This is a genomic window from Pseudoalteromonas sp. Bsw20308 (genome assembly GCF_000310105.2).
In the GTDB taxonomy this organism is placed as follows: Bacteria; Pseudomonadota; Gammaproteobacteria; order Enterobacterales; family Alteromonadaceae; genus Pseudoalteromonas; species Pseudoalteromonas fuliginea.
In genome coordinates, this window is record NZ_CP013139.1 from 57672 (window position 1) to 115342 (window position 57671).

Below are 57671 nucleotides of genomic sequence, written 5' to 3' on the forward strand. Positions count from 1 at the left end.
GGTTGGCCAGGCGCATTATTTGCACAACAATTACTACGTCATAAATCTAAAAAACGTCGTTTTATATTTGTGCTGTGGTTATGCATTGCAGTTAATTTAGGTGGGATCGTGTATTTTTGGTTGAATAGGGGGTCTTTACTCGTTTGACTAAATAGAAGGTTTGCTGAGCTAACTTAACCTGAACTTTGGTAAATAATATATTACTCAGAGTTCAGGTTACTTAACAGTATAAAAGGTTTACTGTTCAGATTGACTTGTTAGTGCTTCATCTAATCCAACAGTTAAAATAGTTTTTTTGTCAACAACGACCCATTTTCTGTAGGTTTGGTATCCAGCTCTGCTGACTTCAATATCGTATTTGCCTTCTTTTAGCTCAATGGCATCTTGATAGACCGGGTTTATGTTCATAATACGAACGCGAGCATCTGCGGGAGTCGTAATAACGGTTAATGAAATTGGTGCTACAACTTCTTCAACATCTACTTTGGCTTCGGTAACAACCTCAGTGACGACTTTATCAACTGTTGAGGTGGTTGAACAACCGCTTAGTAATAGGATGGCTGCAAGTGCGCTTAAGTTTTTCATCGATACTCCATTAAGTAATTTAAAAATGTTGAAGGTTACGAAAAATCTTGGAGGAGTGTCTTAAAAGCTCAACTCGTCGTCCTTGACTCTCGTTTAAAAAGCGGTGGATAGTCTAATATGTATCCACCATATATTCAATTATAGTTATTTTCTTATTGCTACGCTCATCATCTAAACAAACTCTGAGTTAGTAGCCTAACTATTTTATTTACAGCATACTGTCTAACGACTGCGTAATGGCCTCACTTCTTTCGACTAATTGCTCCGCAGTTCGGTACATTTTTCGCTTCATTAGAGTATTAGCCATTGTAATATATCGCTTTGACAAATCTTGTTTTAATGTCACTAGAAGAGGAAAATCAGTTGGTAGATCAGCAGACTCTAAATTAATAAGTTCTTCAAACTCTAGTAGCTGCTTGTAATCCTCAATACCTTCCAATTGTTCAGAGTAACGTTGAAATCTTGGTTGATAAAAAACAATAGCATCCGAGAGTGGGTAGGTAATTTGCTCACCTATCGCTAATTTTTTCTGATAAAAGGTCAGTGCATCAATTGCAGATTCTCTTTTGAGTAAATTTGCGAAAAGGAGTTCAGCTTTTTGATTGCTGGTAAATATCGCTTTGCCAACATTTAAGAGTGCTTTTTGCGCAATTACGTCATCTTCTTCTACTGCTTTGTCTAACGCTATTTTAAAATTATCAAAATGTAAGGAAGAGGGCTCGTACACGTAGGTATTATCAACTTCTTTTAAGTCTTGAATTAGCTGCGGGATATTATTATTGTCACTTTCGTTATAACGAGACTGTTCTAACAATAAATTAATTCTCGATGTGATATCAAAAATTATTGACTGACGCTCTCTTAGGATGCTCTCTAACTGCACTGAAAGTTTTTCTGAGTCAGGGTAGTAGTCGAGAGCTTTAGAGTAGATTGAAATTGTTTTATCAAAATCTTTAAATTTATTTGAATTACTATTATTAAAGTTATTAGCTCTTTTATCAAAACTGCCTAATATGCTCGTTTGATTTACTCTTAATAGGCCCTGCTTTAATACTTCGTACTGCGGAGGAATTTCAGCTAACTTATCTAAAATATGAGGCCCATTCCAAGACATCCAGGTTTCTACTTGTTGATTAATTGCGTTCGCATTATCAAGTTTTGCCTCTAGTTGCTTTACTTGCACAGTGTTAGCTAATTGATATTGAATAGCTACAATAACTAAAATAACGGATGCTGCGACTAAACCGATCGCTGGCTTTAAATTAGACTTAAGTTTTTTAGAAATAGGTAATAAAGAACTTTGTCGTTGTGACGTTTCTAACGATAGTGCATTATTTATACTTTGCCATAACCAAAGTGGACAATTGCTTGGACGTTTAGCAGTGGTACTCTTTGGTAGTTTATCGGCTGCAACTCGATTAAATGGATGTTTACTACTTAATAGTTCAAACGCAATACATGCGTATGAAAACACGTCATCTTTAACGGTAGCACTGGCACCATTTAGTTGTTCAGGACTTGCGTAGGTCGGTGTATAACCGCCAATATCGCCCAACTCAACATTACTTCTAACGGCATACGCATCTTCAATGTTTTTATGCTTTGCGATACCAAAGTCGAGTACTTTTAAGTCCCCATTACTGTCAAATATGATATTGGATGGTTTGAGGTCATTATGAATCACCCCTCTTGAATGCGCATATATAAGAGCATCAGCAAGCTGTTCTAAAATCACTTTCGCTTTTTTAAATGCCATGCCTGAGGGCTTGTTGCGTTTAATTATTTGTTCTAAAGTTTCTCCCTCAACAAGTTCCATTGTGACGTAATATAAATCACCATCGGAATCTGCTGAAAACACTTTAACGATGTTAGGGTGGGAGAGCTGTTGTGTTTTTGCTGTTTCGTCTTTTAGAAGAGTAATTGCTTCTTCTGAGTATGAAAACTCTTCTTGCAACACTTTTAAAGCAACAAATGCTTCAGCACGATTTACATTTTCTAAGAAGGTATCACGCGCTCTGTAAATGTAGCACATGCCGCCTTGTCCAATTAGTTCTTCAACCAGGTAGCGATCGGAAATCTTTTTCCCGATGAGGTTAATCTTATTTTTAGCAGAGGTTCTTTTTTGATTAGAATCAAGTGATGCAATTTGAGTTTTGTCACTCGGGTTGTTAATACCGCTCATTATAAATCCTTTTATTGTGTTTATTTAAATAATTACAAAGGTAAGCTTTATACTTATTATCAATTTCCCTCTGATATTGTCGTACATTTTTACAAAAAATCTCGACTATAGCAATGTTTCAATTATTGAATATTTATATCTAAATTTTGAAACAGCTAATTTATACGCTATCGGGAATATTTAACAAATGTAACTTTATAAAAATATAAAAAATAAACCCACTTTTGAGCACATACTTAAGTAAAAAAGAGAGTTTAGGGCGTCAATGAATGAGATTAAGTAATCAAGATAAATCAATTGAGGTTTTACTTTTTCATTTTATAGAGAACGGATTTTGGCCGAAATGTAAAAATATTAACGGCCACAATTGTTCAGTATATCGATTAAGTTAATATTTATTTTTACAGTATTTTATGGCTCAATAAAAGTCAGTCTATATTTATATATTAATTTCAATGTTGACAATAGTTTCTCTTCTACTTTATCCTACCGACAATAAAGATTTAAGGGACTGACTTATCAAATGGAACTGATACTAAACATAACTAGTTATCATAGACTCTCACCTGAAATTGAAGCATCTAAGACTGTAGTAGATAAACTCATCTTTGGTCGCTCTGAGGCTTGTGATTGGCATCTGCCCGATCCTGAAAAAATAATATCAAGTAAACACGGACAAATCATAAAAGAAGGTGATTCTTTTTATATTTACGATAATTCAACGAATGGCACCTTTATAAACTTTGCTGTAACCCCACTTGGTCAAGGAAATAGGCAGGTTCTTGCTGACAGTGACGTATTAACTATTGGCGACTTTCAAATTGATGTTAAGTTGGTTGATGATCGCGTTTCACCAGTGAGTAATACCGATTTTTCGGCCAGTCAAAACAGTGATAATAATTACCGTGCGGATAGTAAAGATTCATTTTCACAATCGCATCAGTTTTTAGATGAATCAATGCCTGGAGTTTCTATGGTGCAAGAGCCCTTTTTGAACTCAGGTAACCAGATCCCAGAAGATTGGGATGATTTATCACGCCTGATGAACCCAGAACACTCCGATGCATCAAAACATGACTCTGCGAATGTTCAAGAGTTAAAAACGAATTCTCCACGAGTACAATCGGAAAGTCGAAAAATAGCCCCTAAAGAACAAACTGTCGAGACTGCATCACCAAAAATAGCTGCAAAAAACAGTACTGCGTTATCTGATGCATTTTTAAAAGGTTTAAATATAAAGCCTGAAGTACAAAATTCGTTAAATACAGAAAAGCATTGGTTTGAAATGGGGCAAGGCCTTAATTTATTACTCAATGGCCTCATGGACTCTTTACGTCAAAGAGCGCATGTAAAAAGTCAATTGAGGTTAAATCATACAATGTTTCAAACTGAACAAAACAACCCTTTAAAATTTTCTGCTAATATAGATGACGTTATTCAGAATTTATTCATAAGGAATAGTGCAAGCTTCCTTTCGTCTAAGGAGTCGATAAATGAAAGCTTTATTGACTCTCGCAGGCACGAACATGCGTTATTAGCCGGTGCAGATGGTGTACTTAAAGGGATGTTAGAGCAAGTTTCTCCCCAACAGATAAGTCAGCAAGCAAATGATAATTCTAACGTATTAAAAATTATCCCTGGGCAAATTGAATCTAAATGCTGGAAGTTATATCAGAGTTTACATGATGATTTGTCACAAGACGTTAGTTCCAAAGGGGCAATGGCTATGTCAGATGATTTTTTAAAGGCATACAACGATAGACTTAAAGAAACGCTTTAGAAAGGAAATTAAACAATGTATAAAATTAAGCTCTACTTAATGAGTTTTAGTTTACTATTTTTAGTACTAGGATGTTCTACCGTTAATAAACTTGTTCCGCCTTCAACAGATCTGATTATTAATGTATCTAAGAATGTTAATCCTGATACGTCGGATAGACCTTCACCTGTAGTTATGAAAATATTTGAACTTAGTTCTCGAACTATTTTTGATACACAAGATTTTTTTAGCCTTTACGATACGCCTGAAAAATTATTAGGGCCTGATCTGTTAAAAAAAGACGAGCTTGAATTACAGCCAAATACAGTACAAAAATATAAAATGAGTCTCAATCGAAACACTCGCTATGTGGGGGTTGTGGTTGCTTATAGAAACATTGATCAGGCAAGATGGAGAGCTGTAATTGAAGTTGATCCTACCGGTTATGATGATATAAATGTCAATGTAGAAGCTATTGCTACATACATGAGAGAGAAATAAAAAAAGGATTTGTAAAATGGGTGATAACACTCGTGTTGCTTGGACTGAAGGGATGTTTTTAAGGCCGCAACACTTCCAGCAATCAGATAAACATATTGCAAATGTAATCCAACAAGTGTGCAGTGGTAACCTTGCAGATCCTTGGGGAATACTTGAGGTAGCAATTGATACTGAACTGCTAAAATCGGGTCAATTTGCGATTGAATCACTGTCGGCAATTACCCCAGATTTACTACCGATAGATATGCCTCAGTCAACTTCTTTGCCTGAGCCATTAGTGGTCGGCAAAGATATATATGACGAGATAGTTTATCTTGCAATACCGGCATTGAAAAATAGCGGCATAAACTTATCTGCCCCAGAAGAAAATATTGTAACTCGTTATAAATTGAATGATTTATCAGTGAGTGACGATTTAGTGGGGGCGCAATCTCAAGAAGTTATTCAAGTCGCTAAAATATATAGTAAGTTAGCACTTTCCTCTGATGATCACTCTGGTTATATATTGCTGCCTTTAGCAAGAATTCTAGATGTTAGTAGTGAAGGGCAAATAAAGCTAGATAATAAGTATATACCGGCATCTTTAAAAGTAGGGCAATGCAAGCCTCTTTTGGGTCTTGTTCGCGAAATTGGTTCAATGATCAAACAGCGCTCAGAAAGCATCGCCGTTAGATTGTGTCAAGGATATGCAGGAAGTACATCAGTTGCCGACTTTATTATGCTGCAAACATTAAATAAGTATGATGCAGTATTTGACAACTTATTATCAGTCAATAATATCCATCCAAATATCTTGTATATTAGGTTGATTGAGCTTGCCGGAGAGCTGTCGACGTTTAGTACTGTTAATAAACGAGTTCCTAAGCTCCCTAAATACGATCATAAAAACTTGGGTCAAGTGTTTAGCGAAGTCGTTAACTTCTTATATCAGTCGTTGAGTCATGTTATTGAGCAAACAGCAACTGAAATCAAGTTAGAACAAAGCAAATTTGGAATTTCATTTGGTGCATTAAACGATAAGTCGGTGCTAAATTCAGCTCAATTTATTCTAGCAATAAAAGCAAGTGTCCCGCATGAAGAGTTACGTAAAATACTGCCATCACAGATAAAAATAGGCAGCGTAGAAACTATACGTGATCTTGTTAATAACCAAATACCAGGAATAACAATCAGTAGTTTACCTACAGCCCCAAGACAAATCCCATATCATGCAGGTTTCCATTATTTTGAATTAAATAAGCAGGGAGAGCATTGGGATAAGTTGCGCTCTAGTGGCGGAATTGCCATTCATTTATCAGGTAGCTACCCAGAACTACAATTAAGCCTTTGGGCAATTAGAACTTAATTTTAAAGGAAGAGTTTCAATGGACGAAACCATTATCAAACCACGCCCTGGTAGATTAGGACGTGATACCTCTAGTAAAGCAAATACTGACAGTGATGCTGATAAAACGGTGATGTCTGTCGAATCGCCATCGACAAAGCTACCAAGTAGCGTCAAAGTGTCTATCTTTAAAAACCCTCTTTTAGAAGCTGCAACTGACTGTTTTTCAATAGTCATATCTATTAGTCAATCAGCCGAAATGACAAATTTAGCAGCTTTAAAACACCGTTGTGTTGAAGCCATAAAGCGGTTTGAAGTTGAAGTTCGCAACCAAAATTTATCTAAAGATATCATCAACAATGCGCGCTACTGCCTATGTGCTATTCTCGATGAATCGGTATTAAATTCAAAATGGAGCTCAATGGAGTGGGCCGATGAAAGCTTATTATCTACATTCCATAAAGAAACATTTGGTGGTGAATATTTTTATACATTACTCGATGACGCGCTGTTACAACCTGAAAAAAACAAGCAATTTTTAGAGTTACAGTATCATTGTTTAAACCTTGGTTTTAAGGGCAAATATAGATTAGATACTGTTGGTGATAATAAAGTTGAAGAATACCGTTCTCAGATGTACCACCTTTTAAATCAATTAGATGGGCCAATCAATAACAAGTTATCACCTAATTGGAAGGAGCGAGTTGCTGCAGGTGTTGAACTTAGAAATCAAGTACCGCTTTGGGTGATTTTTTCTGTTTTAGGGCTCGTGTTACTTGCCGTTTATTTATTTATCAATATGAAACTCAATGATGATGTTTTTGCTATTAATGAAAAACTTGCCGTTATTCATCCACTCGCAAATGAGCAAACTATCGATAAAAAAGACCAGCAATTATTAGTTTTAGAGCAGCTACTACAAACCGAAATACAGAGGGGCATTGTGGTTGTTAAAAAAAGTAATGATCGGATCAGAATTTCCATTAAAAGTGAAAGTTTGTTTAATCAAGGTAATTCACAGCTACTGCCTTCTTTTCAGCCTATTCTTGAAAAACTTGCACTTAGTTTAGAGGGGACAAAAGGCAGAATATTAATAACGGGTCACACAGACGATACGCCTATTAGTACCGACAGATACCCATCAAATTGGCACCTTTCTTTAGCTAGAGCAACACAAGTTGCTAATTCTATGGCTAAAAGTACTAACCTTAGTGGCCGTTTATGGCCTGAAGGTAAAGGGGCCGCAGAGCCAATCGCCAGCAATTCAGATTCAGCTTCTAGGTCATTGAACCGACGAATTGAAATCGATCTATTATTTTAATGAGGCTGATATGAGTTTCTCGCAAAAATTTAAAAAAATGACATACGCTCTTACATCTCGTACCGCGATGCTAATTATAGGTTTCCTAGCTTTATCATTATTGATTTGGTTTGGTGGTCCTTTAATTGCAGTGGCAGATCACGTCCCTTTAGCAAGTATTGCTGCAAGGTTGCTAACAATATTACTTATATTGTTGCTCTTTTCTGTGACGAAAATTTATCGTCTTGTGCAGCAAAATAAAAGAGATGAAAAAATGGCTGATGAGTTAATCGATAGCGATGACTCAGGCGGCAGTGAAGTAAACGAAGAAATCACGACTCTAAAAACAAGAATGAATGAAGCTATCGACTTGTTAAAAGATGTTAAGTTGTTCAAAGGTAAAAATATTTACCAGTTGCCGTGGTACATAATGATCGGCCCTCCTGGCGCGGGTAAAACAACCGTTATTAATAATTCAGGATTGGATTATCCATTAAAAGATAAACTGGGCGTTGATTTAGTTCATGGCATCGGTGGTACACGAAATTGTGATTGGTGGTTTACTAATAAAGCGGTATTGATCGATACCGCCGGTAGGTATACAACTCAAAATAGTCATGCAAAACATGACTCACGAGCATGGGAAGGGTTTTTAGGTCTATTGCGGAAGTATCGTCCACTTAGGCCAATTAATGGTGTGATGATCAGCATGGGTATATCTGAGTTGATGAGTCAGACTAAAACTGAGCGTAACTTGCATGCACGTGCAATAAAGCAACGGCTACAAGAGCTTCAAAATCAGCTTGGGATGACATTTCCTGTCTATGTTATTTTTTCTAAGGTTGATTTAATTGAAGGATTTAGAGAATTTTTTGGCGAATTAACGGAAGAAGAATGTGAACAAGTATGGGGAGTTACCTTTGAGCTTGATCTTGCTAAAGACACCCAGGTAGAAGCGTTTAATAAAGAATTTCATACTTTAATTTCTAAATTAACAGAAATGCTTAATCGCAGATTGATAAATGAAAGAAACGAAGCGATTAGAGCTAAAATATTCGAATTCCCTAGGCAGCTAAGAGTACTTCAAGGTGTCGCTGATGGCTTTTTAAAAGAAATATTTACACCTAATGCATATGAAGAGCTGCCCATGTTTAGGGGCGTTTACTTAACGAGCGCAACTCAAGAAGGAACGCCTTCTAGCTTTTTGAATGATGTTAACTCAGGTAAAACAGATTATATCAATCAATCAAAAAGCTTTTTTATAAAAAATGTTTTAGAAAGCGTGATTTTTCCAGAGCAAAATTTAGCAAGTACAAATAAACATCACGACAAACAAAATAAATGGCTACGCGTTGCTAGTATCTCATTAGCTGTTATTGCGCTATTTGGCTTTTCAATTTCTTGGTACTTTAGTTTTGCATGGAATAGTAATCTAATTGCAGAAACTGAAGAGGCTATTTCGACATATCAAGAGCTTGATTCAGCGTCATTTGATCGAAATAACTTAGTGGTTTTAAATGATAGGTTAAACGCGCTGAGAAATTTACCAGCAAGTGCGCCATTTTTAATGGACTCGGAAGAGTCACCATCATTTGGTTTTAATAAATTAAATGAAATTAAAGCATCTTCTGTTAATGCTTACGATCGCTCTTTGCAAACTTATTTAGAACCATTTATCAGCAATACCCTTATAAAAGAAATGGCAGCCCATCCAGAGCACCTTAGTTATTTATATGAGACTTTGAAGTGTTATTTAATGCTATTTCAACCAGAGTATTTTGAAAGTGAAGACATTACAGCATGGTTTGATGCTTACTTAGAAAGAAACCTTCCGGGTGATAAGAGTATTCAAATTAGAGATGAATTAATGGGTCATATTTCAGCTTTGTTGAACAAAGGTATTAATCAAACTGATGTTGATAACCAAGCTGTACGAACTGCACGCGCTGAATTAACTAAGTTGCCTATAGCAGAAAGAGCGTATCAACGTCTGCAAGCTGACTTTCTTAATAGTAGTATTCCGCCGTTTAGATTAACCGATATTATTAGTTTTGAAAGTGCGCAAAAATTTACGTTTCGTAATAATGGTGAGCTAACTAGAAATATCCCTGGGTTGTACACATTTAATGGATTTCACGGTATTTTTAACGTTGAAAAAAGTAAAATGTTAGGTAATTTAATGGCCAGTAGTTGGGTGTATGGTGAAGAAGCATCAGGCACTTACGATATTTCAAAAGATGAAATAGAAAAGAAATTAGAGCAGCGTTATTTTCAAGACTATATTCATTATTGGCAGTCGTTCTTAGATGACTTAAGTCTTAATCAATATAGCTCACCGGCAGAGGGCGTTAATATTACGGATGTATTAGCGGGTTCAGAAGCGCCAATTAAAAATATTATTACTGCAGTTCAAAAGAATGTTCAGCTGACAAAACTACCGGTATCGGAAAATCAAAAAGCAGCAGGTAAACTGGCTGCTAATGCTGCTGAAATTGCAATGCAAACGAAAGCAAATAGGATCAAGCGATTTTTACCTGACGAAGCGCCTAAGTTCGACATAAAGTTGCCAGGTTACCAAGTCGAAGAAGCATTTGAAGATGTGATAAACATTGATTCTCAACAGCTCGATAATATTCAGAAAAATCTGCGAGAGCTTAATATTTATTTAACCAAGCTCGATCGAGGCGATCAGCTTAAATATTCAATAAAAGATCAAATTAGTGGTAAGAGTAAACCAAGCTTTATACGTCAATTAGAGTTTCAAAGTCGAGATTTACCTTATCCATTCAATAGCTGGTTATTAGATATAAGCAGAGACACTAGTAATATCACCAAAAATAGTGCAAACAGGCACCTGAACGAAATTTGGAAAAGCAAAGTTTTAAGAGAATACAATGCTGCGATTGTGGGAAGGTACCCTTTCTCTCCACAGGCAGATAAAGAAGTAAATATGAAAGACTTTGCTCGCTTTTTTGGACCAGGTGGAACCATTGATAGCTTTTTCAATAGCTATGTTGCGCCTAGCGTTGATATAAGCTCAAGTCCATGGAAGTTTGAAAAAGACATTGGTATTAGCAGTGAAACATTAAAAATGTTTGAACATGCTTATCAAATCCAAACCGCTTTTTTTGATGGTGGAAGTAATACCCCTCGAATAGAGTTTGGTTTACGAACATTTAAACTGGATAAAACAGTGTCTAGCCTTATGATAGAAATTGATGGACAGTCAATGACTTACCGACATGGTCCATTAAAAGTAACAAATTTTATTTGGCCTGGAGCATCTGGTCAAAGTAAAACAAGAGTGGTGTTTACGCCTCCAAATGGTGGCCGCTCAATTAACACAACTTATCAGGGTGAATGGTCACTTTATAGAATGCTTGATGAGCTTAGCGAAAAAAGAAGCCAAACTCGTAACGATCTAGAGCTGCACTTTTCAATTATGGGAAATAATGCAAAAGTCGAATTGTTGCCTAAATCAATCAGACATCCATTTTGGAATACAAGCGTAGAGAAGTTTTCATGTCCGACACGATTATAAATATAGGTTATCTTGGTAAAGTGCCCTCTTTAGGCGACTTTGTTCAAGATAACGTTTCTAAGGCATTTTCTGAGCATTGGGAGCAATGGTTACAAGCAGCCATTGCTGTTAGTAAGGAGCAGCTAGGAGAAGCATGGCAGGATAATTACTTGGTAGCGCCTGTCTGGCACTTTGCCTTGAGCCCTAATATAGTTGGCGACAACGGGGTTATGGGAACCATAATACCGAGTATGGATGCGGTTGGAAGGCATTATCCTTTTACTCTATTGAGTGAGACGCAAAGTGACCCTATTGCTATATTAAACTCAGGTGTGTTTTCTTTAGAGTATGAAGATGTGGTTTTAAAAGTATTAGAGGGCTCGGTTGATCTTTTTTCGTGGAGAAAAGAGGTCACTCAAACGCTTAATATAATGACGGCTGAAAAAAAGCAGGTCAGCTATTCTCATTCACCCGATAAAAACAAAGCGGGTGAGGCGTTTGAATTTTCAGGTACTGAGCTGTCAGATAATGTTTTAGAAGATGCAATGCATGCCATATTACATAAGAAACATGGTGATTATAGCGTTTGGTGGACACATGGTTCATTTAACATCAAACCAATGGTGCTTATTACATCTGCACTACCTCCTGTAAATCAAGTTGCAGCCATGTTAGATGGTAGGTGGAAACATTGGGAATGGAATTATACGCAGGTAAAAAATAGTGATTAGTAAATTTTGTACAAGTTATGCCATTACCCACCGAGGTGTTGTTAGGCAACTAAATGAAGATGCCCATGTAGAAATTAATAGTCATAACCTGTGGGTTGTTGCTGATGGCATGGGAGGCCATGAAGCCGGTGAAGTCGCAAGCCAGTTAGTTGTTGATGTTATTAGGACAAAAGTTCAAGAGCTTGAATTAGATGTTTTAAGTATTTCTCATATTGTGGGGGCGATTGAAGAAGCAAATAGACAGCTCAGTGAATACAGTGCTTCTTATCTAGATAATAAAACGGCGGGCAGTACGGTTACTGCGTTATTTTTAAAAGATGGGAACTACCATATTTTATGGGCTGGTGATAGCAGAGCCTACTTATTACGTGATGGTGAGCTTCAGCAGATATCAAGAGATCATAGCCAAGTAAATGACTTGATTGATGAAGGGGTTATTTCTGTTGAAGAAGCGAAAAATCATCCTCTATCTAATGTAATAACACGCGCAGTTGGTGTTATGGAAAATGTAAAAGTGGATGTTATTAAAGATAAAATAAGAACCGGTGATATATTTTTACTTTGTTCTGATGGGCTAACTGGGGAATTATCTGATGACGATATATGCATGTCTTTAGAACCAAATAGTATTATTGATTCGGGTATGGCATTAATGCACTCTTCTTTAGTTCGAGGTGCAAGAGATAATGTGACATGTATTTTAATTAAATATGATGAAACAAAAGATAATCAAGATATTAATGCGATTAATAATATGGATGAGGCGACGATTCCTTTATTTACTAAATAACATATTGATTATTTTAAATAAGATTGTTTTAAATTATTTAAATGATGTTATTTGAAAGTATACTAAAAATTGATTGTTTATATATTGGCAATAATGAATTTTTAAACACAATTGTAACTAAGCTTGTATTTTAATATAAAGAATGTAATATAAAATCCGCTCCGCTTTATTGGAGTTTTATGGATAATTATTAGGACAATGGAATGTTTTTATTAGATGAATATATCTCCCCTATTTCAGACACTGAGATTGCAGGTATTGATCCCCGCTCAGATGTCTCTCCTACGTCTACATATTATGCTTTAAAAGATTTGAGAAATCAGCTCAGAGCGGCTGAAAGAAATGCATTGGTTGATGAGCAAGGTATCTCCTCTTTGTCGCGAGACTGGTTACCTCTCCTTGAGCAATGTAGCAAAGCAATAAAAACCGAAAGCAAAGATATTGAATATTTGGCATGGCTAATTGAAGCAATGTGTCGTATTTACGGCTTTAAAGGCTTGGCGTTTGGCTTTAAAGTTGCTCATAACCTAATTGAAAATCACTTTGACGATTTATACCCTACACTCGACTCAGATGATGAAATTTGGGATAAAGTATCAGCACTAGTGGGGTTAAATGGCTCTGCGGGTGAAGGTACGTTGATCATACCAATAAAGAGTATTTACTTAACTGATAGTGTAAGTATGAATTCTTATTCTTTTTGGGAATATCAACAAGGATATGATGTTTCTCGTTTGAGTGATGATAAAAGAGAGAAAAAAATTACTCAAGGTGCAGTTGACTTCGAATTAATAGAAAAAAGTGCGGCAGAAACCAGTACTGATTTTTTTGTCTCTCTAAAGTTAGATATTGAAGAAGCGATTGAGCAATTTTCCACGCTTAGTGAAGTAATGGACAGAGTGACAGGTCAACCACAGCCGACTTCTAATATAAAACAGGCACTTGAAGTGAGTTTGGCGGCACTAAAACACGTTGCTGCAGATAAGCTTGAAGCGGCAGAACAAGCGCTAGCTGAAAAGAATGCTAGTGAAAATGTTGAGCTAGAAACTGAGAACGATGCGGGAGTCGAAGGCGTAGTTGAAAAAGCGAATAGCAATGAGATTAATTCTAGAGAAAATGCAATAAGTAAACTAAAAGAAATAGCCACATTCTTTAGAAAAACAGAACCTCACTCGCCGATGTCGTACACGATAGAACAAGTAATTCGATGGAGCGAATTATCGCTACCTGAGTTATTAAATGAACTAATTACAGATAGTGATGCTAGGACTGGGTACTTTAAGTTGTCTGGCATTAAAATCAGCGAAACTGAAACATAAGTAAAAGGAGTTCTCAATGAGTATCCATGATAAATTAAAACGAGTTCGTAAGCCTAGAGTACATATCACTTATGATGTGGAAACTGAAGGCGCAGCGGTTAAAAAAGAATTACCATTTGTTGTTGGTGTGATGGGGGACTTTTCAGGAGATAATGCTGATGCCTTAAAGCCACTTAAAGACAGACGATTTATACAAATAGATCGCGACAACTTTAATGATGTTTTAAAGCGTATGAGTCCTTCTCTGAATTTATTAGTCGACAATACATTAAATGATGAAGGTTCTCAGTTTGAAGTTAAGCTTAACTTTAAATCGATTGATGACTTTGAGCCAGCAGCTGTTGTAAATCAGGTTGAACCATTACGTAAATTAATGGAAACACGTAATAAACTACGCGACCTAATGACTAAAATTGACCGCTCAGAAGAACTTGAAAATGTATTAGAAGAAGTACTCAGTAATACCGCAAGTTTAGACTCTATCGCTAAAGAGCTTAAATTAGAGGAGACTGAAAAATGAGTACAGAGCAACTAAGTACAGAATTAGAGTCAACGACTGAAGTGAGTTCATCTTTACTTGAACAAGCTATTGGTGCAACTAAGCAAACAGATGCGAGTCGCGCAGAAGAGTTACTTAAAACACTGACTGAAGAAGCCTTGAAAGGGACAGTCCAGTGGAATAAAAACATGACTGTGACGTTTAATGAAGCAATTCAATTAATCGATCAAAAAATATCAAAGCAGCTAAGTGTTGTTATGCACAGTGATGAATTTCAAAAGCTTGAAGGTTCATGGCGTGGATTACATCACCTAGTGATGAACTCAGAAACAAGTGGCACACTTAAAATCCGTGTTTTAAATATGAAGAAAAAAGAACTTCATAAAGATTTAAGTAAAGCGGTTGAATTTGATCAAAGCCAGACGTTTAAGAAAATATACGAAGCTGAATTTGGCACACCAGGTGGTGAACCTTACGGCACAATCGTTGGCGATTTCGAATTTACTAATCATCCTGAAGATGTTGAAGCACTTAGTTTAATGTCTAATGTTGCAGCTGCAGGCTTCTGTCCATTTATTGCGGCATCGTCGCCATCATTATTTGGTTTCGATAACTGGGAAGAATTGACAAAACCTCGCGATTTAGAAAAAGTCTTTGAATCATTAGAGTATACAAAATGGCGCTCATTTAGAGACAGTGACGATTCACGTTTTGTATCTTTAACAATGCCTCGTTTCTTATCTCGCCTGCCGTACGGTGCTGCTTCGAAGCCAGTGGAAGAGTTTAACTACGAAGAGTTTGAAGTTGAGCCTAAAGATGGTCGTTCGGTCAGTACTGAAAATAAAGACTATTGCTGGAGCAACGCAGCGTACGCTATGGCAACAAATATGACAAAAGCTTTTGCTCAATACGGCTTTTGTACTGCTATTCGTGGTGCTGAAGGTGGCGGTAAAGTAGAAGGCCTACCAACACATATTTTCACTAGTGATGACGGCGACCCGGATCTAAAATGTCCGACTGAAATTGGTATAACAGATCGTCGCGAAGCAGAGCTAAGCAAATTAGGATTTTTACCACTTTGTCATTATAAAAATACTGATTATGCTGTGTTTTTTGGTGGTCAAAGTTGTCAAAAACCACAAATTTACTCTACACCAGATGCGACTGCTAATGCTGCAATTTCAGCTCGATTACCATACTTAATGGCGACGTCTCGTTTTGCGCATTACTTAAAAGTGATGGCTCGTGACAAAATTGGTAGCTTTATGGAAGCAGAAGACGTTGAATCTTGGTTAAATCGTTGGATACTATCTTACGTTAATGCGACAGAGGGCGGTGGTCAAGATATTAGAGCACGTTACCCTTTAGCTGATGCAAAAGTATCGGTTAAAGAAATTCCAGGTCAACCTGGTGCTTACAATGCTGTTGCCTGGTTAAAACCTTGGTTACAAATGGAAGAGCTTACTTCTTCTTTACGCCTTGTAGCTAAAATTCCTGAGATTGGTTAACTAACCTCTCTCTAGCGTTAAGGATAATGCATTAGAATGAATCACGAAGAGTTTTCATTTATAAATCAAGACTTCACTTTTCAACAAAAGTCGCAGTCTCGAATAAGTGATAATGAAGCTTTGCTTGATAGGTTTTTAAACGAAAAAAACCTAGATAAAGCATTATTATTATGGCTTGAAGGCTCTTCTGATTCACCTATTTCATGGAATAAGGAGTCTTTAGGTCCCTATCTACAACGTATTATAGTTGAGCTTGATCAGCTGATATCTAAACAACTAAATATAATTATTCACGACAAACGGTTTCAAAAATTAGAAGCTAGCTGGCGTAATATGTGGTGGCTTTTATTGCAGAGCGAGCAATACGATAAAGAAAATAAAGTAAAAGTAAAAGTATTAAACTGTAATTGGATGACCTTATCTAAGGATGTAAATAAAGCAATTGATTTTGATCAAAGCATGTTTTTCCAATTATTATATCAAAGCGAGTTTGATAGTGCCGGGGGAGAACCTTTTGGGGTTGTTATTGGCGATTACGAAATAACAAATACCTTTTCTGAAGGAACGACTTACAACGATATTGATACAATAAAAGAGATATCAAGAACGGCGGCTGCCGCTTTTTCTCCTTTCATCTGTTCCGCTTCACCCAATTTATTTGGCGCTGATAGTTTTTCTGACTTAGGTTATTACTCCGATCTTTTTAATCATTTTGAACAGCCTGAATATGCAAAGTGGCAGAGCTTTAGAAAGATGGAAGAGTCGCGATTTATCGGCTTTACATTACCGCATGTCCTCGTTAGGCCACCTTATAGTAATGACGGCAAACGCCATCAAGATTTTTATTTTAAAGAGCAAATTGTTGACCCTGAAACAGATATGCTTTGGGGAAATGCTTCTTTCCAGTTCGTATCAACAATAATAAGAGCTTACTGTGAGAGTGGCTGGTTTGGTCATATTCGTGGCATTGAACCAGGGAAAGTTTCAAAAGGGTTAGTGACAGGGCTAGCACGAGACAATTTTGCTAATGATACATATCAAAAAGAGGCTAAACCGCCTTTGAATTTATTGGTAACAAGTAAGTTTGAGAAACAGTTTTCTGAGCTTGGTTTTATTCCTGCTTCATCGGTTACAAATACAGAACACATTGTTTTTTATAGTAATGCGTCTGTTCAAAAAGCAAAAAATTATGACTCAAGTGCTGCAAATATAAATGCGCGTTTATCTTCAATGCTGCAGTATATATTGTGTGTTTCTCGTTTTGCGCACTATTTAAAATTATTAGCACGTGATCGCGTAGGCTCATACAGTACTGCGCAAGCATGTGAAAGAGATTTACAGGCTTGGGTAAATAACTATACCACAGCATCAGATTCAGCTTCTGAGCAAATCAGAAGCAAATACCCATTAAGTAATGCAAAGATAAAAGTTAGTGAAAATAAGGCTAATCCAGGGCATTACTTTTCTGTTTTGCAGTTACAACCACACTTTCAATTAGATCAAATGGTTTCTAGCATTAAATTAATAACTGAGCTTAGTCCTCACCATAAAATAAAGGAATAGTAATGAAAAAAATACATAGCTTAATTCGTGAGGGGAAACTCACTGATGCATTGTCATGCTGCGCAACAGAATTGCAAGATGAACCTTTAAACTTTGATATTAGAAGTATTTACGCAGAGCTACTTTGTATTAATGGTGAACTTGAAAAAGCAGATAAACAATTAGATTTTATGGTTCAAAAGAACCCAGAATTTGCCGTTGGTGCGGTCAACCTTCGTCACTTAATTCGTGCGCAGCAGTCGAGAGTTGATTTTTATCAAGGCAATGGAATTCCTAAACTGTTTCATGATGCAGATGAACTCGACACTTTATTTTTAAAAATGCATGTTGCTTTACTTGAAAATGAAGTTAATGAAGCCGCTGAGTTAGCCCTAAAAATGGAAGCGCTTAGAGCTACAATATCACAAGATGATTCAACTGGAATTCGAGATCTTGATGATACCTTGGGCCCATATTTAGAAGTGTTAGGTACAAATGGCGAGTTTTATTTAGCCAATTTTAATGAAATAGAAACATTAAGAGTACAGCCTAATGAATCATTACTTGAAAGTATTTGGTTACGAGTGGAAATAACAATTAAAGATGGCCCATCAGGTACAGCTCATTTACCGCTTGTTTATGCAAATTCAAACAGCGACATTGAAAAGTTAGGGCAAGTGTCTGATTGGGAAGAACTTAAAGACGAGTTTATTATCGGTAAAGGAATGAAAATGCTATTTGTTAATGACGAGGCAATCACTATTCCTAACTTAAAAATAAACGCACTCGAAACAGCCTAATTTATATTTGAATAATCATGATTGAACATAAGCAACAGCTTCAAGCATCAATTATCGATAAACTTATCGATGATGAGCCCGACTTTCAAGATGCACCTTCTCGCACCGAAGGGATAACGATTAGTGAACTCAGAAAAAATGTGCGAAGAGACATAGAAGCGTTGCTTAATGCGCGAATTCAATGGCATACATGGCCATCACAATATGATGAATTAACAACATCTTGCTTATCATATGGGCTTCCTGACTTTTCGAGTATGTCAGTAAGCTCTCATGAAGGACGAACATTATTGTGTGAGACGGTCAGAGATACGATTTTAAAATTTGAACCACGATTTCTTGAGGTTGAGGTGTTTACTGATGAAGAAGTGCCAATTAATAGAGTACTTAATTTGCGAATAAATGCGCTTTTGTATGCTGATCCCGAGCCTGAATTCATCAGTTTTGATTCGGAAGTTGAGCCAGTTAACTTAGGCATGAAAATTATTGAGGCATCTTTATGAACGATGAATTATTAAAGTATTATAATCGTGAATTAGCATTTGTGCGTCATTTAGGTAAAGACTTTGCTGATAAATATCCTAAAGTTGCGGGGCGATTAAAGCTTAGTGAAGATCATATTGAAGACCCTCATGTATCGAGACTAATAGAATCCTTTGCTTTTTTAACCGCCAATATTAGACAAAAGTTAGACGATAGTTTCCCTGAACTAACGGATGCCTTACTGGGTCAGATGCTGCCAGACTATCAAGCACCAATACCATCAATGTCGATAGTTAAGTTAGAAGCCGAAAACCTATCTACCACGGGTATTGTGATACCTAGAGCGAGTGAAGTAGAAACAAATGTTGAATCTATGAAGCAATGTAAGTTTCAAACCTGTTATGAAACTTACTTGTGGCCTGTAGAAATAACAAGCGCTCAGTTTGACAACAGCCCATTTGTTGCGCCTAAACCGAGGTGGCATGAAAAAGCAAAATCAATATTTAAACTTGAGTTAACTGGTGAATACAAAGGTGTGTCGCTGGCAGAAACAGGACTTGAGAAACTACGTATATTCATCAATGGTCAATGGCACCATACGTTAAAAGTGTATGAATTACTTTTTAAGCATTGTATTGGAGTTGCGATTGATAATGGCGAAGAAGGGATTAAGTACGTATCAAAAGATCAACTTAAAGCTGTTGGTTTCGACGCAAACGAAGCCGTTGTTCCTTATTCACAGCGCTCTTCTTCCGGTTATCGTTTATTAGTTGAAAATTTTACTTTCCCAGAGAAGTTTAGATTTTTTGAGTTACAAGGAATTAAGTCGTCACTGCCTAAAAAGTCTAATCAATGTACTTTGTATTTTTACTTAGATACAGAATCAGCTGAGCTTGAAAAACAAGTTGATAAAAATATGTTTTTACTTGGTTGTACGCCAATTATTAATCTATTTGAGCAAGAGCTAGAGCCAATACGTCCAGAAATAAGTGAATACGAGTATAAATTAACACCCCGCTATATGGACTCAGAAATATCTGAGGTGATTGGCCTTTGTGAAGTAATTGCTTTTGATCATAAAGGGAATAAGCAGGTTGTATCCCCTTTTTACGGACAAACGCACCCTAAATACCATGGGCATGATGACTTGTTCTGGCACATACGAAGAGAAACTGCATCTTGGGCCGGTGGTTATGTTGAATCAGGAACTGAAACATTTTTATCACTTGTAGATGCGACGTTTGAAAACAGTGCAATGGAATACGGTGAGGGAAATACTGTATTAACTGTTCGTGCAAATTGCAGTAACCGAAATTTACCTGCGAGTATGCCTTTTGGCGATGATGAGCTTGGGCTACTTATGCCTGAACGTGGCGATGTAATAAAAAAAATCCGCTGTTTAATTCCTTTTACGCATGCAGTTAGGCCAATTTTAGCTGACGCAACCAGGTGGCAATTAGTTAATCATTTAACACTGGATGCTTTTAGTGGTGATGATGCATGTGTCAAATTAAAAGAAGTCCTTCGTCTTTATGATTTTAGAGCTTCACCGCAGACAAAAGGCATGATTGACAATATCTACAGAGTGTTAGTTACCTCTTCAACTGCACGAGTAGTACAAAGTGGTAGGGTGAGTTTTGCAACGGGTAGTGATATTGAAATTACCTTTGCTAATGATGACTTTTCTGGCAGCGGCATGTTTTTCTTTGCCTCTATTTTAGACCATTTTTTTGCACAATTTGCTGCAATTAACAGCTTTACGCGTGTTAACCTCAGACTAAAAGAGCAAGAACAAATATATTATCAGTGGCCAGCTAGAGTGGGTGATAGTCCTCTTTTATGATTAAGCATATTATTTCTCAAGCATCGCAAATAGACTTTTATAAGGCCGTTTTCATAATAGAAAACCAGCTTAAAAAGGATGGCTTAGAGCACCGTCACGTAGGCTACGATAGTAACCCAAAGCACGAGCTTATTAAATTTACGGCAACTCAAAAGTTTGGTTACCCAGGTAACGCGATTACAAAATTAGAGGAAACAAGTTTTGAAGATGGCCTCCATAAAGTAAATATGCAGGTGTCTTTTATGGGCTTAACAGGTTGCTCAGGTGCGCTACCACAATTTTACAGTGAATTGGTTATGCAACGCCTGAGATATAAAGACACCACTATGCGTGACTTTTACGACATGTTTAATCATCGCCTAATTTCTTTGTATTACAGAGCTTGGAAAAAATATAAACCATCACTGAATCATATAAATAAAGATAAGAATAAAGACCCATACACACAAATTTTAGGTTTGTTAAGTGGAGGTTACAACGAACATCAACTTCATTTTTCTGGTTTATATAGCCGAAAGATAAGAAATGCATCGGATCTAAAAAGCATTCTTACTTCTTATTTAGGGTGTGATGTTGCGATTAAACAAATGATTGGCCAGTGGCATGATCTTAAGCCTCAAGAACAAACACGCCTAGCTAGTCAGGCACTCTTTGAAGGGCAACATGCACGCTTAGGTGTTGACACTGTGATTGGTAAGCAAATATGGGATGTTTCATCAAGCATTGAAATTCATATTTCTTCAGATGACCCCTCGAAAGCTAAATCGTTATTACCTAAAGGGTCTTTGTTTGAGCTTAGCAATAAAATTATAAAAGATTATGTCGGAAATTCAGTTCAATTTCGGTTAATTATTGAATCTGATTTTCATGAGTTAGATGCGGTATCGCTTTCTAAAAATAATTGTCAACTAGGCGCTAATAGTTTTTTAGGCGCCGGTAAAAACACATTTAAAAATAAACCTACTAAGTTATCGTTTAAAGGATAATTAAAATTAAAAGGAATAGTGTATGTCTTCGATGACACTGAATAAGCTCGTTGAAAAATTGAGTCCCGACTGTAGAAAGAGCCTAGAAGCTGCTGTTTCAATTTGTAATAGCCGTAGTCATTTTACTGTTGAATTAGAGCATTGGTTACTTGCTATGATTGAACAAAAATTAGATGACGTTAGGCTTATATTTGGCTCATTCGATATTGATATTGATAGAGTTCAACAAGACTTAAATCAGTCGCTTGAATCATTAAAAACAGGTAGTGAGTCTTCACCTAGTTTATCCGTTCATGTGACTAGCTTATTAAAGCAATCGTGGTTAAGCACAAGTATAGAATTTACAGATAACCAAATTCGCAGTGCTTATGTTCTTTATACACTCACTAAAGACGATACACTTTCGAGCTTAGTGACTCGTTGCAGTAAGTTATTTAATAAAATTGAACCTGGGCAACTCTTGCATGCCTGGCCAGAAATAGTTGCCCAATCAGAAGAGCGAAACCATTCGGTACAAAGTGCAACTGCACAAACAAACTTAAGTTCTAAAACCCCTAGCCTTGACCAGTTTACTGTTGATTTAACGGCGCAAGCACTGGAAGGAAAAATTGATCCTATTTTAGGAAGAGATTTTGAAATTCGTCAAATGGTCGATATTTTAACAAGGCGTAGACAGAATAACCCTATTCTTACCGGTGAGGCCGGTGTTGGTAAAACGGCTGTTGTAGAGGGACTTGCACTTAGAATCGCACAAAAAGATGTACCCGCAGTGTTACAGAATGTGAAAATTCATAGCTTAGACTTAGCTTTGCTTCAAGCTGGGGCTGGTATGAAAGGTGAATTTGAAAATCGCTTAAAATCTTTAATTAATGAAGTGAAAAATGCGATTAATCCAGTAATTCTTTTTATTGATGAAGCGCACACTATGATAGGGAGTGGTGGTACCGCTGGTCAAAATGATGCTGCAAATTTATTAAAACCAGCACTCGCTCGAGGTGAATTACGTACAATCGCTGCGACAACATGGGCTGAGTATAAAAAGTTTTTTGAAAAAGATGCCGCATTAACTCGTCGTTTTCAGGTTGTTAAAGTTGAAGAGCCTACACCAGAAAAAGCAGTGGCTATGTTACGCGGATTAGTGCCTGTAATGGAACGCCATCACAAAGTATTTATTTCTGAGCAAGCATTAGAGAGCGCTGTTCACTTATCTCATCGCTATATAACAGCAAGACAATTGCCAGATAAAGCGGTTGCATTGCTCGACACTGCTTGTGCGCGTGTTGCCATGAGCCAAGCATCGACCCCCAGTAATATAGAGCAACTTGTTAATAGATTAAGTGAGATTGAAACGCAAGTACAGATGCTAAACCGCGAACAAAAAACGGGGTTAGATCATTCAGAACAACTAGATACGCTAAAAGCTGAGTTAGTTGATATTGAAAAGCAACTTGAGCCATTAAATGAGCAATTTAAATTAGAAAAAGAGATTGTTACAGATCTCAACAAAGCACTCGAATCAATAAACTCCGAAGAGGATGAATCTTCAGCACAGATGCTTGAAAGGTTAAAAGAAAGTAAACATAAACTTGCCTCATACGAGCATAACATGGTGCATTGGCAAGTGGATGAAGAGTTGATTGCACAGGTTATCTCTGATTGGACGGGAATACCCGTAGGGAAAATGCATGAAGATGAAATTCATGGCATTTTAAACCTAGCAAGCCAAATGAAAGAGCGTGTAGTAGGACAAGATCATGCACTTGATTTAATCGCTAAGGTTGTACAAACGTCTCGTGCTCAACTAGCCGATGAAAGTCGACCAAATGGTATTTTCATGCTCGCTGGCCCAAGTGGTGTTGGTAAAACAGAAACAGCCTTATCACTTGCCCAAGAAGTGTATGGCAGCGAAGAAAATGTCACCATTATTAATATGTCTGAATTTAAAGAAGAGCATAAGGTGTCTTTATTGCTCGGCTCACCTCCTGGTTATGTCGGATATGGCGAAGGCGGTATTTTAACCGAAGCAGTAAGAAGGAAGCCCTACAGTGTTGTGCTGTTAGATGAAATGGAAAAAGCGCACCCAGGTGTTCAAGATATTTTTTATCAAGTATTTGATAAAGGTACAATTAAAGATGGTGAAGGGCGTGACATCGATTTTAAAAATACAATTATTATTATGACTTCAAATGTGGGCACAGATACAACAATGAGCTTATTTGAAGATGAAGAGAGTAAACCAAGTATAAAAGGTTTATTAAAAGCATTACAAGACGATTTATTAGGTTCATTTAAACCTGCATTTTTAGGACGGATTAACGTAATTCCTTATATTCCATTGAGTGATAATATACTGACTGAAATCGCAGGGATTCAAATAGATAAAATAATTAAAAGAGTTAAAAAGAATTATGATGCAAAACTCACTTATAAAAGTGATGTTGTTGAGTATATTATTGCTAATTGTCAAAATGCAGGGTCGGGTGCAAGGAATATACATACGATTTTGCAAAATAAAGTATTACCTTTATTATCTGAAGTTTTATTATCTAGCATGGTAGATGGCAACAAAGTTAGTAGTATATTGTTGTTAATTAAAGATAATGAATTTGAAATTGAATTAAATTAAATTTATTTTTAATATAACTGATTAATAAGGTTGTTTCTTTAGTTTTAGGGCATTATAATTTTGGTGTCTTAGGTAACTACATGGAATTTTTGAGACATTGTCTTCATCTAGGGAAAGGAATTCTGAAGACCTTTTCATTGCTGTTATAAAGATAATGATTTCAAAGGAATTTTGGGAAACCAAAGTAAATAATCCAGTATTAATGGATAACATTGTTTAATTAAAAGGAGCATTATCAAATGCAAGCAAATACATATTTAAAATACGGTTCAATTAAAGGCGAAACTACTGCTGAGTCTTTCAAAGATTTAATTACAGTTTTATCACTTGATTGGAACGTAAGCCGTGAAATTAGCTCAGCCACTGGTACAGCGATGGATCGTGAATCTAGCTCTACTCGTTTAGGCGATGTAACAATTACTAAACTTCAAGATAAAGCGTCTCCTGACCTTTTCAAAGAAGCAACTATTGGTAAAGGTTTACCAGCTATTTTCCATATCACTAAACAAGGTGATAAAGTTGAAGAAATCATGAAAATCGAACTAACAGATGCAATGATTTCTAGCTATTCAGTATCAGTACAGAACGATCGTCCAATTGAAACAATCACTATCAGCTACACTGAAATGATGATGACTGTTACACCGACAGACGACAAAAATAACATTACTGCGCCACTTGTATATGGTTACAGCGGTGTTAAAGGTCAACAAATGTAATATTTGTTGTCTAATAATGGCTCTGGGCTTTGCTCAGAGCTTTTTTTGATCTCTAGGATGGGAAAAGCAAGGAATGCAAAAAGCAACACAAGATAAAAACGTAATTCAAATTAGCACCCCTGCTGGTAAAGACGCCCTCTATTTAACTCGTTTTGTCGCCCAAGAGGCAATGTCTGACTTATTTGTTATGTCAGCTAATATGTATACGATTGGCAAGCAAATAGCACATGAAGACTTAGTTGGTAAGCCTGTTTCTATAAAAGTAAAAAATGCTGAGGGTGGCGGCGAACGTTATTACCATGGCATAGTCAGTCATCTTGTTTCAAATGGCAGCCGTACAGCGGATGTCGATGAACAAAAAAATTATATTGACTATCAAGCGACAATAGTTCCTTTTGCGGCGTCAATGCGCAACCGTAAAAATAGTCGTATTTTTCAAAAGAAAACAATTAAAGATATTTTTGCAGATTTGTTTGGCCAACACAGCGTTGCCTTTTCAGACAAAACAAGCAAAACCTACCCTAAATACGAATATTGTGTTCAATATCAAGAATCAGATTTTGATTTTATACAACGCTTACTTCAACATGAAGGCATTTTTTACTTCTTTGAACACTCAAACAGCAATCATACACTTGTGTTAGCTGACGATGTTACAGCCTACGAAGTGTGTGGAGAGGCAAAGGTAGTTTATTCAACCGGACACCTTAGCGAGTCGCATGTATCACGCTGGCAAGGTGGTTTAAGCATTGCCCCTGGTAGCTTTAAACGTGTTGGGTATGATTTTAAGCAACCCTCAAGATACCCTGATGGAGAGCAAGCAAATCCTGAGTTGCCAACACAATCGGTATCAGAAATATTCGAATATACAGGTGAGTCTGAATGTCACCCTCGTGCAGCAAGTATGGCATCGGTACAGTTAGAGTCATTGCAAAGAGACATGAAATTATCAAGCGGTAAAAGTGATTGTCGTTCTTTTACCGTGGGTAAATTATTTGGTTTTAAAAAACATGAAGATCCTAGATTAGAAGGTAAAACCTTTGTTATAACGTCAATGATGACGTCAATAACGGTGCCTAATCAATCAGGTGGTCAGCAAAGCGCGGCAGACGAGGTTTACTCAAATCACTTTGAATGTGTACCAAAAGAAATACCATACAGAGCACAAATTAATAAAAAGAAGCCTGTAATCAATGGTGTGCAAACGGCAATAGTGACTGGCGACAGTGCTGACGAAATAATGATTGATCAATTTGGTCGCGTTAAAGTGCAGTTTGACTGGGACCGAGAAGGCAAAAAAGATTCGAAAAGTTCATGTTGGATACGTGTTGCTCAAAATTGGGCTGGTAAAAAGTGGGGCGCCTTTTTCTTTCCTCGTGTAGGGCAAGAAGTACTTGTTGATTTTATAAATGGTGACCCAGATCAACCTATTATTAGCGGCGCAATTTATAACGCTGATTTAATGCCTCCGTATGCATTACCCGCTGAAAAAACACAAAGTGGGATTAAAACACGCTCAACAAAAGAAGGTGGTGCTGATAACTTCAATGAGCTGCGTTTTGAAGATAAAAAAGGCAGTGAGCTTTTATACATACAAGCTGAAAAAGATAAACAACTATATGTTAAAAACGATCAAAATGATAAAACCGATAACGACCATAATGTTGAAATTGGTAACGATCGAAAAGTAGATATAGCTAACAATGACAGCTTAAAAGTAGCTAAAAACCATATTGCTGATATAGGTGAGAATGATACTTTAAAAGTAGGAAAAAAATTAAATATCGAAGCCGGTGATGAAATTATTATTAAAACAGGATCTGCTCAGATTAAAATGAGTAGCAGTGGTAATATAACTATTGAAGGCACTAATATAAATATTAAAGGTAGTAATATAAAAGTGGATGGCAGTGCTATTACTTTATCTGCCGGTTTAATTAAATTAAATTAATGCAATTATGGAAATAATAAATAGTTTTCAAACAGGTTTGAGAAATGGCATTAATAACAATGGGCATGTTGTATATTGTCGTTATGGGTTGCCTCATTTGATTTGTTTACCAGTTAATAGGCCTGATGATCCATTGCTAAATCCTGCATTAAGTCATTTAAAGGCAATGGATGGCTACTACGCACAACAGTTTTTTGTATACTTACATACCTCGTTAAATAGTGAGGATGTTGTATCAGGATTATATCAGTATGTAATGCAAAGTCCTGTGGCGCTTTCGGATTATACTAAAAGTGAACTAATTGATGAATTATCTCGCTTAGTTGCACATAATAAATTATTAATTATTCCTTTATACGAATAATAGAATTACTTAAAAATCAGTAATAAGACAAGGAGTCTAAATGGGTAAGCCAGCAGCTACAATTGGTCATATGCATGTGTGTCCTAAAACTACCGGCACAGTTCCGCATGTTGGTGGTCCTGTTGTTCTAGGCTCTAGCAATGTATTAATTGGAAGTATGCCCGCAGCTCGCAAAGGCGACATGATGGTATGTATTGGTCCACCCGATAGCATTAAGTCAGGATCTGGCTCAGTTAAAATTAATGGAAAACCAGCCGCAAGAATGGGTGATGATAGCTCCCATGGTGGAAAAATTGTTGTTGGTAATCCGACTGTATTAATAGGTGGCTAACGTTGCTATCTAATTACTTAAGTAACTATGAAGCTCAATTGCTGGTAATTAGTAATGCGCAGCTTTGCCCGTTTACTTCTGTAGGGCATGTTAAAACACTCAAAAAAAGGCTACTAGAGTTATGTTGGTTAAATGCTAAACGTAATAACTTAAGCCAAGTATTTGTTAAGCCAAATTTAGAGCAGCTAATTGCATTTCAGGAAAGTGGACAGACCCATAATTCTATTTCTCAAGCTTGTATAGAAATAATGGCAAACCTTCCTCAAACCGTAAATATTAAGTTTATCAACTGTGTGCTTAACGAGCCTGAGTTACACGCGGTTGCAAAGTTAATTATACGTAAAGTTTTATTACAGCAACACAGCCTCAACCTTGTGCCTTTAATTGATATAAGCACTTTGTTTTTAGCTTATAGCACTGAGGATAAAATTTCAGACCAAGCTTTGAGTGCAATTGAAGAGATTTTATTCGTCACAAGTAAATCGAATACCAAAGAACTAATAAATATTTTTGATAATTTAACCAAAAATGGACTTGTTAACTCACCGTTAATGTCTCTTTTTTTACTATCGCTAAGTCTTGAACAAGTTAATACTGTTAGTAACTATGCAAGCAACATTGTATCTGTTGATCATACTTTGCAAGTATTACTACAAAGTGGGTTTGTAAAGCTTATCCCGCTTGCTAATACGGTACTGCATCAAGTAAAAAAGCCAGAGCAAATAGTTGCCTTGATTAAACGTATCCTTGGTGAAAAATTAGATGTACTCGTAAACTTTGAAACACAAATGCAAGCGAGAAATGGTAATGAACAAGCCTGTTTAGATTTTCAGCGGCAGTTACAGGCTAACTGGCCAAGCTATGAAAGCCAGATGTCTTCGCTGAGGTTACTTGCAGGCAGAACATTAAATGAGCCATTAAATGCGATAGAGATGTCAGCAATGGATTGTCAAAGCCAAGCGGTATTTAATCTATATACTTATTATCAGTCTGTTGCCGCTAGAAAAGAAAACTCAGGAACATTGTTATGAGTGCTTTTAGCGTATCAATAGATTATTTATCAATGCCTGCGACGACAAGTGTAGATGAATTACTATATGGTGATGTGACTGCCGCCCTAGAAGGGAAAAAATGGCAGTCGTGGGATGTATGTATTTACGATTGCATCGTAAAATCGAAAGAGCTAATTAATAAAGTAGAAGACTTTAATACGCCGCTTGTTTGGCTTTTGCCTGCATTATCTTATCAAAGTGAGCTTAAGCAATTACTTGAAAGCAGTTTAAAGCAGTTATACCCAGATCATGTTGAACACTTATTATTTTATGGTGTAACGAGTGCACATGTCGCAGTTGCTTTAACTAAAAAAAATCATTGGAAAAAAGTAAATATAATTGCGCTTGATGCAACTTTTAAAGCTGATGCATCAGGGCAATACAGCTACCAAGGTGTTGGCGGAGTATTTGCAACACTTGAGGCAAAAAAAACTGGGTGGTCGCAAGTAAACTACGAAATAACACCCTCAATTGATTTTGTTAAACATAATCAATTAAACGGTATGTTTACTCGAGTGGCTGAGCAAGCTCAGCAGTCTATTGATATTATTTTTGCGCCAGGAAATGGCATTAACCACGACAGTGAAGTGTGGTTAAACGATTTACAGCTGCTCAGTGCGTTAATTAATGAGCAGACACATTATGAGCTGCCTAATTATAAGTTAGGCCAAATTGGTGCGCTGGAAGGCGTTGTTAATTTATATCAATTAACAACGAGTCCCGTTATTGAAAATCATTGCAAACACGCTCTTATGATTTCGCAAGAACAAGCAAAGCACCAAGCAGTAGCATCATACTTATGGATAAGTGAGGAAGCACACAACTAATGCAAAGTAATACAGTTGTTTTACAAGGAAAAAGTTACCCTATTTGCCTCGTTGCTGGTAAAGGTCAAACGCCATCTGGTTATGCTCCTGTAGTAGCTAACACGCCTGAAAGTGCTAAAAAGCAAATTGCTCAAGTTGGCAGTACATTAACAAGCGATGCAACTAAACGTCTCGACGTAATTAACTTGCTCAACACTGCCGGTGTGAAATGTCCTCGTAGTGCCACAGCACGTGAGACTGCCAGTGTACTTTCGCAAGCGTTAGTTGCAGGTACTGTGAGTTGCTATCACCAAAAAGCAAAGTCGGCTATTCAAGTCAGCGATAATACAAATGCTGGCTCAGCAGGTAAAAAATCAGCTAAAAAGGGCGAGTCACCCGCGTCAGGAAAAAGTGCCGCGCAAGCACCGGTAACAAATACGGGGGGGGCAAGCGATTCGACGCCAAGTGAAACACCCATTACTGAGCAAGAATGCCGCTCAGATCCGGTTTCAATGCTATCGGGTGAAGAAATACTGCCGCTAATTGATTTTACTTTAGCAGGCAGTCGCCAATTAATATGGCGACGTTTGTACCGCTCATCCCATGCCGATGTGTGCAGTGTTATGGGAAATGGTTGGCGCCACGATTTTATGGCAAGCCTTACAGAGCATTATTTGCCGCCGCCAAAAGTGGGCCCTAAGCAAAAAGGGACTTACTGGTTAGAGTACCAAGATGAGCACGGCGCTAAACACCGCTTTGAAAAAGTAAAGCCTGGGCAATCGAGTTATCAGTTAAGCAGTAACCTTGCACTGCATTATCAAACTAATGGTAAGCAAGTCCTCGTTACGCCAGACGATCAACACTTGACCTTTAAAGCCGGTGAAAATTCATGGTTACTTGAAAAAATAATCAATGAAAAAGGCCAAAGTATTGGTTTTTATTACGATGCTAAAGAGCGCATAAATCGTATAGAAGTAAATAAAGCACGTGGCTGTATTATTAGTTACAACCAACAGGGTTTACTAAGTAAAATTGCGGCTTACCACACAGATAAAAATAATAAACAGCAGCTTATATACCCTGTACTTGCAAGCTATGAATATGATGAAAACAACAACCTTATTCAAGCAACTAATCAGCAAAACGAAACTGAGCGTTACGCCTACAACGCTGCTAATTTATTAACAAAGCGTACCCGAGCCAGTGGTTTTAGCCATCATTTTGAATGGGACAGTTATTCATCAAGTGCTAAATGTATAAAACAATGGGGCGATAACAACACCTATACGTATCAGTTTGAATATAATTTAGAGGCTGGTGAAGCAACCTGTATAGACTCACGCGGTCATAAAGAGCACTTTGTACATAACGCACAAGGTAAGCTGGTAAAACATACCGACCCTAACGGCAACGTATGGCAATATACATACAATGCGCAAGGGCAAAAGCTCAGTGAAATAAAGCCCGACAGCAGCACAACGCGCTATAGCTATACACCTTTCGGCCAATTAGAAACAATAACGCAGCCAGATGGTAGCCAAACCCATTTTGCTTACAACCAACTTGGGCAACGTGTATTAACGACCTTACCTGATGGCCAAACCATTACGCGTAAATACAGTGTGGCTGGCTTATTACAAAGCGAAACCTTTGGCGATGGCCGCACCACATTATACAGCTACGATAAGCTCGGCCAGTTAACCCAGCATATTAATAAAAATGGTCAAATCACCAAATTTATTTGGAACGAGCAAGGCGAGCTGTTAGCCAAACATCTTAACGATGAGCTAATACGTTACAGCTACGACAATTTAGGCCGCGTAAATGCCACACTTAATAACGCAGGTTTACTCACTCAATATAAGTACAATGAGCACGGTCAGCTTACACAAACAATTGCCTTTGATGAAAAAGAGCCTGAAAATAAACAGCATCAATATTTTAGTTACGACGAAGCAGGGCGGTTAATTAGCTCGCAAAACAGCAAAGGCGACACCACAGAGCAACACTTTGAAGGGCTAAGCCAACCGCATTGTGTCATTCAGCCCGATGGCAGCGCACTGCATTTAACCTACGACAAAGAGCGAAATTTAACTGCCATCGAGCGAAGCGACGGCCACGTATACCGCATAAGTTACGACGCGAACGAAAACCCAACGCAAGTAACCGGGTTTGATGGCACGCTACAGCAGTATAAATACGATGCCTGTAACCGCCTAGCCTCAGTAACGCAAAGTAATAAACGCCATGTAAAAATAGAGCGCGACAGCCTAGGCCGTGTAACTGCGCAGCATGCAAGCCTTGCAAGCGACTCACATATTGTTAATAACGCCAATTACTACAGCTATAACCTGCAAGGTAAAATTACCCGTGCGCATAATGCACAATCAACTTTAAAGCAGCAGTTTGATAAAGGCGGGCGGTTACTGCGTGCTGAGCAAGTACATAATCAGCAACAAGCGCACACCTTAAAATACAGTTACGACGAATACGGCAGAAGAAAAGCGCTTACGCTGCCAGATTCAACCACACTTAAATATAGCTACAACCAGTTTGGCCAGCTAAGCGGTATTAACTTACTGCAAAGCAACAGCAAAGAGGTAGAACTTGCACAGCCGCTCGTAACATTAAGCTACGACAGCCAAGGTAATATTAAAACCCAGCAGTTTGGTAACAGCATAACCCTTACTCAGCAGTTTGATGTATTCAACCGTTTAACGCAGCAGCAGCTTACACATCCAGCGCAAACATTATTTGATACCTGTACGTATAACTACGACAGCATAAACCAGCTGATAGCCCGTAAAAACAAAGGCGTAAGCAGCCAAAATATCAATTTTGAATACAACAGCCTTGGCCAGTTAATACAACAAACTTTAGCAAGCTCACGTGCTGATACAACTACACACTACCAGTGGGATAGCTTTGGTAACCCGCAAAGTCAAATAGTTAAATCAAACACAAGCGATGCGAGCACTAAAGATACTAGCACGTGTGATAAAGAAGCTAGCGATACAGCTAACGGCGAGCAAAGTACAAAACTTGATGCAGCCAGTAATGAGCATACAGCCAGCTCTTCTATTGATTTAACACGCGCCACCCATAGCGAATACAATGAGTTAGCGCCAAATGGTAGTGAAAGTAGTAGTAAAAATAGTAGCAACGCTGACTCAGTAGTAAGCAATGAAAGTACGAACAACACCACAATAAACAGTGCCACCGACGCCGACCGCCTAACACACTTTGGCGACAGCGACTTTTACTACGACGAATTTGGTAACCAAATACGCGAAACCGGCAAAGGCATAAAAACTCGCCGTGAATACAACGCGTTTAACCAGTTAAGCTGTTTTAATAATAACGGCACGCTCACGCAATACGACTACGACCCATTAGGCCGTCGTATCGCCAAGCACACTGAGCACGGTAAAATTGACTACATTTGGGATAACGACCAATTAATCGGCGAATGCCAGCACGGTGAATATACCTGGTATATCAACCTGCCAAATCAATTTCACCCAGTCGCGCTGATTAAACAAGGCGAGGTGTACTACTACCATCTAGACCAACTGAATACTCCACGCTTTGTTACCAATAACAAAGCAGAAGTCGTGTGGGAAAACCAAGCCGATGTGTATGGTTATGAAGAGTTAAAAGCAGAATCAAATAAAGAAGATTCTTTTACTCAGCCAATCCGTTTTCAGGGGCAATATTTAGATATCGAGAGCGGCTTACATTATAACCGCTACCGCTACTACAGCCCCAAACAACAGCGTTTTATAAACCAAGACCCAATAGGTTTAGTGGGTGGGATAAACCATTATCAATATGCGCCAAATCCGGTGAATTGGGTGGACCCGTTTGGGTTGAGTTGTAAGGAAGGCTCTCCTACGGATAATCTAGTTCCTGTAATAGGCGCGTCTGGTAAAATAGTTGAACATATATCACGTGATACTAAATTAGTCAGATTCGAAAGTCCTCTAGAAAGTACGCCGATGACACCGCATGAGTCTCCGTATTTTGACGTTTCAAAGGCGATGGAATATGGTTTAAAGCCTGATTACTATCAAGCGTTATTTACTGCGTCAGAGTCAAACTTAGAAAAACTGACTAACCTAAGAAAAGATCAGGGCTACTTTGACGATGGCGTGGTACTAAAGCAAGCAACAGTTGGTGAGTTATTAGATAAAAATCCTAATGCCAAAGTCTTAGCAGACTTTAGGTTCAATGGTTCTGTTTTAGGTAAAGAATCTGGGGGCTATGTTGTGGTTAATACTAAACCACCAAAGCCTAAGCGGAAGGATATAAACGATCCTAGTTTTGCACATTTAAATGGTTTAAACCATAAAAAAGCAGCTGTAGGGGAGTATAATGCACACCAATTAATGCTCGAAAAAGGCTATAAACCCCTTGGCAGCACTAATGGAGAATATAAACCCGGTCAAACAGGTATAGATGGAATTTACGAGAATCCAAATCCATTACCTGATCATGTTATTACTGAGGCTAAATATAATAAAGCTCGCCTAGGTAAAACTATTGATGGTAAACAAATGTCTGACCCTTGGGTTACCGATAAAAGGTTACAGAAAGCAGGGATAAACGAACGCGATAGAAGAAAAGTATTAAAAGGTCTCCAGAAAGATAAAGGAGGAGTCCAAAAACTACTAATTCGCAATAAAAAAGATGGAAGCCTGTCAGTAAAAGTTTTAGATAAAAATGCAAACATAATAGTTAAAGCACCTGAGCTATAAGAGAACAAATCATGTTACGAGATACCTTAAAAGATAAAGCATATTATGATGAACGTATAGCGTTTAAAAAAGAATGTATTGAAGAAGATGTTGAGGAAGTCAAATTTGATGATACTGATTCAATTGAAGTCAAAATGAAAGGTGCATTTAGGCTAGTCAGTGACTCCCTGTACTTATTACATCAAAAGTATTCACGTGGTGATGATTTATCATCTTTAAAACCAGATCTTCTAAAAACGCTAGAATACCGCCAATGGCAAAAGAACTATGCTGATGACTTGCCTGATAGAGAGCAGGCTGAGCGTGTAGGTTGGGAGGAAATACGTGAAGACTATTTAGAAGACTTCTTAAAATGGCTAAGTTTTGCTTACTGCCTAGGTATGGGAAAAGAGTATTACCTGAATATGTTGTCTTTAATTGGTAATCAAGGTCTTGATTCATTATTTGATAGTATTGCAGATGAACTGGGGGATGTTGAACGCGAAGTATCCAAAGAATTACTTTTTAAAAAGCGGTTTAGCAAGCTTTATAAAGTTATTGAAAGTGAGCCAGAACAACGTCCTAACTTAGTAAAGGCTTATTTAGAGGCTTGGTATAAGCTAGAAGGAAGCCCAGATTACCATTTAATGGATACTGATGCATATATAGGCTACTGGTGTTGGGAAGCCGCTTTAGTCGTTAAGCTTTATGATATTGACGATAGCAGTTTTATCGATCATGAATACTACCCAAAAGATTTAGTACATTGGCAAGATAACTCAAATAATTAGAGAAGTGACGATGCGAGATACCCGAAAGAATAAAGCTTATTTTGAAGAATTAGTTATTGATTTTGAAGAGGCATTAACTGAGACTCAAGAAGCCCTAGACGCTGGTAATTTTTCTACCCCAAGTAGTAAAGTGGACATTTCTTTACGATTATTTCAGCTATCAATTATGCGTGCTGTAACGCTTTATTCTTATGGGATTTCTTTAGAAATCCTTAAGCCATATGTACTTGCTATACTGCCATTTCGGCAGCAACTCACTATACATGCTGATAAATTGCCTGCTGCTCACCAACCATACCGTTATGCTTTTGAACAACTAGGTGAAGCTGGGGCTGCGTGTGGTTCTGAGAATATAAATCGTTATATTTATACTTTATGGTGGCTGTCTTTACTGAAAGCATGTGACGTCGAACAATCACATATTAATGATGCATTAAATATAGTTGGTGAAAGAGGTAAAGATAAATTACTTGACTATATTGCACTAGATTTAGGCGATGTAAACCGCCCTGTTTCTACTAAGTTATATTATCCAGAAGTATACAAACCTTTAAGTGATGCATTCGAAGCGTCTAAAAATGAGCAGGTTAAATTACTTAATCGGTTCATGATAAATTGGTATGACGGACTGGAAGCAGCCGATTGGCATGATAATCATAAATGTGACTTGGAATTTGAGTATACAGATTATTATATTGGTTATTGGGGTCTAGAGCATGCACTTGTAGCTAACCTACTAAATATACCAAAGAAAAGGTTGGAACAACACCCAATGGTTGCGTTTGATTTAATTCAGAATGAAGTGATTCCATTGAAAACTGGAAATAAGCTTAATGACTTACTGGAAGACTTACCTGATATTAATAGATTAACACTTCAAGAGGTTGCTTCATTTACGTTAAAAAACAACCCCAGCAAGCAATTTAAAGAAAAGTGGGGTGAGGACTACGTAAGTCGCGCAATGCAATTATGGCGTGGAGTTAAGGAATGTTATTCAAAAAGAGAAGTGTGTAATTTCACTGCACAAGAGCTTTTATTTGCAATGAGCTATGAATATGCAGTTGCGCCCTACAGCTCTGAAAATAATGACGCTATTGAGTTTTATAAATGGTGTTTTGAAAATTTAAATGAAAAACAAGGATAGGTAATGAATAAAATAAACACGGATGTAAATTATAAAACAATGGCCGGTAATGCGCGCTTAGTGATGCTTGGTGAATCAAGCCATAGCACTGCTGGATACAAATATGAGGCTATAAAGGCTATTAAGCAGTTAAAATCAGCCGGTTTTACACATTTTGCTATGGAAATGCTCCCGCGTTCAATGCAGGAGAAAATAGAGTTTTATCAAAGAACAGGCAAGGGCTTTGATACCATACAGCAGTTTTTTGATAAGTATTGGACCCATGGTTATTTAACACCATATGCGTATGGTGAACTTGTAAAGGCTTCACGTGATTTTGGATTAAAAATTGTAGCGTTAGATGTTTATATTGAAACTATGGAGGTAATGGATAGTGTATGTCCACCAGCTAAAGCTCTTACTGGAAAATGTTTTGATGCACATACATTCAGAAACGCTCTTTGGGCTTATAATTTAGCTAGAATCCTTAAGAGTTCTAAGCAAAATAAGGTTGTTGCTTTTATGAGTCGATGGCACGCGGTTAAGAATTTAAAGTACCAAATAGGAGTTGATTCATTAATTAAAGAACATGGTATTCAAAATGTTCGCTTTATAGATTTTATTGGTGGTTTATCTTGTTACAGTGATAGGCGCTGTGAGGGCGTGTCTAGCCAAAAGGAGGCCTTAAAAGATAAATATTTTTACAAAGATGGCTTCCCATATGAAAATACAGTTAAATCTTTCCAAGTACACTTACCCGAAAAACGTATAAATAGTGATGGATCTTTCCAATGGTAAAAGGATTAACTTCGTTTGTGTTCGCATTATCTTTATTGAGTTTTGTAGATGCTAAAGCATCTATGTTTCCAGATATAGATATTGATGACTCAAGTTTGACATTAGATACGGCTGCAAAGCAATGTGCAAAAAGTTATATTCACGCCCCTGATAAATTATTACTTTGGTGTGAAAAAGCTTATGTAATGGGTCACTGGGAGTCCTTGTATTATATTAGTATGTATACTGGGGATGGTTCTCGTTATTTAGATGAATTAAATACGCGAATGAATCAAGGCGAAGCTAATGCTATTAATACATTAGCTTGGCTATACCAAAGTGGTCGCTTTGTTAATAAAGATATAAGAGAAGCAGCACGCTTATATGAACTTTACTTGTCCCAAGAGAGCAACCAAGTAATCTTTCTTAAAGCTTCTACCCATTATGAATTGGCAACAATATATGAAAAGCTGGGTATGTGGGAAAAAGTAATAACCCATACACAATATGTCATAGATAATGCCGACAGAGAGGGCCGCATAGCAGTTGCAAAAGACTTACAAAAGCAAGCCAGAAAAAAAATTAAATTTTAAATATATTCACCTAAATATTAAAGCGTTATAGAAGTTATATGGAACAACAATAACAAATCACAGTGATACCCGTCCTAATTTTGGCGGGGGTTATAAATGCTATAAAAGTTTCATCATATATTGGTATTGGCTATTAAGTTTACTTTACAGGGCTCGGATAAACCTTGAACTAGCTTAACTGCTCGTAGTTAGCAGATATTTAAATATAGAGTATGGGTTTAATTAACCGACTAAGTTTTAAAAAATAAGGAAATACAGTGAATAAAATAAACATGGATGTAAATTACAGAACAATGGCCGGTAATGCTCGTTTGGTAATTATTGCAGAGTCAAGTCATAGCCCTGTCTCATATAAATATGAAGCTATAAAGGCTCTTAAACAACTCAAAGCTGCGGGCTTTACTCATTTTGCAATGGAAATGCTACCTGTAAAAATAAAAGAAAAAATAGATTTTTATCAGCTTACAGGCAAGGGGTTTGATGTAATCAAGCAACACTTTAAATCAAAATGGAATTGGACTAATGCTTCAAGTACAGGATATGGAGAGTTAGTAAAAGCGGCTAATTCTCTTGGAATGAAAATTATTCCTTTAGATATGCCTATTGAAATGATGGATGAAATTGATGGGCGTTGTAATTGGGAGCAAGCAGACACCGGTTCATGTACTGACTCTCATATTGAACGAAACCATATGTGGGCAGATATTTTAAGTAAAAGCTTAAAATTAGAAAAAGGCTCTCGAATTGTTACATTTATGCATAGGTATCATGCGTTTCATGCTGGCAACAAGCATATTGGAATTGACTCTATTATGCTAAATTTAAAAGTTAGTCGTATTAGTATCATAGAGTACATAGGTGGAGTTACCTGTAATGACAATGGAGTTTGTAAGGGGGAAGCTGATGCCGAAAAACCACTAAGAGAAACTTATTTTTACAGAAAAGGAACATATATACCTTCACCACTACCTTCTTATACAGTGCATATTCCTGAAAAAGCTATGTTAAGGAAATGATGATATGACCAAAATATTATTATTGTTGATTATAATGGCGCCTTCCATTTATGCCGCAGGTCCTCGGTGGGATAATTCTATAGATATAAATGACCCAGATTTAACTGTAACAACCGCCGCACAGCAGTGCCATAAAAGCTTAATTAACGCGCCTGAGTATCTTGAGGAGTGGTGTGAAAAAGCTTATTCAATGGGATACTGGAAGGCATTGATTACATTAAGCCTTCACACTGGAGATGGAACTCGATTATTAAAGGAAGCCAGAAAGCGGGTTGCGGCAAAAGAGATAGAAGCTTATTCAACGTTGGCTTGGTTATATGGAAGTGGCATGTTTGTGGGGCAAGATATTAATAATGCAATTTCCCTTCACAAAGAATTTTTAGCATTAGATGCAGAATTGCCAAATTCATTAGTTACATCGGCGCATTTTGAGTTAGCAAGTTTATATAAATCGCAGCATAATTGGCTTGCAGTGAAAGAGCATGCGCAATATGTTATTGAACACAGCGCTTTAGCTTATGACAAAGAGCAAGCTGTTAGTCTATTGCAGTTAGCAAAAGAGAAAGCTCAATTAAAAATGAATCATTAAATGAAAACTGAAATATAAAGGAGCTATTAACGCTTTAATTTAAAGCGCTATAGAAATTACATGGAACAAAAAAAACAGAACACACTAACCAACCTCGTTTACGATATATACGAGATCCCCACTTTAATAGAAGAGCATCGACCGCTTATTCAGCCTTTACTTATTGATTTAGTGGCTACAGCGCCAGATGGATTTGAAGGTATGGCGACGATGATTAATACCCATATTTCAAACGGCTTAAAGTTTAAAAATCCTAAAATACAAAAGTTTGAACTTGAATCTGGGTTATTAAAACTTAAAACTTACTTTCAAAAAATAAACCGTTAACGACTTATTTTTTAACGTTGAGTACTTAAATCAATGGTTGTTATAGGTCGGTATATTCATTCATTAAACAGTATAAAAACATACTTTTAAATCAGAGTTAAATCTACGATTTTGCTCTGATGTATAGCGCAGTACGGATAAAAAATAAACTGGTTGTTTTTTGTTCCAAATGCATGCAGTATAATTGTATTTTATTAGAGTTTTTAGTTTTAATAAGTTTGATTATCGCTTGTTATTTAAAATAAAAAGCACTTAAAGAGTGTAATTAAATAGAAATATATATTACGTAATGTATAGCTAAAACTTGGGAGATAGTTTGCTTTGTTATTATCACGTTTAAAGATTTCTTTACTGGTAGTAGTGTCTATTACCGTTATTTTTTTTACTACAACACAGGCTTTTGCAGATATGTTTGGCTTTTCAAAAAAGCAGGATTTTACTTTATCAGTTCCGATTAGTGGTCAACTGCTAAATGATGGTAAACCACTTGCGAATATTACCATATTTAAGTCATTCACTTTTGGTGATGAGTATTTAGATGAAACGACGTCAGACGAAAATGGTAATTTTTCTTTTCCTGAGCGAGTTATTAAAACCTCGAAGCCAGCGAATATGTTCGATAATGGGTCTCTAATTCAGCACATCTACATAAAAAAAGATAACTCGAAAGATATTGTTTTATGGTTTGCCAGAATTGGTTTACATAAGCAGAGTAAAACTTTGAATGAGTATTTAAATAATCTAGTGTGCGACATTGCAAAAGAGCCTCAAACTTACGATATACCGGTTGTTGAAGATAAAGAACACGTTTTTACAGTTTATACAGCCTGTAAAATTTAGTTTATAAACAATTTAAAAGGATTTAGCATGAATACATTAACACCTGCACAAGCGGTACAACTCGCGTTACTTGCTTATGATGCCAAAGATATCAAAAGTACGGATCTAATTAATAACTCTTTATCTCCGGCTTTACGTGGAAAGTTCGACTTTTCTGTAAGTCCTAGTTCAGTACAAGGTGTGTCAGGCGGCTTTATTTCGCACCTATTTGGATTAAGTTCTGGTTTTGGCCTAGTTGGTCACGGAACGGGGGCTTTTAAAGGGGAGTCTGTAATTGCTATTAGAGGGACCGATACAATACGTGATGGCATAACTGATGCTCATTTTGGTTTAAGCGGTGGTTCAAACGGTAGTATGGTGCATGCGGGGTTTAATAAAACATTTTATACTATGAAGCCTAAGCTACAAGAGTTTATCACTGCTAATATTAAGAATAAAATGACGGGTGGTGTTCATGTTGTTGGCCATAGTTTAGGTGGTGCTTTAGCTACGTTATCCGCTGATTGGATCAAAGCGGAATATTCATTACCAGTAAAGCTGTATACATTTGGCTCACCGCGAGTAGGGCTTGAAGGTTTTTCAAGGGCAGCGACATCGAGAATTGATAAAATTTACCGTTGTACCCATGGCGCTGATCCAGTTGCTAAAGTCCCTTTATGGCCATTTTCACATGCACCGTATAATGGGCAAGAAATCCGTTTAGATAATGGGCAAGGCCTTAAAGGTGCTGCTCATAAGTTGGACGGAACGCCTGGTTATATTAATACGGCAAACAGCAGTGATTGGAATAACTTAACCGTAAAAGCTAATCATTTTCTAAGCACACCAGTGCGTTTAAAGTTTGAAGATAGAAACCAAGCTTCATTTAATGCGCATTGGTCTGATAAATTAAGTGCGGCATTAATCACCTTGTTAAAAGATGCGGGCTATTACAGCGCTGTCGCTGCACAAGCAGCTATTGGAACCGGATTAACGTTTTACGATATGCTTGCTCGTACTATCGATAAAATAGCAAAGGCGTCTGCATCATTTGCAGTACAAACGCTAGGCTTATTAGGGCATATGTTAGTGTTTGCCGGTAAAGTTATTAATAAAGCTGTAGAGCTTACTTACAGCTTTATTAAATGGGTGTTTGATTCTACGTTAGGTGCTTTATACCGAGCTGCTAGAGATGGCTTAAATGGTTTAGGTTAAAAGAGATAATTTAGTTAACGCTGAAAATAGCTGCTCGAGATTGATTTATTATCCAGGGTTCAGGTTAGTTACTACTCTCTAGGCTTGTTTATCTTTTGGAGTTCAATTTACACCAGTATGTTTTATTTTTAGACAAGGCAGAGCCTATGCAATGTGGTTATTTCCCACAAATAGGTGATAAAGTAATATAAATGCCAAGCATGCGTTTCCCTTTGGGTTCGTCCTAGGGGTATTTGCTTATATAAATGCAGGCAAGGGCGTGAACAGGACGCGGAAACTTTGCTCTATTTTTACTTATTCTTCCATCGATGTAAGAATAAGTAACGCATGAGCAGTTACCGAGCTCACTCGGTTACAAGCCTCGCGGTGCGATTAAATAGCCCTAGTGGTTTAAAGCACTGACAAATAATTTCAAACGTTCTTACTTTTGCTATACCAACCCGCAAAAATACTTAATCAATTTGAGGGATTAAATCTGACGCTAACTGCGTTAAAAATTTCTGTCTTGTTATCGACACGATTTTTTTACCTCAAAATAGATCACTTAATTAGGAGAATTGGTATTATCAACTTTATCTAACAATACAGCACCACTTTGTTGCTCTCCTAAATGATCATCCTTATTGTAAATAGGGCAGTTTTTAAGTGATAAACAGCCACAACCAATACAGCCATCTACTTTGTCACGTAAACGCTGCATATAAGCAATGCGATCGTCGAGCTGTGCTTGCCAATGCTTAGAAAGCGCTGACCAGTCTTGCTTGGTCGGGGTTCTGTTGTCTGGCAGTGTGGCTAGCGTGTTTTTAATTTCCTCTAGCGTAATTCCCATTGTTTGCGCTGCTTTTATAACCGCTACACGGCGAAGTACATCGGGTTTATATCGACGCTGATTACCACTATTTCGCCAGCTTCTTATTAAATACTTAGTTTCGTAAAAATGTAGGGTTGATACTTTTACACCACTTCTTTTTGCCACATAGCCGACGGTTAGGTTAGCTTCTGTTAATTTTTTTTGTTCTGTGCTCATTTTAAATCCATATATTGACCTCAATAATGGTTGAGGTTTTAAGCTGCTACCAACATAAAAAAGGAGAGAGTTAAATGCAATATAAAATTAAAAAAAATTCAGTAATAATTTATTCAAGTGCACGTAGAGAAGGAAATACATCAGCACATGCTAATAGTTATGCAGAGCAAAATGATATTCGCGTTATTTGTCTTGATGACTATAAAATACCGCCATACTGCTATAGTAAGAACTATAAAAATGATGATTTTTATACTGTTTTTGAGTCGTTACTCGATTATGAACATTGGATTTTTGCATCCCCCGTGTATTGGTATAACACCACGGTACAAATGAAATCGTTTATCGATCGGATCACAGATTACATGGACGACGAAAACTTAAAGCCTAAGTTACGCGCGTTACGTACAAAAGAGTTCTCGTTGCTATCAAATGCCTCTTCTTTTGAAGCCCCTGATGCCTTTGTACAGATGTTTAAGCAAACCTTTGGTTATTTAGGTATGCGCTTTGTAAGCCATAGCCATAAAAATACGCAATCGGCAGCATAATAAACAACCTATTCCTCGACGGGGTGTTTATTTTTAGATGTTAACACGCAGGCAATATAGCGGCTGCGTGTTATTACTCCTTTATAGAAATAACATCCCATAAACGCTGTTCGAGCAGAGCGAAGGTGTTGCACTTCTTTCATTTATTGATTACAAGTTTTGCATCGTAATTAAACAGTCTTTAATTTGAACGAACTTCATCCAAAAAGATCAACACGCCCTGCTTTTGGTAGTATATTAAATAGGCTTGATTACTTAAAAACACAGGATTTATGAAATACTTACTATTACTTTTACTTATTAGTCCGCTTTCACAAGCTAATGAACTCCCGATCAAAGGGTTTGGCAGCTTCTATAATGTACCAAAACACGAGCCAATTAGTGCTTCTACCTCGTTTAGAATAGCTTTTGATGTTGCTGATGGCGCTAAAGAGGGCGCGCAAAATAATTCAATAAACTCGTTAGCGCGTTTTATTAACATGCATGTAGCGCATGGTGTAAAGCCTGAAAATATAAAACTCGCTTTAGTTGTGCACGGTAGCGCAAGTGTTGACGTGTTAGCTAATAGCGAATATAAAAAGCGGTTTAATATTGATAATAAAAACCGGTACTTAATTGAACAATTACTCGTAAATAATACACAGGTTTTTGTGTGTGGTCAGTCAGCTACACATTTTAAAGTTACTCCTGAACAGCTTATTCCAGGCGTTAAAATGTCACTTTCTGCGATGACTGCTCATGCCCAACTACAACAGCAAGGCTATACGTTGAATCCATTTTAATGATAAAAAACATTTTATGCTTTGGCGACTCTAATACTTGGGGTTTAAACCCCGTTACAGGAGGGCGTTTTGACGAAAGTATTCGCTGGACATCACAATTAGCCACAAAATTAGGGTCAGGCTTTAATATTATTGAAGCAGGGCAACCCAATCGTACCTTAGTAAACCATCCGCCGTATAACGGTTCACTTTCGGGTGTTAGTTATTTAAAACCTTATTTGGAAGAGTATGCTCTCGATGTAATTATTATTGCACTTGGGACAAACGATCTGAAAAAGCGTTTTAATTTAGCTCCAGAATGCATTGCTCTGGGGCTAAATAATTTAATTAATGATATTTGTGATTTTTATAGTTTAAATAATCAACATGATGAAAAGCCAAAAATAATTATTTTGAGCCCGGCCTTTGTACGTTGTAGAGGCCCTTACAAGCATATTTATGAAGGTGCGGAGTGCAAAAACGTTGCGCTAAAAGAGCAATTCAAAAATATTGCACAAAATAAAAAAATTATATTTATTGATCTTCAATCTTTAGTGCACGTATCAATAGAAGATGGAATTCATATTTGTGAAAATCAGCATCAAGTAATAGCCAAAGCGCTTTACGATGTTGTGAAAAAGTAAACTTGGTTAAGCCATTTATTTATTTTTTAAGTCATTATGTATTTATAAAATGTGTATTTAAAGCACACACTATATTAGTAAGGATACGATGAAAAAAGGCCATAAGAAATCAATAATAGCACTGCTAACTGGCATCTTGGTTTTTGTGACAGGGAGCTTGATACTACTTTATTTTGCAGGCCAAAAGCTAGCAGCTACAATAAGTGAAGACGCTACACACCTAGTTAAGCATATCGATACCGCATTACAAGAACGGCGCAGAATTCTTACTCCATTAAATAACCTCGGTTTTAAACAATGTGACCAAGCAACGTTGCTTGAGATGCGTCGTGCTTTATTTGATGCAAAATATGTAATAGATATAGGTTTTTTTAAGAACGATCAGCTTGTATGTACTACAGGAGCTGGGTTGTTAGATAAAGTTATTAATGATAAAAGCCCAGATTATATTATTGTAGATGAAAATATTCGAGTACGCTTTGAACCTCAATTGTATTTATTGTTGTTTAGTGACCGCCCTATGGAAGTTATTATAGTGCGTCAAGGTGACTACAACCTAATAATAGATACTAAAGTATTCAATGATGACGTAATTAGCTCACTCATGTGGGAGGTTGTTTATAAACATAAGCGTTCTATTAATCATTTGGCAGGGCAAAGTGGTGTTTACGATACGTTAGTCAATAATGTTTATCTTCCTTATGAAAGGCAGCTGATATGCAGTGAACAAAATAGCAATTACTGCGTTGCACTTCATATGCCTTGGAATAAATTTTTTGCTAAAAATCACTTTTTACTAATTATATCCCTCATTTTAACCTGCTTGGCTGGAGTATCGAGTGCATTACTTGTTGATAATCTGATTGCCGATCGTCGTTCTACATTTAATCGTATTCGTTTAGGTTTAAACAAAAACTCTTTTTATTGGACCTACCAACCTATTATTTGTTTGCAAACAGGCACAGTAATAGGTTGTGAAGTACTTGCTCGTTTTAAAGATAAATATGGAACACTCTACCCAGATCAGTTTATTCCGTTACTCAGAAAAAATAATTTAACTTGGAAATTCACTGAAGCAATGATTGCAAAGGTGCTCAAGGAACTTACAGCTATTGATATTTTACCTGAGGGTTTTAAAGTATCGCTTAATATATTTCCATGTGATGTAGAGCAAGGAAATGTATCATCTTTAACGCAAGTTTCTGAACTTACTAATTCTCGATTTATTATTTGCCTTGAAATTACCGAAGATGAATACCTTGATACCAGTATTGCTCATGCGCATTTTAGAGCGTTGGTTAAATCGGGTTTTAACTTGTCATTAGACGATTTTGGTACGGGTTATTCTAATTTAAAAAATTTACAAAATTTGAGCTTTCATCAGTTAAAAATAGACCGTACATTTGTGCAAGATATAGCAACTGAGGGTCTAAAGGCTTCTATGATCCCGAACATTATGGAGCTTGTGACAAAGTTTAATTATACCTGTGTTGCAGAGGGCATTGAAACTAGTGAGCAAGAAGCTATCTTAAAAACTGCGGGAGTGCATTACGGGCAAGGTTGGAAGTACGGCCGACCAATGAAGGTTAATAAGTTTCATGAATATATGGCAAAACAGAGTGTTTAAATTTAGATATTTGTAATTTTTAAAACACCTAGATTCAAATTGTAAGTGCATAACTTGTTTTGACTAGATTAAGTGGTCAGTTGCTCATAAGCTAACTGCTTTTTCTCCGGCAAGAGATTTTACAATGAGACATTACAAACAACTGACCTATGAGCAAAGATGCCAGATCGCTGTTCTAAAGAAAAGCGGTTTTACGCAACAAAGTATTGCTGAGCTAACTAATTTATCGCAATCTACGATTTCAAGAGAGCTTGCTAGAAATACAGGCAAGCGAGGTTACAGATACAAACAAGCTCATGAGCGGGCTTTGTCTCGCCGAAGAAGTGCAAGAAAACCACTTAAGATGACACTTGAAATGATGGCTTTAATTACCCAGAAGCTTAATGAGAAGTGGAGTCCTGAACAAATAACGGGATGGTTGCGCAAGGAAAATAAACAATCTGTCAGTCATGAATGCATTTATCTATATATCTGGGAAGATAAAAAAGCAGGTGGTGAGTTATACCTACATCTGCGCCGACACGGTAAGAAATATCACAAGCGCAGTCATGGTAAGACAAACCGAGGGCAAATAAAAAATCGCGTTAGCATTGAAGAACGTCCACAAATAGTTGATGAGAAAGGCCGTATCGGAGATTGGGAAATAGATACCGTCATAGGTAAAGGCCATCGAGGCGCCCTTGTTACCATTGTAGAGCGGGTCACCCAATTCACTGTATCAACTCAGGTGGCAGGCAAAACAGCACAAGCCGTCACTGCGGCGACGATAGAACTATTAAGGCCATATAGGTCAGCGCTTCATACCATCACGGCTGACAATGGAAAAGAGTTCGCTTATCATGAGCAAATCACAAAGGCATTAAGTGTTCCTGTTTATTTTGCTCACCCTTATCACTCATGGGAGCGCGGATTGAATGAAAACACGAATGGATTACTACGCCAGTATTGGCCGAAGAGCACAGATTTTAAGGCGGTAACACCAGCGCAAGTTATACCAGTACTTGAGCAACTTAATAATCGTCCGAGAAAGACACTTGGATTTGAAACGCCTGCAAAATTGATGCAAGATCATTTGGCGGCTAAAGCCGCCTAAACGTTATGCACTTCAGATTTGAATCCGCGACATATAAACAAACGTTATTATAAAACTAAAATGTTAGGAACTTAATCATAATGAAATCAATACTAAGTGTTTTTATTTTTATATTACTGAGCGCATGTACATCGCAGTACCCAAATCAGCAAGTTACAGGTAAGCAGTTTCCCAATATTAGCGGTGAAAGCTTAGAGCAAAACATAGTGACTATACCCCGCGACTTTAACGCAGATAAAACACTGCTGCTTATTGGTTACAAGCAAGACAGCCAGTTTGATATAGACCGTTGGTTAATTGGTTTAGATATGGCCGGTGTAACGCTTCCAACTTACGAACTACCAACCATTGCAGGTATGGCACCACGTATGTTTAGCACATTTATAGACAGCGGTATGCGCAAAGGCATACCTAAAGAATTATGGGGTGGGGTAATTACTATTTATAAAGATGGTGAAGCGGTACAAAAGTTTACAGGTAATCAAAGCCCAAATAACTCACGTGTGGTACTTATAAATAGCAGCGGCGAAATTTTATATTTTTATGACCGAGGTTTTTCGGTTGATGCGTTAAATAAATTAAAAGCGAGTATTGAGTAATTCACTTTAGCCTTTAAATTTATTTGCTTAGGTTAATTAAAGTGAAAGGGAGCGAATGCTCCCTTTATATTGTATTTTATTTAAAACGCGTAACTTACACTAAAGCGCGTTGTACGAGGCATAATGTAACGACCATTTGGTGCATCAGCATTACGTGGATCACCTTCTGTAATGCCTTGCTCATCTGTTAAGTTATCTATTGCTACTTGAAGCTTAATGCCTTCCATTGGTTCTAGTATTAAACCTAAATCAACTTTTTCGTAGCCATCGAGTGTTACAGTGTTTTCGTTATTGCCAAAGCGATCATCAACCGCTGAAAGTGTACCGTATAAAGTTGCATACATACCTTGTAGCTCAAAGTCGTAACTTGGCGTTACACGTACTTGCCATTTTGGTTGGCGCTGGGATTGGTTGCCATCGTTTGTTGGACTTTGAGTAATTTCAGCATCTTGCAATGTGGTGTTTAAATTAACAGAAAAACCAGACTCATGATTAAAGTTATAATCGAGCTCTATACCGTACGCTTCATTTGTTAAAATTTCTGCTGGTACACCTGGGCGACGTACAAAGGTGTCGCCTTTTACTTCGTTTACAAATACGGTTGCATAAAAGTCGGTTGATTCAGTAATTAATTTATAACCTAGTTCACCTTGAGTAATTTCTTTAATAAGCTTTTCGCCACCTTGGTAAGCATCAAAGTTATCTCTAAAATCATCAAAATACGGCATTTTATAACCACGATTAACACGAGCAAATACACCCATATCATTGTTGATTGAGTAGTTTAAACCTGTAGTCCAAGAGGTTTTACTTTCATCGTAGCTAACGGCTTTAGTAATAATGCCGTCAAGGCCTTCATCTACACTGTATTGTACTTCGTGGTTTTCTTGACGTACGCCAACATCAAGTGTAAACACATCAGCAAATTTGTATTCACCAGTAACATAAAACGCGTGAGTTCGGGCATCACCTGTTGAGCTAATATCGTAGTTAAAATCACAGCCATCGGTGCTTTGGTTACATTCAATACCGGTTAATGCTTCGCCACCTGATTCAAGTACATGGTATGCAGTGTTACCTAAGCTCCACCAATCTTTTGCCGAAGTGCTTGCGGTGTAGTAACCAAATGTTGTTGATAAATCACCAAACTTTTTTGAAAAAGCTAAATCATTAGTAAATGAGCTAATTTCTTTAAGCACCACCCATCGTCCAAGCTGTTGAATAGGTGTAGCGCTTGCATATTCAGTATTTGTTACTGACCCAAACGCCGTTTGACCGTTATCAGCGACTGCGCCAATGGTTGTTGCTGAGCCACTTGGTACTAAACCGTAGGTGTTTGCATCGCCTTTAGTAATGTTAAAACGGTCTGAAAAGTGCCAACCATTTTTAAGTTCGAGCTTAATACTACCGCCTGAAACATGACCGTCCCAGCCTCGGCCATCACCTAAGTCAATATCGTGTGCTTGCGAATCTGGCCCTGTAAATATTGTTGCTTGGCGATTTAGCGTGCCTAGTTGTGTGTATTGTGCGTCAATACCATCAACATTGAGTGGCGTTGGTAAGTACCACGCGCCGTGGTCGTCAGTTTGGCGGGTATAAAAGTTAAGCTCGCCTTTATCTAAGTTTTTAGTGATGTTAATTGTAAATTGGCTGCCTTTTTCTGACGTAAAGCCCGCATCACGAATACCTGGTGAACTTTTTACATACCCGCCAACCATAAAGTATAAATCGTCAGTAATTTCACCACTCATTACAGCATCAATGCGCTGTAAGTCGTAATCAGAAGTTGTGTATTTAAATAAGCCTTCTGTTTCTTCGCCACCACGTTTTAACCTAAAGTTGGTTGTTAGCCCTGGTTGTCCGTTAGATAAAACAGGGTTTGGGCCACCACGTAGTGCTTCTACAGTTTCAATGGTTTCATCAACACGAAACATTGATGAATTTTCTAAAAACGATAAGGTTGACGCTGGGTAAATTGGTGAACCTTCAATACTTAGCGTTAAAAATGGGGCATCTCCACCGCCAGGAAAACCACGAACAAATACATTCGCACCTGACTCACCACCTGAGCTTTCTACCCAAACTCCAGGTATTGCTTTAAATAAGTCAGCGGTGCTTTTTGGAGACAATTTAATAATTTGTTCACTATCGATATTAGTTACCGCATAGCTGGCATCTATTTTTCTTATTCCAACACCTGTGGGTGTTCCTGATACTACAATACGCTCAACTTTTTGTTTTTCTTGTGTTTGCTCTGCAGCAAATGCGCATTGAGTGCTAAGCGCTAAAGTAATGGCACACGCTAGTGTACTTTTTGCTTTACTGATTTTCATGTGTGTGATCCCGTTTTTAGTGTATTAAACAGTGTATTTCTGCAGTCTTTTTACTAAAAATCATTGTAAATAGGCTGTGTATATTGAAACCTTAGAGATAAATGCAAACGTTTGCAATATTTATTTGTAAATTATTTATGAATTTATATAGTTTATTTATTGAGCTTATTTATATGTTAAACACTTTTTGGGTCGTTGTTCGCGCCAGCAAAAAATAATAATGCTATATTGTCAGCGAGTTAGATAATTGTATTGATCAGTGGTAAGCGACTATTTAGGAAGATCATGAATAACAAAAAAATTAAATTAACTGATTTAGCGAAACTAGCAGGCGTGTCTACCTCTACAGTTTCGCGTGCGCTTAATGATAACCCGCTAATTAAACAAGAAACGCGCGACAAACTTCAGCGCTTAGCTAAAGAGCATAATTTTAGCCTTAATACGGCTGCAAGTCGGTTGCGGACACAAAAAACCAATGTAGTTGCGGTTATAATTAACCTTGACGAACAAACAGAGCAGTCGATTAGCGATCCGTTTTTACTTAAAGTAGTGAGCGAAATTAATCTTGCACTTAATCAGCAAGGGTTAGAGCTTTTACTATCTAATTCAATCATGGCGCAAGACGATTGGGCTAATTATTTTATTAATAGCCGCCGTGCAGACGGTATTATTGTTGTAGGTCAAGGTAAAAACCAAACCAATATAGAAAATGCAGCTAACGCAGGTATTCCGCTGGTGGTATGGGGAGATCCTAAAACACCTAGCAACTACCCCATTGTAGGAAGTGACAATTACTTGGGAGGCTTGCAAGCAACAACGCATTTAATAGAGCACGGAGCTAAAAACATTGTATTTTTAGGTGATCCAGAACATGGTGAAATTAGTGAGCGTCACAGAGGGTACTCTGCCGCATTAGCATCCCATAAATTAGAGCAACATGTTGTATCTATTGATATTACAAGTAGCTCAGCGTATCAGTCAATTAACCAATTACTGCGTGAAAAAGGCCTTTATTTTGATGCTATAGTTGCATGTAGTGATATGGTTGCCTTAGGTGCCATGAAAGCCTTAAAAGAGCGTTATGTAAGCATTCCTAATGATGTCGCTCTAGTAGGTTTTGATGATATTGCTATGGCCGACATTAGCCACCCTTCATTATCAACTATCCGACAAAACACACAGTACGCAGCCACGCTATTAGTTCAAAAGTTGATGCAGCAACTAGCTGGTGAAAAAGTTGAATCACAAGTAATTGATATTGAACTGATTACCCGCCAATCAAGTAAACGATAGTTTATAAATCATGTTGAGTTAATGTTAAATTTAAAATGCAAACGATTGCATTGAGGGCTATTCTAAACTAAACTCAAACCTCACTGATATAAACACACACTGTGTATGCACTCGTTATGGGCATACAATAAAGGTCGTTATAGCGTTTAAATAACGCTTTAAAGCGAGGGTAATTATGAGTAAAACAAAAGTCACACTGGCAATTGCAGCAAGTTACTTTATTTTCGCTATTTTGTTAAATAGCGTGGGCACCGTTATTTTGCAGGCAATAAATACCCTTGGGGTAAGTAAAACAGAAGCTTCAGTGCTTGAGGGGTTTAAAGATTTATCCATTGCGATAATGTCATTTGTAGTGGCTTCGTTTATTCCTCGCCTAGGCTATAAACTGGCCATGCTTGGGGCACTTACTGTTGTTGCGGTTGCTTGTGTAAGTACGGCTTTAATTAGTGACTTTTATGCGTTTAAAATTTTATTTGCCGCTATTGGTTGTGGCTTTGCTGTGGTCAAAGTGTCGGTTTACTCTATTATCGGCCAAGTGACAGATGATGCAAATAGCCACTCTTCATTGTTAAATACCATTGAAGGCATTTTCATGGTTGGTGTGTTAAGTGGCTATTGGATTTTTACTGCTTTTATAGATCCAAACGATTCAACCGCGTGGCTCAACGTTTATTACTTACTGGCAGCGCTAACCCTAATAGTTATAACGAGCGTAATTGCTGCGCCTATAATGCCCGCCATTATAAGTAAAACTAAACGCTCTGGTTGGTTCGATTTTATCGCCATGCTTAAGCTAACATATCAACCGTTGGTACTCATATTTATAATTAGCGCTTTTTTATACGTATTAATTGAGCAGGGCGTAGGTACTTGGCTACCCACATTCAATAATGAAGTTTTAAAACTCCCTGTGGCTATTAGTATCCAGCTGGCCAGTATTTTTGCTGCGGCACTTGCGTTTGGGCGCTTAGTGGCAGGGCAAGTACTTAAACACATTCACTGGTTTGTTGTATTGAGCAGTTGTTTAATTGCGATGGCTGGCCTCATACTTATTACCCTACCGCTTACTGAGAATGTTACTGAAAATACAGTAATTAGTTTATTTGATGCACCACTTGCTGCATTTATTTTACCGTTAATTGGTTTTTTCATGGCGCCTATTTATCCGGTACTTAACTCAGTTATGCTCAGCGCTCTTGAAAAACATCGCCATGCAGCTATGACTGGTTTAATTGTGGTTTTTTCAGCACTTGGAGGAACAACCGGTTCAATAATAACTGGTTATGTGTTTGAGAATTTTAGTGGGCAGCATGCATTTTACCTTTCTTTGGTACCCATTAGTTTGATTTTTATCAGCGTGATTTTTTTCAAAAAGCGAACCGACGCTATCTCGCAACATGCAACGACAGCTTAACAGTAAGGAAAGTTATGAGTTTTTTTGACAGCCAATTATTTAAAGATGTTCAAACGCAGCATGTATTTAGCGACTGTAAAACATTCGCAGATGCAATTGCGCGTGTTAATTGGCAAAGTGCATGTAAAAGTTATGAGCAATTAGCGCCTTTAACTAATACGCAGCTTAGTGAGTTTGTAAACGCACACTTTATTACTTCCCCAGTGCTAGCAATGAGCACTGAGGCTGATACGACATCGGTTAAACATTATATAAACTCGTTGTGGAGTGGCCTTAGAAGAGAGGCGGATACCCCAAAGCAAGATTCATTACTAGCACTAAAGCACAGCTATATTGTGCCTGGCGGGCGCTTTCAAGAGATTTACTATTGGGATAGTTATTTTACAGCATTGGGTTTAATCGATGCAGATAAAGGTGATGTAGTTGAAGATATGCTACTTAACTTTGTCGATTTAATTAACGATTATGGTTGTATTCCAAATGGTAACCGTCGCTATTATTTATCACGCTCGCAGCCACCTATTTTAGCACTCATGGTCGAATTATTATGGGAACATACGCATAGTAAATCACTCAATACGCAATGGCTTGCTATGTGTGTTGCAGCACTTGAAAAAGAATATATATTTTGGATGCAAGGCGCTCAGTTGCTTTCGACTAATGTATTGAGCTCAAAGCGGGTAGTAAGAATGCCTTGTGGTGGTATTTTAAATCGTTATTGGGACGATGTAAGTGAGCCAAGGGCAGAGTCATTGCGTGAAGATTTAGCGCTAGCGGAAGGGTTGGCGAAGGAGAAAAAATCTGATTTTTATCGTAATATTCGCGCCGCATGTGAGTCGGGTTGGGACTTTAGTTCTCGTTGGCTTGGTGAATCTAATTTACTAAGCTCTATTCAAACAACTGATATTGTTCCTATAGATTTAAACTGCCTTATGTATAACTTAGAGAATCAGTTAAGCAAATTCTTTCAATTGCTCGGCAATAGTGAACAAGCAGAGCATTACCAATTACTTGCTAGCAATCGCAAGGCGCTTATTAATGCTTACCTTTGGAATGAACCAACCGGTTTTTTTGTTGATTATAACTGCCGTACAACGACTCAATCTCCAATACTTAGTGCAGCGGCAACTACTGCTTTATTTGTTAATTTAGCCAGTAATGAGCAAGCAACTAAGGTAGCTACAAGATTAGCCAATGAATTTTTAAAAGAGGGTGGCATTGTTACAACTATTACTCAAACGGCTCAGCAGTGGGATAGTCCAAATGGTTGGGCTCCACTACAATGGTTTGCGGTAAAAGGGCTTAATAACTACGGTATAACACAATTGAGTACACATATAATGCAAAATTGGGTAAATATGGTTGAGCAAAACTTTGCAGCAAATAAGTGTTTACTCGAAAAATACAATGTGTGCACACCAGCGGTTTTAGCCAGTGGTGGTGAATATCAAGTACAGCAGGGTTTTGGTTGGACTAATGGTGTAACGGCAAGATTTTATACGTTATTAAATAATCCAGAGTTTTAAATAATTGGGTTACTTATAATTTTTTAATACCATTATCGGATTGTATGTTACCTATAACTTAGGTAATGTTGCATAAACGTTTCATGGATGAAATTTATGTCACATAAAAATCAGGTGTTTGTAAGAACAACTTTTCAGTCATCTTTCCACTCTCATAGTTACACCGCTATATTAAGAACACTACAAGCGCTGTTTACCGATATAAAAATGGATGACACAGTACCTCAGCTAGAAGAACGATCGCATTATGATTTGTTTTTGATTGATGGCACTAAAAATAATTGGCAAGACCTTATTCCCACCGATTTAATTTGCTTAGCGAAGCACTGTAACGTTGTTGTCTTTAATGTTGAGCGAGAAACGGTATGTGAAAAGAACTTACTTCTCAATCATTTCAATGGCGTATTTTATAAATCGGATCCTCCAGAAGTTATTTTTAAAGGATTAGTTAAAATAAATGCTGGTGAACTCTGGTTTGCACGAAAAATTATTTCAATCGCATTCAATGATATTTTGGCTGTAGCATCATCATTTAACAGTTTGTACGATGGTATAGAAATAAAAAAAGATGATTATGATCATTTAACTAAACGAGAAAAATCGGTTATTTATCTCATAGCGCAAGGTGCCAGTAATAATGCTATTGCCGATAAACTTAATATAAGTGATCACACAGTAAAAACCCATTTATACAGTGCGTTTAAAAAAACTAGTTCGCGTAATCGAGTAGAGCTAGCTAATTGGGCACAACGTTATATTTCTGTTTTACTGCCAATGGCTAAATAACCTTTTCAGGATCAAATTTTTGTATAAATAAGGCGACTTAAAAGTAGCCTTATTTATCTTAATTATTAACTTACTTTTTTGGCCCATAACCCTTTATCAATGCCCTTTGTTATTAGGTCTGTAAGTGCTTTTTCTATTGCTTGGGTAACACAAATACTCATAGGTTCGTTATCACTAAAGCCAGCTTCTGCTTCAGCTAATCGTTTGTAACTTACGTACCTAAAAAATCCGGCACGCATTTCTTGGCTCAGTACTTTTTTGCTGGTTGCTACCGATAGTAAGACTTGCCCTGTTCGTACATCAACAGCACGTAAGTATATTGAAATAGCATCTTCACGGTAAAGCTCTGATGCGCCTATTCCAAAGTATTCCATACCTAAACCACCTGTTTTTACATTGGTGTCGTAGCTAATAATACCGCCTTCTAAAATTATTTTGGCGGTTGTTAATGGGGGTAAATCTGGTTGATTTGGATTATCTGATTGAGCCGCCCGAATGATTTTTCGCTCTGTTAGTATATTTTGCAGACCCTCACGTTCAACCGGTGTAAACCAATCCGACTCATGTAAGGCTTGTATTAGTATTGAATTAGCCCCCTGAGTTACAGCGGTAGAAAATGAGCTCACATTTGTTTGCGGTTTATATTGACCTGTTTGATCTCTAAATGAATAAACTGAAACAGGAATACTACCCATGGGTTTGGGTAGGTTTTTTAAATCAGAAAAAATTTCTGTGGGTTCTAAGCTCATTGCTTGCTGCTGCTGTGGTGGTATTAAATTTCCCAAACTTGCGCAGCCCGTTAAGCTAAGAACTACAATTGTTATAAGTAGTTTATACATTATCCAAACCTCGGTACTTCAATGATCACCACGGTGTCATCAATTATATTTGTTATTCTTACGGTAATGCTATCTGTGGTACTGGTTATAACTTCTATTTGGTAATCGCCACTCATAAATATGGAATCTTGATTGAAAATACTGTCGTCTATGTTTTCACCAAACGCCATATCTGTTATTTCTCTTACCATTCGATTTAAGTAAGTGCGTTCTAAAGAATCTTGAAATTGCTCGGTGTAACTTTTTTCTATTACTGGCGCTTTATGTTTATTTTGAGCTTGTGCTTTGCTAAGTAGCATATTCGCATTGAGAGGATTACCGCCAAAGCTTGGGTTAATTGGGGTATAAATTATTTCAGTCGCGGCGGCTGAAAAGCTTAATGTTGTTATTATAAATATTATTATTCTCATTTTACCATCCATTTATGGCCATATCGGGAGACGACACTGCCATATTTTCACGAGCCATTGCATCAATTACGGTATACACGGCTTGTTCAACACGTTGATCTAGTGGCTCTAACCTTCGGCCTAAGTATGTTGCATACACCAGTCTATTGTTCATTATTAAAGAAAGTTTAGTGCCTGCTTTTGGGATTACTGTTTCTTTAATTTCAATATTAAACCCTGCAGTTGAGGGTAAGTCTCGCCAGTAATTTGAGAACTCGTAATAAAATTGATGACCAAAGCGACTAATGCTTCTATCGAGTAATAAACCGTCTATTTCCAACTCATCAGCTGCATAACCTGCAGTGCTAAAAGATAATGAAATTACGAATAAGAAACCAGCGAAGCTATTTTTTTTATTGTTCATAATTAAAAGGGGAGAGTTACTCTCCCCAACCTTTGCAATTACATTTGTGTAATTGTTGCCGTATTACCATCACCCATTTGAGTAACAGATACTGTACTGTTAAAACCAATGACAGCGCCTTCAACAATATTATCGTTACCCAGCTGAGTTACGCTAAATGATACGTTTTCACCGCCAACTAAAAAGGCTGATTGCTCTGTTCCGCCAACCCAGTTATTTTCACCTTGTTGTGAAATATCAATGCTGTGGTCGTTGCCTTCAACCATTAAATCAATAACATTCATTTCGCCAGTTTGAGCAATATCAATTTGACTACCGTTACTGTCTAAAATGCCAGCAAGTGTTAGCATTGTTTCATTTAGAGAACCATCTTGAACAATATCAATATCGTTATCGTTTGAAGTAAGTGAAGTGTCTGGGTAAGACGACTCCACAACAGCGGTATTATCTTGGCCTGTTTGTGTTAGATTTATGTCGTTATCAGAGCCATTAAAGTTAACTAAATGTGCTGAGTTAAATTCACCTACCTGATCAATCGTAAATTCATTATCAGAACCTAACACGCCCATGTAAGCGTCATTGAACAAACCATTTTGATTACTTGTTAGCTCATTATTATCACCAATAAGTTCAGCGGTAGCAGTGTTGTATGTATCTACTTGAGTAATGGTTACTTCATTGTTTTGACCTTCAAATAACGCTGAGTCTGCGGTGTTGTTACTGCCTTCTTGGTCAATGTCTATTTCGTTATCATTACCCACAACCGCTGCAAATGTTACAGCATTTGTATTGCCATCTTGTTCAATGGAAAACTCGTTAGCGTCGCCAGAAATAGCACTGAGTGTTACCGCATTACGATCG

51 protein-coding genes (2 of these 51 cut by a window edge) are annotated in these 57671 nt (G+C 37.4%); 43 read left to right on the forward strand and 8 right to left on the reverse strand.

Annotation, left to right across the window (positions count from 1 at the left end; genetic code table 11):
• A protein-coding gene (locus tag D172_RS17520; protein WP_007377105.1) for a DUF1294 domain-containing protein crosses the window boundary here: on the forward strand, positions 1–147 show its final stretch. Its footprint begins 225 nt before the window's first position; the window shows 147 of its 372 coding nt (coding positions 226–372); the start codon falls outside the window, past its left edge; its stop codon occupies positions 145–147.
• Positions 148–237: 90 nt separating this feature from the next.
• Here the strand turns inward: D172_RS17520 and D172_RS17525 are convergent, their stop codons facing one another.
• Together D172_RS17525 and D172_RS17530 are read right to left on the reverse strand one after the other, a co-directional pair.
• A complete protein-coding gene (locus tag D172_RS17525; RefSeq protein ID WP_007377104.1) occupies positions 238–585 on the reverse strand; it encodes a hypothetical protein in 348 nt (115 codons plus the stop codon).
• 208 nt (positions 586–793) lie between these two features.
• Complete coding sequence (locus D172_RS17530) at positions 794–2767, reverse strand: serine/threonine-protein kinase (protein WP_007377103.1); 1974 nt, start codon at positions 2765–2767, stop codon at positions 794–796.
• A gap of 523 nt (positions 2768–3290) precedes the next feature.
• Between D172_RS17530 and tagH the strand changes: the two genes are divergently transcribed.
• From tagH to D172_RS17695, 32 genes are all read left to right on the forward strand, one after another.
• The gene (tagH, locus tag D172_RS17535; protein ID WP_007377102.1) at positions 3291–4547 is read left to right on the forward strand and encodes a type VI secretion system-associated FHA domain protein TagH; all 1257 of its coding nucleotides are present in this window, start codon (positions 3291–3293) and stop codon (positions 4545–4547) included.
• 15 nt (positions 4548–4562) lie between these two features.
• Positions 4563–5027 (forward strand): type VI secretion system lipoprotein TssJ, encoded by a 465-nt coding sequence (gene tssJ / locus D172_RS17540; protein ID WP_007377101.1) that lies wholly within the window; start codon positions 4563–4565, stop codon positions 5025–5027.
• Between the two features lie 16 nt (positions 5028–5043).
• Entirely contained in the window at positions 5044–6372 is a 1329-nt protein-coding gene (tssK, locus tag D172_RS17545; protein WP_007377100.1) for a type VI secretion system baseplate subunit TssK, read from the forward strand.
• Positions 6373–6391: 19 nt separating this feature from the next.
• The gene (gene tssL / locus D172_RS17550; RefSeq protein ID WP_007377099.1) at positions 6392–7672 is read left to right on the forward strand and encodes a type VI secretion system protein TssL, long form; all 1281 of its coding nucleotides are present in this window, start codon (positions 6392–6394) and stop codon (positions 7670–7672) included.
• A 10-nt stretch (positions 7673–7682) separates the two neighbouring features.
• Positions 7683–11192: a type VI secretion system membrane subunit TssM gene (gene tssM, locus D172_RS17555; protein ID WP_007377098.1), complete on the forward strand. Its 3510-nt coding sequence runs from the start codon at positions 7683–7685 to the stop codon at positions 11190–11192.
• Positions 11174–11902: a type VI secretion system-associated protein TagF gene (gene tagF, locus D172_RS17560; RefSeq protein ID WP_007377097.1), complete on the forward strand. Its 729-nt coding sequence runs from the start codon at positions 11174–11176 to the stop codon at positions 11900–11902. The genes tssM and tagF overlap by 19 nt, the downstream gene beginning before the upstream one ends.
• On the forward strand, positions 11895–12692 hold the full coding sequence (locus D172_RS17565; protein WP_007377096.1) for a PP2C family protein-serine/threonine phosphatase: 798 nt from the start codon (positions 11895–11897) through the stop codon (positions 12690–12692). Before tagF ends, D172_RS17565 begins: the two co-directional genes overlap by 8 nt.
• A gap of 203 nt (positions 12693–12895) precedes the next feature.
• A complete protein-coding gene (gene tssA, locus D172_RS17570; RefSeq protein ID WP_007377095.1) occupies positions 12896–14011 on the forward strand; it encodes a type VI secretion system protein TssA in 1116 nt (371 codons plus the stop codon).
• 16 nt (positions 14012–14027) lie between these two features.
• On the forward strand, positions 14028–14531 hold the full coding sequence (tssB, locus tag D172_RS17575) for a type VI secretion system contractile sheath small subunit (protein WP_007377094.1): 504 nt from the start codon (positions 14028–14030) through the stop codon (positions 14529–14531).
• Positions 14528–16018 (forward strand): type VI secretion system contractile sheath large subunit, encoded by a 1491-nt coding sequence (gene tssC / locus D172_RS17580; protein WP_007377093.1) that lies wholly within the window; start codon positions 14528–14530, stop codon positions 16016–16018. Before tssB ends, tssC (D172_RS17580) begins: the two co-directional genes overlap by 4 nt.
• 36 nt (positions 16019–16054) lie before the next feature.
• Positions 16055–17581, forward strand: a complete 1527-nt coding sequence (gene tssC / locus D172_RS17585) for a type VI secretion system contractile sheath large subunit (protein WP_007377092.1) — start codon at positions 16055–16057, stop codon at positions 17579–17581.
• A 2-nt stretch (positions 17582–17583) separates the two neighbouring features.
• Positions 17584–18360 carry a type VI secretion system accessory protein TagJ gene (locus D172_RS17590; protein ID WP_007377091.1) on the forward strand — a complete coding sequence of 259 codons (777 nt, stop codon included), beginning with the start codon at positions 17584–17586 and terminating at the stop codon, positions 18358–18360.
• Between the two features lie 17 nt (positions 18361–18377).
• Positions 18378–18863: a type VI secretion system baseplate subunit TssE gene (gene tssE / locus D172_RS17595; RefSeq protein WP_007377090.1), complete on the forward strand. Its 486-nt coding sequence runs from the start codon at positions 18378–18380 to the stop codon at positions 18861–18863.
• On the forward strand, positions 18860–20686 hold the full coding sequence (gene tssF, locus D172_RS17600) for a type VI secretion system baseplate subunit TssF (RefSeq protein ID WP_007377089.1): 1827 nt from the start codon (positions 18860–18862) through the stop codon (positions 20684–20686). Before tssE ends, tssF begins: the two co-directional genes overlap by 4 nt.
• Entirely contained in the window at positions 20683–21672 is a 990-nt protein-coding gene (tssG, locus tag D172_RS17605; RefSeq protein ID WP_007377088.1) for a type VI secretion system baseplate subunit TssG, read from the forward strand. The genes tssF and tssG overlap by 4 nt, the downstream gene beginning before the upstream one ends.
• Before the next feature lie 22 nt (positions 21673–21694).
• Positions 21695–24298 (forward strand): type VI secretion system ATPase TssH, encoded by a 2604-nt coding sequence (gene tssH / locus D172_RS17610; protein ID WP_007377087.1) that lies wholly within the window; start codon positions 21695–21697, stop codon positions 24296–24298.
• 239 nt (positions 24299–24537) lie between these two features.
• Positions 24538–25017, forward strand: coding sequence for an Hcp family type VI secretion system effector (locus D172_RS17615; RefSeq protein WP_007377086.1), 480 nt, complete (start codon positions 24538–24540; stop codon positions 25015–25017).
• 73 nt (positions 25018–25090) lie between these two features.
• Positions 25091–26968 carry a type VI secretion system Vgr family protein gene (locus tag D172_RS17620; protein WP_007377085.1) on the forward strand — a complete coding sequence of 626 codons (1878 nt, stop codon included), beginning with the start codon at positions 25091–25093 and terminating at the stop codon, positions 26966–26968.
• A gap of 7 nt (positions 26969–26975) precedes the next feature.
• Positions 26976–27332 carry a hypothetical protein gene (locus D172_RS17625; protein WP_007377084.1) on the forward strand — a complete coding sequence of 119 codons (357 nt, stop codon included), beginning with the start codon at positions 26976–26978 and terminating at the stop codon, positions 27330–27332.
• Between the two features lie 40 nt (positions 27333–27372).
• Positions 27373–27663, forward strand: coding sequence for a PAAR domain-containing protein (locus tag D172_RS17630; RefSeq protein ID WP_007377083.1), 291 nt, complete (start codon positions 27373–27375; stop codon positions 27661–27663).
• Positions 27664–27665: 2 nt separating this feature from the next.
• Positions 27666–28694 carry a hypothetical protein gene (locus D172_RS17635; protein ID WP_007377082.1) on the forward strand — a complete coding sequence of 343 codons (1029 nt, stop codon included), beginning with the start codon at positions 27666–27668 and terminating at the stop codon, positions 28692–28694.
• Entirely contained in the window at positions 28691–29542 is an 852-nt protein-coding gene (locus D172_RS17640; protein WP_007377081.1) for a hypothetical protein, read from the forward strand. Before D172_RS17635 ends, D172_RS17640 begins: the two co-directional genes overlap by 4 nt.
• Positions 29542–34278 carry an RHS repeat-associated core domain-containing protein gene (locus D172_RS17645; protein ID WP_007377080.1) on the forward strand — a complete coding sequence of 1579 codons (4737 nt, stop codon included), beginning with the start codon at positions 29542–29544 and terminating at the stop codon, positions 34276–34278. The genes D172_RS17640 and D172_RS17645 overlap by 1 nt, the downstream gene beginning before the upstream one ends.
• Before the next feature lie 11 nt (positions 34279–34289).
• A complete protein-coding gene (locus D172_RS21885; protein ID WP_007377079.1) occupies positions 34290–35048 on the forward strand; it encodes a PoNe immunity protein domain-containing protein in 759 nt (252 codons plus the stop codon).
• 10 nt (positions 35049–35058) lie between these two features.
• Positions 35059–36192, forward strand: a complete 1134-nt coding sequence (locus D172_RS17655) for a PoNe immunity protein domain-containing protein (RefSeq protein ID WP_007377078.1) — start codon at positions 35059–35061, stop codon at positions 36190–36192.
• Between the two features lie 3 nt (positions 36193–36195).
• Positions 36196–36969 carry a ChaN family lipoprotein gene (locus tag D172_RS17665; RefSeq protein WP_007377077.1) on the forward strand — a complete coding sequence of 258 codons (774 nt, stop codon included), beginning with the start codon at positions 36196–36198 and terminating at the stop codon, positions 36967–36969.
• Complete coding sequence (locus D172_RS17670) at positions 36963–37541, forward strand: hypothetical protein (RefSeq protein WP_007377076.1); 579 nt, start codon at positions 36963–36965, stop codon at positions 37539–37541. The genes D172_RS17665 and D172_RS17670 overlap by 7 nt, the downstream gene beginning before the upstream one ends.
• Before the next feature lie 257 nt (positions 37542–37798).
• The gene (locus tag D172_RS17675) at positions 37799–38557 is read left to right on the forward strand and encodes a ChaN family lipoprotein (protein WP_007377075.1); all 759 of its coding nucleotides are present in this window, start codon (positions 37799–37801) and stop codon (positions 38555–38557) included.
• Positions 38558–38561: 4 nt separating this feature from the next.
• Complete coding sequence (locus D172_RS17680; protein ID WP_007377074.1) at positions 38562–39146, forward strand: hypothetical protein; 585 nt, start codon at positions 38562–38564, stop codon at positions 39144–39146.
• Positions 39147–39206: 60 nt separating this feature from the next.
• Positions 39207–39473: a hypothetical protein gene (locus D172_RS17685; protein WP_007377073.1), complete on the forward strand. Its 267-nt coding sequence runs from the start codon at positions 39207–39209 to the stop codon at positions 39471–39473.
• A gap of 321 nt (positions 39474–39794) precedes the next feature.
• On the forward strand, positions 39795–40313 hold the full coding sequence (locus tag D172_RS17690; protein WP_007377072.1) for a DUF6795 domain-containing protein: 519 nt from the start codon (positions 39795–39797) through the stop codon (positions 40311–40313).
• A gap of 27 nt (positions 40314–40340) precedes the next feature.
• Positions 40341–41507 carry a lipase family protein gene (locus D172_RS17695; RefSeq protein ID WP_007377071.1) on the forward strand — a complete coding sequence of 389 codons (1167 nt, stop codon included), beginning with the start codon at positions 40341–40343 and terminating at the stop codon, positions 41505–41507.
• Between the two features lie 544 nt (positions 41508–42051).
• Here D172_RS17695 and soxR read toward each other — a convergent pair.
• Positions 42052–42534, reverse strand: a complete 483-nt coding sequence (gene soxR / locus D172_RS17700) for a redox-sensitive transcriptional activator SoxR (protein ID WP_007377070.1) — start codon at positions 42532–42534, stop codon at positions 42052–42054.
• A 74-nt stretch (positions 42535–42608) separates the two neighbouring features.
• On the opposite strand from soxR, the gene D172_RS17705 reads away from it, so the two are divergent.
• The 6 genes from D172_RS17705 (at position 42609) to D172_RS17730 (ending at position 47806) form a co-directional block, all read left to right on the forward strand.
• On the forward strand, positions 42609–43082 hold the full coding sequence (locus tag D172_RS17705; protein ID WP_007377069.1) for a flavodoxin family protein: 474 nt from the start codon (positions 42609–42611) through the stop codon (positions 43080–43082).
• Positions 43083–43354: 272 nt separating this feature from the next.
• Entirely contained in the window at positions 43355–43864 is a 510-nt protein-coding gene (locus tag D172_RS17710) for a DsrE family protein (RefSeq protein ID WP_007377068.1), read from the forward strand.
• Complete coding sequence (locus D172_RS17715; protein ID WP_007377067.1) at positions 43864–44487, forward strand: SGNH/GDSL hydrolase family protein; 624 nt, start codon at positions 43864–43866, stop codon at positions 44485–44487. The genes D172_RS17710 and D172_RS17715 overlap by 1 nt, the downstream gene beginning before the upstream one ends.
• An 88-nt stretch (positions 44488–44575) precedes the next feature.
• A complete protein-coding gene (locus D172_RS17720) occupies positions 44576–46114 on the forward strand; it encodes an EAL domain-containing protein (protein ID WP_007377066.1) in 1539 nt (512 codons plus the stop codon).
• Positions 46115–46238: 124 nt separating this feature from the next.
• Positions 46239–47207: an IS30 family transposase gene (locus D172_RS17725; RefSeq protein WP_007377509.1), complete on the forward strand. Its 969-nt coding sequence runs from the start codon at positions 46239–46241 to the stop codon at positions 47205–47207.
• Positions 47208–47287: 80 nt separating this feature from the next.
• Positions 47288–47806 carry a hypothetical protein gene (locus tag D172_RS17730; protein WP_007378435.1) on the forward strand — a complete coding sequence of 173 codons (519 nt, stop codon included), beginning with the start codon at positions 47288–47290 and terminating at the stop codon, positions 47804–47806.
• Positions 47807–47886: 80 nt separating this feature from the next.
• Here the strand turns inward: D172_RS17730 and D172_RS17735 are convergent, their stop codons facing one another.
• Positions 47887–50139, reverse strand: a complete 2253-nt coding sequence (locus tag D172_RS17735) for a TonB-dependent receptor (RefSeq protein ID WP_007378434.1) — start codon at positions 50137–50139, stop codon at positions 47887–47889.
• A 285-nt stretch (positions 50140–50424) separates the two neighbouring features.
• Here D172_RS17735 and D172_RS17740 point away from each other — a divergent pair, with 285 nt between their 5' ends.
• The 4 genes from D172_RS17740 (at position 50425) to D172_RS17755 (ending at position 55158) form a co-directional block, all read left to right on the forward strand.
• The gene (locus D172_RS17740; protein WP_007378432.1) at positions 50425–51432 is read left to right on the forward strand and encodes a LacI family DNA-binding transcriptional regulator; all 1008 of its coding nucleotides are present in this window, start codon (positions 50425–50427) and stop codon (positions 51430–51432) included.
• A 175-nt stretch (positions 51433–51607) separates the two neighbouring features.
• The gene (locus D172_RS17745) at positions 51608–52846 is read left to right on the forward strand and encodes an MFS transporter (RefSeq protein WP_007378431.1); all 1239 of its coding nucleotides are present in this window, start codon (positions 51608–51610) and stop codon (positions 52844–52846) included.
• A 14-nt stretch (positions 52847–52860) separates the two neighbouring features.
• Positions 52861–54372, forward strand: coding sequence for a trehalase family glycosidase (locus tag D172_RS17750; RefSeq protein WP_007378430.1), 1512 nt, complete (start codon positions 52861–52863; stop codon positions 54370–54372).
• A gap of 96 nt (positions 54373–54468) precedes the next feature.
• Positions 54469–55158 carry a helix-turn-helix transcriptional regulator gene (locus tag D172_RS17755; protein WP_007378429.1) on the forward strand — a complete coding sequence of 230 codons (690 nt, stop codon included), beginning with the start codon at positions 54469–54471 and terminating at the stop codon, positions 55156–55158.
• Positions 55159–55223: 65 nt separating this feature from the next.
• Here D172_RS17755 and D172_RS17760 read toward each other — a convergent pair whose 3' ends face one another.
• The 4 genes in view from D172_RS17760 to D172_RS17775 are tightly spaced (at most 38 nt apart) and all read right to left on the reverse strand, a layout consistent with a single transcriptional unit that may run on beyond the window.
• Entirely contained in the window at positions 55224–55997 is a 774-nt protein-coding gene (locus tag D172_RS17760; RefSeq protein WP_007378428.1) for a CsgG/HfaB family protein, read from the reverse strand.
• Positions 55997–56419, reverse strand: coding sequence for a curli assembly protein CsgF (locus D172_RS17765; RefSeq protein WP_033015061.1), 423 nt, complete (start codon positions 56417–56419; stop codon positions 55997–55999). Before D172_RS17765 ends, D172_RS17760 begins: the two co-directional genes overlap by 1 nt.
• Complete coding sequence (locus tag D172_RS17770; RefSeq protein ID WP_007378426.1) at positions 56409–56810, reverse strand: curli production assembly/transport protein CsgE; 402 nt, start codon at positions 56808–56810, stop codon at positions 56409–56411. Before D172_RS17770 ends, D172_RS17765 begins: the two co-directional genes overlap by 11 nt.
• A gap of 38 nt (positions 56811–56848) precedes the next feature.
• Positions 56849–57671: the 3' portion of a curlin gene (locus tag D172_RS17775; protein ID WP_007378425.1), read on the reverse strand. 680 nt of this gene lie beyond the right edge of the window; only the last 823 of its 1503 coding nucleotides appear in the window; the start codon falls outside the window, past its right edge — the gene reads right to left on this strand; it ends in the stop codon at positions 56849–56851.

Excerpts from the sequence above, each read along its gene's own strand:
- D172_RS17665 (WP_007377077.1), top strand. The coding sequence starts at position 36,196 with ATGAATAAAATAAACACGGATGTAAATTATAAAACAATGGCCGGTAAT.
- D172_RS17750 (WP_007378430.1), top strand. The coding sequence starts at position 52,861 with ATGAGTTTTTTTGACAGCCAATTATTTAAAGATGTTCAAACGCAGCAT.
- D172_RS17745 (WP_007378431.1), top strand. The coding sequence starts at position 51,608 with ATGAGTAAAACAAAAGTCACACTGGCAATTGCAGCAAGTTACTTTATT.
- tssH (WP_007377087.1), top strand. The coding sequence starts at position 21,695 with ATGTCTTCGATGACACTGAATAAGCTCGTTGAAAAATTGAGTCCCGAC.
- tagF (WP_007377097.1), top strand. The coding sequence starts at position 11,174 with ATGTCCGACACGATTATAAATATAGGTTATCTTGGTAAAGTGCCCTCT.
- D172_RS17530 (WP_007377103.1), bottom strand. The coding sequence starts at position 2,767 with ATGAGCGGTATTAACAACCCGAGTGACAAAACTCAAATTGCATCACTT.
- D172_RS17615 (WP_007377086.1), top strand. The coding sequence starts at position 24,538 with ATGCAAGCAAATACATATTTAAAATACGGTTCAATTAAAGGCGAAACT.
- D172_RS17590 (WP_007377091.1), top strand. The coding sequence starts at position 17,584 with ATGAAAAAAATACATAGCTTAATTCGTGAGGGGAAACTCACTGATGCA.
- D172_RS17630 (WP_007377083.1), top strand. The coding sequence starts at position 27,373 with ATGGGTAAGCCAGCAGCTACAATTGGTCATATGCATGTGTGTCCTAAA.
- D172_RS17525 (WP_007377104.1), bottom strand. The coding sequence starts at position 585 with ATGAAAAACTTAAGCGCACTTGCAGCCATCCTATTACTAAGCGGTTGT.
- D172_RS17645 (WP_007377080.1), top strand. The coding sequence starts at position 29,542 with ATGCAAAGTAATACAGTTGTTTTACAAGGAAAAAGTTACCCTATTTGC.
- D172_RS17695 (WP_007377071.1), top strand. The coding sequence starts at position 40,341 with ATGAATACATTAACACCTGCACAAGCGGTACAACTCGCGTTACTTGCT.
- D172_RS17730 (WP_007378435.1), top strand. The coding sequence starts at position 47,288 with ATGAAATCAATACTAAGTGTTTTTATTTTTATATTACTGAGCGCATGT.
- D172_RS17710 (WP_007377068.1), top strand. The coding sequence starts at position 43,355 with ATGAAATACTTACTATTACTTTTACTTATTAGTCCGCTTTCACAAGCT.
- tssC (WP_007377093.1), top strand. The coding sequence starts at position 14,528 with ATGAGTACAGAGCAACTAAGTACAGAATTAGAGTCAACGACTGAAGTG.
- tssM (WP_007377098.1), top strand. The coding sequence starts at position 7,683 with ATGAGTTTCTCGCAAAAATTTAAAAAAATGACATACGCTCTTACATCT.
- D172_RS17705 (WP_007377069.1), top strand. The coding sequence starts at position 42,609 with ATGCAATATAAAATTAAAAAAAATTCAGTAATAATTTATTCAAGTGCA.
- D172_RS17760 (WP_007378428.1), bottom strand. The coding sequence starts at position 55,997 with ATGTATAAACTACTTATAACAATTGTAGTTCTTAGCTTAACGGGCTGC.
- D172_RS17620 (WP_007377085.1), top strand. The coding sequence starts at position 25,091 with ATGCAAAAAGCAACACAAGATAAAAACGTAATTCAAATTAGCACCCCT.
- D172_RS17670 (WP_007377076.1), top strand. The coding sequence starts at position 36,963 with ATGGTAAAAGGATTAACTTCGTTTGTGTTCGCATTATCTTTATTGAGT.
- D172_RS17680 (WP_007377074.1), top strand. The coding sequence starts at position 38,562 with ATGACCAAAATATTATTATTGTTGATTATAATGGCGCCTTCCATTTAT.
- D172_RS17655 (WP_007377078.1), top strand. The coding sequence starts at position 35,059 with ATGCGAGATACCCGAAAGAATAAAGCTTATTTTGAAGAATTAGTTATT.
- tssK (WP_007377100.1), top strand. The coding sequence starts at position 5,044 with ATGGGTGATAACACTCGTGTTGCTTGGACTGAAGGGATGTTTTTAAGG.
- tssB (WP_007377094.1), top strand. The coding sequence starts at position 14,028 with ATGAGTATCCATGATAAATTAAAACGAGTTCGTAAGCCTAGAGTACAT.
- tssJ (WP_007377101.1), top strand. The coding sequence starts at position 4,563 with ATGTATAAAATTAAGCTCTACTTAATGAGTTTTAGTTTACTATTTTTA.
- D172_RS17685 (WP_007377073.1), top strand. The coding sequence starts at position 39,207 with ATGGAACAAAAAAAACAGAACACACTAACCAACCTCGTTTACGATATA.
- tssG (WP_007377088.1), top strand. The coding sequence starts at position 20,683 with ATGATTAAGCATATTATTTCTCAAGCATCGCAAATAGACTTTTATAAG.
- tssL (WP_007377099.1), top strand. The coding sequence starts at position 6,392 with ATGGACGAAACCATTATCAAACCACGCCCTGGTAGATTAGGACGTGAT.
- tssC (WP_007377092.1), top strand. The coding sequence starts at position 16,055 with ATGAATCACGAAGAGTTTTCATTTATAAATCAAGACTTCACTTTTCAA.
- D172_RS17725 (WP_007377509.1), top strand. The coding sequence starts at position 46,239 with ATGAGACATTACAAACAACTGACCTATGAGCAAAGATGCCAGATCGCT.
- tssF (WP_007377089.1), top strand. The coding sequence starts at position 18,860 with ATGAACGATGAATTATTAAAGTATTATAATCGTGAATTAGCATTTGTG.
- D172_RS17735 (WP_007378434.1), bottom strand. The coding sequence starts at position 50,139 with ATGAAAATCAGTAAAGCAAAAAGTACACTAGCGTGTGCCATTACTTTA.
- soxR (WP_007377070.1), bottom strand. The coding sequence starts at position 42,534 with ATGAGCACAGAACAAAAAAAATTAACAGAAGCTAACCTAACCGTCGGC.
- D172_RS17640 (WP_007377081.1), top strand. The coding sequence starts at position 28,691 with ATGAGTGCTTTTAGCGTATCAATAGATTATTTATCAATGCCTGCGACG.
- D172_RS17740 (WP_007378432.1), top strand. The coding sequence starts at position 50,425 with ATGAATAACAAAAAAATTAAATTAACTGATTTAGCGAAACTAGCAGGC.
- D172_RS17770 (WP_007378426.1), bottom strand. The coding sequence starts at position 56,810 with ATGAACAATAAAAAAAATAGCTTCGCTGGTTTCTTATTCGTAATTTCA.
- D172_RS17720 (WP_007377066.1), top strand. The coding sequence starts at position 44,576 with ATGAAAAAAGGCCATAAGAAATCAATAATAGCACTGCTAACTGGCATC.
- D172_RS21885 (WP_007377079.1), top strand. The coding sequence starts at position 34,290 with ATGTTACGAGATACCTTAAAAGATAAAGCATATTATGATGAACGTATA.
- D172_RS17765 (WP_033015061.1), bottom strand. The coding sequence starts at position 56,419 with ATGGATGGTAAAATGAGAATAATAATATTTATAATAACAACATTAAGC.
- tssE (WP_007377090.1), top strand. The coding sequence starts at position 18,378 with ATGATTGAACATAAGCAACAGCTTCAAGCATCAATTATCGATAAACTT.
- D172_RS17625 (WP_007377084.1), top strand. The coding sequence starts at position 26,976 with ATGGAAATAATAAATAGTTTTCAAACAGGTTTGAGAAATGGCATTAAT.
- tagH (WP_007377102.1), top strand. The coding sequence starts at position 3,291 with ATGGAACTGATACTAAACATAACTAGTTATCATAGACTCTCACCTGAA.
- D172_RS17755 (WP_007378429.1), top strand. The coding sequence starts at position 54,469 with ATGTCACATAAAAATCAGGTGTTTGTAAGAACAACTTTTCAGTCATCT.
- tssA (WP_007377095.1), top strand. The coding sequence starts at position 12,896 with ATGTTTTTATTAGATGAATATATCTCCCCTATTTCAGACACTGAGATT.
- D172_RS17715 (WP_007377067.1), top strand. The coding sequence starts at position 43,864 with ATGATAAAAAACATTTTATGCTTTGGCGACTCTAATACTTGGGGTTTA.